At 44.7% G+C, this 53,061-nt stretch carries 82 protein-coding genes (1 of these 82 only partly in view); 72 read left to right on the top strand and 10 right to left on the bottom strand.

What is annotated here, in order from left to right; all coding sequences use genetic code 11:
- The 19 genes from A8708_RS11880 to A8708_RS11805 all read left to right on the top strand — a co-directional run.
- Positions 1 to 141, top strand: the end of a protein-coding gene (locus tag A8708_RS11880; protein ID WP_204787520.1) for a hypothetical protein. Its footprint begins 201 nt before the window's first position; 141 of the gene's 342 nt are visible here — the last part of the coding sequence; its start codon lies off the left edge, out of view; the stop codon is at positions 139 to 141.
- Between the two features lie 23 nt (positions 142 to 164).
- Positions 165 to 296: a hypothetical protein gene (locus A8708_RS36790; protein WP_275667885.1), complete on the top strand. Its 132-nt coding sequence runs from the start codon at positions 165 to 167 to the stop codon at positions 294 to 296.
- Between the two features lie 85 nt (positions 297 to 381).
- On the top strand, positions 382 to 981 hold the full coding sequence (locus A8708_RS36085; protein ID WP_068663681.1) for a pentapeptide repeat-containing protein: 600 nt from the start codon (positions 382 to 384) through the stop codon (positions 979 to 981).
- Positions 978 to 1,163 (top strand): hypothetical protein, encoded by a 186-nt coding sequence (locus A8708_RS11870; protein ID WP_068663680.1) that lies wholly within the window; start codon positions 978 to 980, stop codon positions 1,161 to 1,163. The genes A8708_RS36085 and A8708_RS11870 overlap by 4 nt, the downstream gene beginning before the upstream one ends.
- Before the next feature lie 117 nt (positions 1,164 to 1,280).
- A complete protein-coding gene (locus A8708_RS11865) occupies positions 1,281 to 1,469 on the top strand; it encodes a hypothetical protein (RefSeq protein ID WP_157264718.1) in 189 nt (62 codons plus the stop codon).
- Positions 1,470 to 1,613: 144 nt separating this feature from the next.
- Entirely contained in the window at positions 1,614 to 1,805 is a 192-nt protein-coding gene (locus tag A8708_RS35405; protein ID WP_157264716.1) for a hypothetical protein, read from the top strand.
- Positions 1,806 to 1,844: 39 nt separating this feature from the next.
- Positions 1,845 to 2,735 carry a hypothetical protein gene (locus tag A8708_RS11855; protein WP_068663677.1) on the top strand — a complete coding sequence of 297 codons (891 nt, stop codon included), beginning with the start codon at positions 1,845 to 1,847 and terminating at the stop codon, positions 2,733 to 2,735.
- Complete coding sequence (locus A8708_RS11850) at positions 2,701 to 3,489, top strand: PD-(D/E)XK nuclease-like domain-containing protein (RefSeq protein ID WP_068663676.1); 789 nt, start codon at positions 2,701 to 2,703, stop codon at positions 3,487 to 3,489. Before A8708_RS11855 ends, A8708_RS11850 begins: the two co-directional genes overlap by 35 nt.
- 33 nt (positions 3,490 to 3,522) lie before the next feature.
- Entirely contained in the window at positions 3,523 to 3,768 is a 246-nt protein-coding gene (locus A8708_RS11845; RefSeq protein ID WP_068663675.1) for a hypothetical protein, read from the top strand.
- A gap of 98 nt (positions 3,769 to 3,866) precedes the next feature.
- Positions 3,867 to 4,040 carry a hypothetical protein gene (locus A8708_RS35400; protein WP_157264714.1) on the top strand — a complete coding sequence of 58 codons (174 nt, stop codon included), beginning with the start codon at positions 3,867 to 3,869 and terminating at the stop codon, positions 4,038 to 4,040.
- 274 nt (positions 4,041 to 4,314) lie between these two features.
- A complete protein-coding gene (locus A8708_RS11835) occupies positions 4,315 to 4,539 on the top strand; it encodes a hypothetical protein (protein ID WP_068663673.1) in 225 nt (74 codons plus the stop codon).
- A gap of 18 nt (positions 4,540 to 4,557) precedes the next feature.
- Positions 4,558 to 4,692, top strand: coding sequence for a hypothetical protein (locus tag A8708_RS36785; protein ID WP_275667884.1), 135 nt, complete (start codon positions 4,558 to 4,560; stop codon positions 4,690 to 4,692).
- Positions 4,693 to 4,708: 16 nt separating this feature from the next.
- Positions 4,709 to 4,861 (top strand): hypothetical protein, encoded by a 153-nt coding sequence (locus A8708_RS35395; RefSeq protein WP_157264712.1) that lies wholly within the window; start codon positions 4,709 to 4,711, stop codon positions 4,859 to 4,861.
- Between the two features lie 208 nt (positions 4,862 to 5,069).
- The gene (locus A8708_RS11825) at positions 5,070 to 5,327 is read left to right on the top strand and encodes a hypothetical protein (RefSeq protein WP_068663671.1); all 258 of its coding nucleotides are present in this window, start codon (positions 5,070 to 5,072) and stop codon (positions 5,325 to 5,327) included.
- A 25-nt stretch (positions 5,328 to 5,352) separates the two neighbouring features.
- Entirely contained in the window at positions 5,353 to 5,559 is a 207-nt protein-coding gene (locus A8708_RS11820; RefSeq protein ID WP_068663670.1) for a hypothetical protein, read from the top strand.
- Positions 5,560 to 5,572: 13 nt separating this feature from the next.
- The gene (locus tag A8708_RS35390) at positions 5,573 to 5,764 is read left to right on the top strand and encodes a hypothetical protein (protein WP_204787519.1); all 192 of its coding nucleotides are present in this window, start codon (positions 5,573 to 5,575) and stop codon (positions 5,762 to 5,764) included.
- A gap of 111 nt (positions 5,765 to 5,875) precedes the next feature.
- On the top strand, positions 5,876 to 6,103 hold the full coding sequence (locus A8708_RS11815) for a hypothetical protein (RefSeq protein ID WP_068663669.1): 228 nt from the start codon (positions 5,876 to 5,878) through the stop codon (positions 6,101 to 6,103).
- Positions 6,100 to 6,498, top strand: coding sequence for a BC1872 family protein (locus tag A8708_RS11810; RefSeq protein WP_068663668.1), 399 nt, complete (start codon positions 6,100 to 6,102; stop codon positions 6,496 to 6,498). The genes A8708_RS11815 and A8708_RS11810 overlap by 4 nt, the downstream gene beginning before the upstream one ends.
- Positions 6,495 to 6,674 (top strand): hypothetical protein, encoded by a 180-nt coding sequence (locus A8708_RS11805; protein ID WP_068663667.1) that lies wholly within the window; start codon positions 6,495 to 6,497, stop codon positions 6,672 to 6,674. Before A8708_RS11810 ends, A8708_RS11805 begins: the two co-directional genes overlap by 4 nt.
- On the opposite strand, the gene A8708_RS35385 is transcribed toward A8708_RS11805, so the two are convergent.
- Complete coding sequence (locus A8708_RS35385) at positions 6,675 to 6,833, bottom strand: Arc family DNA-binding protein (RefSeq protein ID WP_157264708.1); 159 nt, start codon at positions 6,831 to 6,833, stop codon at positions 6,675 to 6,677.
- A 118-nt stretch (positions 6,834 to 6,951) separates the two neighbouring features.
- Between A8708_RS35385 and A8708_RS35380 the strand changes: the two genes are divergently transcribed.
- The 33 genes from A8708_RS35380 to A8708_RS11665 all read left to right on the top strand — a co-directional run bounded on the left by A8708_RS35380 (position 6,952) and on the right by A8708_RS11665 (position 26,257).
- Positions 6,952 to 7,104, top strand: coding sequence for a ribbon-helix-helix domain-containing protein (locus A8708_RS35380; protein WP_157264706.1), 153 nt, complete (start codon positions 6,952 to 6,954; stop codon positions 7,102 to 7,104).
- A gap of 11 nt (positions 7,105 to 7,115) precedes the next feature.
- On the top strand, positions 7,116 to 7,934 hold the full coding sequence (locus tag A8708_RS11800; protein WP_068663666.1) for a hypothetical protein: 819 nt from the start codon (positions 7,116 to 7,118) through the stop codon (positions 7,932 to 7,934).
- A complete protein-coding gene (locus tag A8708_RS11795; RefSeq protein WP_068663665.1) occupies positions 7,912 to 8,436 on the top strand; it encodes a replicative helicase loader/inhibitor in 525 nt (174 codons plus the stop codon). Before A8708_RS11800 ends, A8708_RS11795 begins: the two co-directional genes overlap by 23 nt.
- Before the next feature lie 32 nt (positions 8,437 to 8,468).
- Positions 8,469 to 8,654, top strand: coding sequence for a hypothetical protein (locus tag A8708_RS11790; protein ID WP_068663664.1), 186 nt, complete (start codon positions 8,469 to 8,471; stop codon positions 8,652 to 8,654).
- 9 nt (positions 8,655 to 8,663) lie between these two features.
- Positions 8,664 to 8,960, top strand: coding sequence for a hypothetical protein (locus tag A8708_RS11785; RefSeq protein ID WP_068663663.1), 297 nt, complete (start codon positions 8,664 to 8,666; stop codon positions 8,958 to 8,960).
- Positions 8,957 to 9,151 (top strand): hypothetical protein, encoded by a 195-nt coding sequence (locus A8708_RS11780; RefSeq protein ID WP_068663662.1) that lies wholly within the window; start codon positions 8,957 to 8,959, stop codon positions 9,149 to 9,151. The genes A8708_RS11785 and A8708_RS11780 overlap by 4 nt, the downstream gene beginning before the upstream one ends.
- A complete protein-coding gene (locus A8708_RS35375; protein ID WP_157264704.1) occupies positions 9,148 to 9,324 on the top strand; it encodes a hypothetical protein in 177 nt (58 codons plus the stop codon). Before A8708_RS11780 ends, A8708_RS35375 begins: the two co-directional genes overlap by 4 nt.
- 92 nt (positions 9,325 to 9,416) lie before the next feature.
- Positions 9,417 to 9,953 (top strand): hypothetical protein, encoded by a 537-nt coding sequence (locus tag A8708_RS11775; protein ID WP_068663661.1) that lies wholly within the window; start codon positions 9,417 to 9,419, stop codon positions 9,951 to 9,953.
- The gene (locus A8708_RS35370; protein ID WP_157264702.1) at positions 9,950 to 10,120 is read left to right on the top strand and encodes a hypothetical protein; all 171 of its coding nucleotides are present in this window, start codon (positions 9,950 to 9,952) and stop codon (positions 10,118 to 10,120) included. The genes A8708_RS11775 and A8708_RS35370 overlap by 4 nt, the downstream gene beginning before the upstream one ends.
- The gene (locus A8708_RS36780) at positions 10,117 to 10,245 is read left to right on the top strand and encodes a hypothetical protein (protein WP_275667883.1); all 129 of its coding nucleotides are present in this window, start codon (positions 10,117 to 10,119) and stop codon (positions 10,243 to 10,245) included. Before A8708_RS35370 ends, A8708_RS36780 begins: the two co-directional genes overlap by 4 nt.
- A complete protein-coding gene (recU, locus tag A8708_RS11770) occupies positions 10,239 to 10,745 on the top strand; it encodes a Holliday junction resolvase RecU (protein ID WP_082927435.1) in 507 nt (168 codons plus the stop codon). The genes A8708_RS36780 and recU overlap by 7 nt, the downstream gene beginning before the upstream one ends.
- Positions 10,742 to 11,101 (top strand): YopX family protein, encoded by a 360-nt coding sequence (locus tag A8708_RS11765; protein WP_068663660.1) that lies wholly within the window; start codon positions 10,742 to 10,744, stop codon positions 11,099 to 11,101. The genes recU and A8708_RS11765 overlap by 4 nt, the downstream gene beginning before the upstream one ends.
- 85 nt (positions 11,102 to 11,186) lie before the next feature.
- Positions 11,187 to 11,426 carry a hypothetical protein gene (locus A8708_RS11760; RefSeq protein WP_068663659.1) on the top strand — a complete coding sequence of 80 codons (240 nt, stop codon included), beginning with the start codon at positions 11,187 to 11,189 and terminating at the stop codon, positions 11,424 to 11,426.
- A gap of 4 nt (positions 11,427 to 11,430) precedes the next feature.
- A complete protein-coding gene (locus tag A8708_RS35845) occupies positions 11,431 to 11,616 on the top strand; it encodes a hypothetical protein (protein ID WP_167355880.1) in 186 nt (61 codons plus the stop codon).
- Positions 11,573 to 11,788 carry a hypothetical protein gene (locus A8708_RS11755; RefSeq protein ID WP_068663658.1) on the top strand — a complete coding sequence of 72 codons (216 nt, stop codon included), beginning with the start codon at positions 11,573 to 11,575 and terminating at the stop codon, positions 11,786 to 11,788. The genes A8708_RS35845 and A8708_RS11755 overlap by 44 nt, the downstream gene beginning before the upstream one ends.
- A 92-nt stretch (positions 11,789 to 11,880) precedes the next feature.
- Positions 11,881 to 12,978: a GumC domain-containing protein gene (locus tag A8708_RS11750; protein ID WP_068663657.1), complete on the top strand. Its 1,098-nt coding sequence runs from the start codon at positions 11,881 to 11,883 to the stop codon at positions 12,976 to 12,978.
- Complete coding sequence (locus A8708_RS11745) at positions 12,979 to 13,281, top strand: hypothetical protein (RefSeq protein WP_068663656.1); 303 nt, start codon at positions 12,979 to 12,981, stop codon at positions 13,279 to 13,281. It begins immediately after the preceding gene.
- Between the two features lie 49 nt (positions 13,282 to 13,330).
- A complete protein-coding gene (locus tag A8708_RS11740) occupies positions 13,331 to 13,534 on the top strand; it encodes a hypothetical protein (RefSeq protein WP_068663655.1) in 204 nt (67 codons plus the stop codon).
- A 55-nt stretch (positions 13,535 to 13,589) separates the two neighbouring features.
- Complete coding sequence (locus A8708_RS11735; protein WP_068663654.1) at positions 13,590 to 13,805, top strand: hypothetical protein; 216 nt, start codon at positions 13,590 to 13,592, stop codon at positions 13,803 to 13,805.
- Positions 13,806 to 13,816: 11 nt separating this feature from the next.
- Complete coding sequence (locus A8708_RS11730) at positions 13,817 to 14,290, top strand: RNA polymerase sigma factor (protein ID WP_068663653.1); 474 nt, start codon at positions 13,817 to 13,819, stop codon at positions 14,288 to 14,290.
- A gap of 302 nt (positions 14,291 to 14,592) precedes the next feature.
- Positions 14,593 to 14,976, top strand: coding sequence for a terminase small subunit (locus tag A8708_RS11725; RefSeq protein WP_068663737.1), 384 nt, complete (start codon positions 14,593 to 14,595; stop codon positions 14,974 to 14,976).
- Positions 14,973 to 16,310 (top strand): PBSX family phage terminase large subunit, encoded by a 1,338-nt coding sequence (locus A8708_RS11720; RefSeq protein WP_068663652.1) that lies wholly within the window; start codon positions 14,973 to 14,975, stop codon positions 16,308 to 16,310. The genes A8708_RS11725 and A8708_RS11720 overlap by 4 nt, the downstream gene beginning before the upstream one ends.
- 37 nt (positions 16,311 to 16,347) lie before the next feature.
- Complete coding sequence (locus A8708_RS11715; RefSeq protein ID WP_204787517.1) at positions 16,348 to 16,542, top strand: hypothetical protein; 195 nt, start codon at positions 16,348 to 16,350, stop codon at positions 16,540 to 16,542.
- An 11-nt stretch (positions 16,543 to 16,553) separates the two neighbouring features.
- Complete coding sequence (locus A8708_RS11710) at positions 16,554 to 16,772, top strand: hypothetical protein (RefSeq protein ID WP_068663650.1); 219 nt, start codon at positions 16,554 to 16,556, stop codon at positions 16,770 to 16,772.
- A 28-nt stretch (positions 16,773 to 16,800) separates the two neighbouring features.
- Positions 16,801 to 19,005, top strand: a complete 2,205-nt coding sequence (locus A8708_RS11705; protein ID WP_068663649.1) for a portal protein — start codon at positions 16,801 to 16,803, stop codon at positions 19,003 to 19,005.
- 84 nt (positions 19,006 to 19,089) lie between these two features.
- Positions 19,090 to 19,869 (top strand): hypothetical protein, encoded by a 780-nt coding sequence (locus A8708_RS11700; protein WP_068663648.1) that lies wholly within the window; start codon positions 19,090 to 19,092, stop codon positions 19,867 to 19,869.
- A 14-nt stretch (positions 19,870 to 19,883) separates the two neighbouring features.
- A complete protein-coding gene (locus tag A8708_RS11695) occupies positions 19,884 to 21,065 on the top strand; it encodes a phage major capsid protein (protein ID WP_068663647.1) in 1,182 nt (393 codons plus the stop codon).
- A 51-nt stretch (positions 21,066 to 21,116) separates the two neighbouring features.
- A complete protein-coding gene (locus tag A8708_RS11690; RefSeq protein WP_068663646.1) occupies positions 21,117 to 21,458 on the top strand; it encodes a hypothetical protein in 342 nt (113 codons plus the stop codon).
- An 11-nt stretch (positions 21,459 to 21,469) separates the two neighbouring features.
- Positions 21,470 to 22,051, top strand: coding sequence for a phage adaptor protein (locus A8708_RS11685; protein ID WP_068663645.1), 582 nt, complete (start codon positions 21,470 to 21,472; stop codon positions 22,049 to 22,051).
- 4 nt (positions 22,052 to 22,055) lie between these two features.
- Complete coding sequence (locus tag A8708_RS11680) at positions 22,056 to 23,438, top strand: hypothetical protein (protein WP_068663644.1); 1,383 nt, start codon at positions 22,056 to 22,058, stop codon at positions 23,436 to 23,438.
- A 151-nt stretch (positions 23,439 to 23,589) separates the two neighbouring features.
- Positions 23,590 to 25,005 carry a hypothetical protein gene (locus tag A8708_RS11675; protein WP_068663643.1) on the top strand — a complete coding sequence of 472 codons (1,416 nt, stop codon included), beginning with the start codon at positions 23,590 to 23,592 and terminating at the stop codon, positions 25,003 to 25,005.
- A gap of 11 nt (positions 25,006 to 25,016) precedes the next feature.
- Complete coding sequence (locus A8708_RS11670) at positions 25,017 to 25,667, top strand: hypothetical protein (RefSeq protein ID WP_068663642.1); 651 nt, start codon at positions 25,017 to 25,019, stop codon at positions 25,665 to 25,667.
- Between the two features lie 65 nt (positions 25,668 to 25,732).
- Positions 25,733 to 26,257: a stalk domain-containing protein gene (locus tag A8708_RS11665; protein WP_068663641.1), complete on the top strand. Its 525-nt coding sequence runs from the start codon at positions 25,733 to 25,735 to the stop codon at positions 26,255 to 26,257.
- Between the two features lie 150 nt (positions 26,258 to 26,407).
- Here the strand turns inward: A8708_RS11665 and A8708_RS35365 are convergent, their stop codons facing one another.
- Positions 26,408 to 26,494: a putative holin-like toxin gene (locus tag A8708_RS35365; protein ID WP_157264726.1), complete on the bottom strand. Its 87-nt coding sequence runs from the start codon at positions 26,492 to 26,494 to the stop codon at positions 26,408 to 26,410.
- 156 nt (positions 26,495 to 26,650) lie between these two features.
- Between A8708_RS35365 and A8708_RS35360 the strand changes: the two genes are divergently transcribed.
- On the top strand, positions 26,651 to 26,818 hold the full coding sequence (locus A8708_RS35360) for a hypothetical protein (RefSeq protein WP_157264700.1): 168 nt from the start codon (positions 26,651 to 26,653) through the stop codon (positions 26,816 to 26,818).
- On the opposite strand, the gene A8708_RS11660 is transcribed toward A8708_RS35360, so the two are convergent.
- Entirely contained in the window at positions 26,815 to 26,997 is a 183-nt protein-coding gene (locus tag A8708_RS11660; RefSeq protein WP_068663640.1) for a hypothetical protein, read from the bottom strand. The genes A8708_RS35360 and A8708_RS11660 overlap by 4 nt on opposite strands.
- Before the next feature lie 120 nt (positions 26,998 to 27,117).
- Between A8708_RS11660 and A8708_RS11655 the strand changes: the two genes are divergently transcribed.
- Both A8708_RS11655 and A8708_RS11650 read left to right on the top strand, forming a co-directional pair.
- A complete protein-coding gene (locus A8708_RS11655) occupies positions 27,118 to 28,467 on the top strand; it encodes a hypothetical protein (protein ID WP_068663639.1) in 1,350 nt (449 codons plus the stop codon).
- Positions 28,468 to 28,479: 12 nt separating this feature from the next.
- Positions 28,480 to 32,805 (top strand): hypothetical protein, encoded by a 4,326-nt coding sequence (locus A8708_RS11650; RefSeq protein WP_068663638.1) that lies wholly within the window; start codon positions 28,480 to 28,482, stop codon positions 32,803 to 32,805.
- A gap of 194 nt (positions 32,806 to 32,999) precedes the next feature.
- Here the strand turns inward: A8708_RS11650 and A8708_RS35355 are convergent, their stop codons facing one another.
- Positions 33,000 to 33,173 carry a hypothetical protein gene (locus tag A8708_RS35355; protein ID WP_157264698.1) on the bottom strand — a complete coding sequence of 58 codons (174 nt, stop codon included), beginning with the start codon at positions 33,171 to 33,173 and terminating at the stop codon, positions 33,000 to 33,002.
- A 147-nt stretch (positions 33,174 to 33,320) separates the two neighbouring features.
- On the opposite strand from A8708_RS35355, the gene A8708_RS11645 reads away from it, so the two are divergent.
- From A8708_RS11645 to A8708_RS11635, 3 genes are read left to right on the top strand one after another with little or no spacing between them, the layout of a single operon-like run.
- Entirely contained in the window at positions 33,321 to 33,512 is a 192-nt protein-coding gene (locus A8708_RS11645; RefSeq protein WP_068663637.1) for a hypothetical protein, read from the top strand.
- Between the two features lie 3 nt (positions 33,513 to 33,515).
- The gene (locus tag A8708_RS11640; RefSeq protein WP_068663636.1) at positions 33,516 to 33,758 is read left to right on the top strand and encodes a hypothetical protein; all 243 of its coding nucleotides are present in this window, start codon (positions 33,516 to 33,518) and stop codon (positions 33,756 to 33,758) included.
- Entirely contained in the window at positions 33,715 to 34,434 is a 720-nt protein-coding gene (locus A8708_RS11635) for a peptidoglycan recognition protein family protein (RefSeq protein ID WP_082927434.1), read from the top strand. The genes A8708_RS11640 and A8708_RS11635 overlap by 44 nt, the downstream gene beginning before the upstream one ends.
- 102 nt (positions 34,435 to 34,536) lie before the next feature.
- Here A8708_RS11635 and A8708_RS11630 read toward each other — a convergent pair whose 3' ends face one another.
- Both A8708_RS11630 and A8708_RS11625 read right to left on the bottom strand, forming a co-directional pair.
- Complete coding sequence (locus A8708_RS11630; RefSeq protein WP_068663634.1) at positions 34,537 to 34,725, bottom strand: hypothetical protein; 189 nt, start codon at positions 34,723 to 34,725, stop codon at positions 34,537 to 34,539.
- 13 nt (positions 34,726 to 34,738) lie between these two features.
- Positions 34,739 to 34,969, bottom strand: coding sequence for a hypothetical protein (locus tag A8708_RS11625; protein ID WP_068663633.1), 231 nt, complete (start codon positions 34,967 to 34,969; stop codon positions 34,739 to 34,741).
- A gap of 88 nt (positions 34,970 to 35,057) precedes the next feature.
- On the opposite strand from A8708_RS11625, the gene A8708_RS11620 reads away from it, so the two are divergent.
- The 11 genes from A8708_RS11620 to A8708_RS11580 all read left to right on the top strand — a co-directional run bounded on the left by A8708_RS11620 (position 35,058) and on the right by A8708_RS11580 (position 44,078).
- Positions 35,058 to 35,510 carry a CpaF/VirB11 family protein gene (locus tag A8708_RS11620; RefSeq protein ID WP_239696643.1) on the top strand — a complete coding sequence of 151 codons (453 nt, stop codon included), beginning with the start codon at positions 35,058 to 35,060 and terminating at the stop codon, positions 35,508 to 35,510.
- 152 nt (positions 35,511 to 35,662) lie between these two features.
- On the top strand, positions 35,663 to 36,436 hold the full coding sequence (locus tag A8708_RS11615; protein ID WP_157264694.1) for a type II secretion system F family protein: 774 nt from the start codon (positions 35,663 to 35,665) through the stop codon (positions 36,434 to 36,436).
- Between the two features lie 206 nt (positions 36,437 to 36,642).
- Positions 36,643 to 37,350, top strand: a complete 708-nt coding sequence (locus A8708_RS11610; RefSeq protein WP_204787516.1) for a hypothetical protein — start codon at positions 36,643 to 36,645, stop codon at positions 37,348 to 37,350.
- Between the two features lie 22 nt (positions 37,351 to 37,372).
- Positions 37,373 to 37,522: a hypothetical protein gene (locus tag A8708_RS35840; RefSeq protein WP_167355879.1), complete on the top strand. Its 150-nt coding sequence runs from the start codon at positions 37,373 to 37,375 to the stop codon at positions 37,520 to 37,522.
- Between the two features lie 16 nt (positions 37,523 to 37,538).
- The gene (locus A8708_RS35350; RefSeq protein WP_157264690.1) at positions 37,539 to 37,685 is read left to right on the top strand and encodes a hypothetical protein; all 147 of its coding nucleotides are present in this window, start codon (positions 37,539 to 37,541) and stop codon (positions 37,683 to 37,685) included.
- The gene (locus A8708_RS11605) at positions 37,682 to 38,107 is read left to right on the top strand and encodes a hypothetical protein (RefSeq protein WP_068663631.1); all 426 of its coding nucleotides are present in this window, start codon (positions 37,682 to 37,684) and stop codon (positions 38,105 to 38,107) included. Before A8708_RS35350 ends, A8708_RS11605 begins: the two co-directional genes overlap by 4 nt.
- A 52-nt stretch (positions 38,108 to 38,159) precedes the next feature.
- Positions 38,160 to 38,615, top strand: coding sequence for a hypothetical protein (locus tag A8708_RS11600; protein WP_239696642.1), 456 nt, complete (start codon positions 38,160 to 38,162; stop codon positions 38,613 to 38,615).
- 904 nt (positions 38,616 to 39,519) lie between these two features.
- On the top strand, positions 39,520 to 40,707 hold the full coding sequence (locus A8708_RS11595; RefSeq protein WP_239696640.1) for a M24 family metallopeptidase: 1,188 nt from the start codon (positions 39,520 to 39,522) through the stop codon (positions 40,705 to 40,707).
- A gap of 271 nt (positions 40,708 to 40,978) precedes the next feature.
- Positions 40,979 to 41,290, top strand: a complete 312-nt coding sequence (locus A8708_RS11590; RefSeq protein ID WP_068663628.1) for a DUF1806 family protein — start codon at positions 40,979 to 40,981, stop codon at positions 41,288 to 41,290.
- Positions 41,287 to 41,994 carry a PIG-L family deacetylase gene (locus A8708_RS11585; RefSeq protein WP_068663627.1) on the top strand — a complete coding sequence of 236 codons (708 nt, stop codon included), beginning with the start codon at positions 41,287 to 41,289 and terminating at the stop codon, positions 41,992 to 41,994. Before A8708_RS11590 ends, A8708_RS11585 begins: the two co-directional genes overlap by 4 nt.
- Positions 41,995 to 42,023: 29 nt before the next feature.
- Positions 42,024 to 44,078 carry a sensor histidine kinase gene (locus tag A8708_RS11580; protein WP_068663626.1) on the top strand — a complete coding sequence of 685 codons (2,055 nt, stop codon included), beginning with the start codon at positions 42,024 to 42,026 and terminating at the stop codon, positions 44,076 to 44,078.
- Here A8708_RS11580 and A8708_RS11575 read toward each other — a convergent pair.
- Entirely contained in the window at positions 44,075 to 44,743 is a 669-nt protein-coding gene (locus tag A8708_RS11575) for a response regulator transcription factor (RefSeq protein ID WP_068663625.1), read from the bottom strand. The genes A8708_RS11580 and A8708_RS11575 overlap by 4 nt on opposite strands.
- A 224-nt stretch (positions 44,744 to 44,967) precedes the next feature.
- Here A8708_RS11575 and A8708_RS11570 point away from each other — a divergent pair, with 224 nt between their 5' ends.
- Positions 44,968 to 47,313 carry a dockerin type I domain-containing protein gene (locus tag A8708_RS11570; RefSeq protein WP_068663624.1) on the top strand — a complete coding sequence of 782 codons (2,346 nt, stop codon included), beginning with the start codon at positions 44,968 to 44,970 and terminating at the stop codon, positions 47,311 to 47,313.
- Between the two features lie 5 nt (positions 47,314 to 47,318).
- Positions 47,319 to 49,577: an S-layer homology domain-containing protein gene (locus A8708_RS11565; protein ID WP_068663623.1), complete on the top strand. Its 2,259-nt coding sequence runs from the start codon at positions 47,319 to 47,321 to the stop codon at positions 49,575 to 49,577.
- Positions 49,578 to 49,664: 87 nt separating this feature from the next.
- Here the strand turns inward: A8708_RS11565 and clpP are convergent, their stop codons facing one another.
- The 3 genes from clpP to A8708_RS11550 form a co-directional block, all read right to left on the bottom strand.
- Positions 49,665 to 50,246, bottom strand: a complete 582-nt coding sequence (gene clpP, locus A8708_RS11560) for an ATP-dependent Clp endopeptidase proteolytic subunit ClpP (protein ID WP_068663622.1) — start codon at positions 50,244 to 50,246, stop codon at positions 49,665 to 49,667.
- Between the two features lie 262 nt (positions 50,247 to 50,508).
- Positions 50,509 to 50,823, bottom strand: a complete 315-nt coding sequence (locus A8708_RS11555; RefSeq protein WP_068663621.1) for a hypothetical protein — start codon at positions 50,821 to 50,823, stop codon at positions 50,509 to 50,511.
- A 13-nt stretch (positions 50,824 to 50,836) separates the two neighbouring features.
- On the bottom strand, positions 50,837 to 51,430 hold the full coding sequence (locus A8708_RS11550; RefSeq protein ID WP_068663620.1) for an ArsR/SmtB family transcription factor: 594 nt from the start codon (positions 51,428 to 51,430) through the stop codon (positions 50,837 to 50,839).
- A 930-nt stretch (positions 51,431 to 52,360) separates the two neighbouring features.
- Here A8708_RS11550 and A8708_RS11545 point away from each other — a divergent pair.
- Positions 52,361 to 53,061, top strand: a 701-nt coding sequence (locus A8708_RS11545) for a hypothetical protein (RefSeq protein ID WP_204787515.1), incomplete at its 3' end; no start/stop codon positions are given.

Raw genomic sequence — 53,061 nt, 5'->3', positions numbered from 1 at the left:
TCTTTTAGTGAAAGCAAGTCGACGTTCCATAAATACGTGAGCGATTGCCAGTTTGACATATGTATCAGTAGTGATAAATTTTCCGCTTTTTTTAGTAGCGGCGAACTATCTGAACAAGCTGTATTAGAAGCAAGAGATTAACACTTCTATAAGGAGGACATCCCATGAACAACAACCAACTAAAACAACCATCCATCAACAAATTTTCAGAAGCCTACAACAAATATATCGTGCCGGCTTATATCAACCAGATCAGTAAAAAGTCTGCACCAGTAGCTAATAAGCAAGGAGCCTAACACATTCCTAACAATTAAGCACCTAAAGTAATATAGCACACTGGAACATTATAGTAATCAGAAATCAAAACTAAGGAGTACTCATATGAAAACTTATACAGCTGAACAGTTAAAAGAACTACTGGACTTACACCGCAAGTGGTTACGTGATGATGAAGGTGGTCAATGTGCCAACCTGAGCTATGCCAACCTAAGCTATGCCAACCTGAGCGATGCCAACCTGAGCGATGCCAACCTGAGCTATGCCAACCTGAGCGATGCCAACCTGAGCGATGCCAACCTGAGCGATGCCAACCTGAGCTATGCCAACCTGAGCTATGCCAACCTGAGCGGTGCCAACCTGAGCGGTGCCAACCTGAGACGTGCCAAGGAAGATGTACTAAAAATAATCTCAATTACACCAAATGAAATACCTGGACTACTTGATGCTTTGAAAAATGGGAGAGTTGACGGATCGGTATACGAGGGAGAATGCGCTTGTTTGGTCGGCACTATCGCAAATGTACGTAAATGCAACTATACAGAACTTAAAGGCATTGAACCAGATTCAAGGCGACCAGCTGAACGTTTATTCCTAGCTATCAAACGTGGCGATACACCTGAAAATAATCCAATCAGTAAGTTGGTAGTTGAGTGGATTGAAGAGTGGCAAGCGGAGAATGACGAGGAGGTAGTTGCGGTATGACACTTCACAAATTCACCTGCACCGAATGTGATGGAGATGCGAAGCCATTCTATACAAGCTTCGAGCCAGCATTTGACGACTCATTTTGTCCTTGCTGCGGTAAAGATGCAACGGTTAAATATCATGGGCCAGTGGTCTTAAAGGAGCCTAAGTTATATGAGCCAATCAGCAGAACAGCCTAAAGTCACCTTCACTTGCAAGTCCTGCGGTAAAACAATGACCATACAAAAGAACATCCATGATTCGCACTATGAAGGACACACTACATGTTTATCATGCCGAAAGGAAGAGGATATGAAATGACAGACTACATCGCTCAAACGTCTGACAATCGCAATATCTCCTACTTAGACGATGAAGAAGCAAGCGTATGGCGCCGGGCTAAAGCAGCAGGCATGAGAGTTATCCGAGTGATAACACTGAAACAATGGCAATTAGAACTGTTGAATGCGGAGTCACATACTGCGGTAGAGGAGAGGATTGCATGAGTAAATTCCTGAGCCCTCAGTGGCTGAAAGACTTTTACCATTTCGAATCAACTGACGAACTCCAACGAAATTTTGTTTTCTCTAACAGCCCTGCTGAAAAGCACATGTTGGAGACAGAAATTAAGCGGCGGGAGGCTGAGGCGAATGAGCAAAATATACCAAGCATACAAGGAAGTACGTTATCGCCCGGGGCTTGAGCGAATTAAGACAATGTGCCGAAAGGTTATGCTGGATCGCGTTTCGGACGTGGACAAGCAGGCGTTATTGAAGAAACAGAAAGAACGACAAAAAGCCGCTGCGTCAACAGTGGCCCGTGAAATTCAACGACTAAGTTAAGTTTCTGCTGCCATTATAACATAAAACGGAGGTTTTGACATGGAATCAGTGATGGATTTTGGTTCATATATGCCGCAAGTTAAGCAAGAAAAGTCAGTCGTGACTGAAATGATGGTAGGAAGACAGGCGCAAGAAGTACAGATGGCAATGTTCGTTGCAAAACAGTTTCCTCGGGATGAGTTCACGGCATTCAATAAAATCATGAAAGCGTGCGAACGTAAGATTCTGGCGGAACAAGCATGTTATGAATTTCCACGCGGTGGTCAAAAAGTTACTGGTCCATCCATTAGATTGGCTGAAGTAGTCGCTCAAAACTGGGGGAATATTGATTTTGGAGTGATCGAGTTGGAACAGAAAGCAGGAGTTTCCAAGGCTATGTCTTACGCCTGGGACCTCGAAACCAATGTTCGTCAGTCCAAAATATTCGATGTGCGACATGAGCGTAAAGCAAAAGGGTCAATAAGTAAGTTAGATGATCCGCGTGATATTTACGAATTAGTAGCTAACAACGGCGCTCGTAGATTACGTGCCTGCATCCTTGGGGTCATACCTGGTGATGTAATTGATGCGGCTGTAGAAAAGTGCAAACAAACGATGGCTAGTGGTAATAAAGAACCTATTGGTGATCGAATCAGGACAATGATTGTAATGTTTGAGAAAGATCATCAAGTGAACCAGTCAATGCTTGAAAAGTTTATTGGTTGTAAGGCTGACGCATTCAGTGAACAAGACCTTGTAAGACTCAGAAACGTGTATAAGACGCTTCGAGATGGCATGGGTAAACGAGAGGATTACTTCGAGATTAAAGCGTCTCAGAAGGCCTCTACAGATCCCACACATTCAAGTGTGATCGATGGGTTTGATGAATACCTGAAAAAACAGGAGGAGGCAAAAAATGCTGACCCTAACCAATCAGAATTACCACTCTGAGGAAGCCAATAAACAGTACATGAGCAATAGCCAGTATAAGGACTTCTTAGCTTGCGAGGCCATGGCTATGGCTAAGATCAATGGATGGAGTGAGTCAGCACCAGGAGTGTTCGGTGTTGGCTCCTACGTCCACGCAGCATTCGAGGGAACTTTAGAAGAGTACAAGCTTGAGAATGCAGATGTTATCTATAACGCCAAAGGTAAGCCGTACGCAGACTATGAAAAAGCGGATCAGATGATTGGAGTAATTAAGTCAGACCCGTTCTGCATGTTCATTCTGCAAGGGCAAAAGGAAGTAATAATGACCGCCGGATTCGCTGGCGCAGTTTGGAAGATCAAGCAGGACTCATACAATCCAGATAAATCAATTTTCGCAGATATTAAAACAGTTAAAAGCATTCGGGACAAATATTGGGACAACGACCGCGGTTATGTCTCATTCGTCGAAGCTTACAAATACGATACGCAGATGGCTATATATGCTGAGATCGAGAAGAGATGGGCAAAGCGTCAGAACTGGTTGAAACCGCTTATCGTAGCCGTGTCCAAAGAGGACATCCCAGACAAAGAAGTGATCGGATTCGATGACAACGACATTGAACGAGAGCTAGGAGTTATTGCTTCAAACATGCCTCGTATCATGTCAGTCAAAACGGGAATGGAAGAGCCGAACAGATGCGAGAAGTGTCGTTTCTGTCGGGAGTCGAAGCAGCTGAAGGGGATCACGCATTATTTAGATCTATTAGTAGTTTGAACAATTCAGATTGAGACTATTGGAGGATGCGAAATGAAGAAAGTTACTTTAGAAGTTGAAGAGATTTTGAAATATACGAGAGAAATTGAAATTCACGTACCGGATGACATGTCAGAAGATGTGCTGGAAATATTGATGAACCGGATGGAGAGTAAAGAATCTTTGGATGATGCGCTGCGTGTTCTAAAAAAAGCTGATATCAAAATAAGTGAATATGACGACAGTTTAGATTCACCTGACAGTATGGAAGTAGAAGTATTGCAGTTCATTATGGATTAACGGCGCTAGCGCCATCGAAACGACCGAAATACTTAGCGATAGCGGGGGCCGAGGGTGGGCCTCCGTAATGTGAAGAATGAATAGGCGGTGTACATGAGATGGACGGAAATAAATTTACTTCAGAATTGGAAAAAGCAATTGCGACTGTAGTTCAAGCTTTCATCAAAGCTCATGGCGAGAACATAGAGAAAGTGAATATCGAATCTTATTATGATCGGGGAACAATTCGCATTAAGGTGATCGAGAAGAAAAAGTCCAAAGTATCAAAATGAATAAATTGTCCGTGGGGTGAGCGTATGTATATCAAAACATCTGGCAAGGTAGTAACACATATACAGTTCGGAGAATCGTTACAATCCTTATGTGGCGTAAAGTTTGATGATGATTTTAGAACATTAAGGCATAAAGAAGTTATTGGGGGCAGGTTGTGCAAGAAATGTGAATCTTCGCAATGGACATTGGATTCCTATAACCAACTTAATCCTGTTAAGGATTTGAAAAAGTCCGAGGCAACATATTGAATAAATTTATCCATGGGGGTGTCATATGAAATATAGGGTAAGGACACCTAAAAAACTTAAAAATCTAATAGAGGTTCACGCTGATCTAGCAGGTGATATAGCAAATTACATGCACCCACATCCTCAAGGATATTGCATTGCGGCGCTTATGAAAGCCCTCAAAGTCGTAACAGAAAACACCAGATGCGAAGCTGAAGCTTTGGCTTTAATAGAAACGTGCGAACAATATTTAAACGACGGAACAAAATGAATACGAGGTGTCCGTTAAATGGCTATATTCGGAATCGTAATGGCTGTAATTGGATTAGCGATGGTTGCGGGTATGAATGAAGATTACAAACCGAGAAAGCAACCTTTGTTAATCCGCTTGATTGATTGGCTAGAAAAACACGAAACAAAATGAATAGGAAGTGTTCATAGTGAAACATGCTCCGACTATCTTAAAAGAGGTTGAAAAACGTATAGCAGAGTATGAAATGTTTGCTTATGACACTTCTGCAAAAATTGCAATTTTGGAACTAAAGAGCCTAAAAGATTTCATCCTAAATGAAGGGGCGAACTCAAAAATATGAAACCAAAATATCTATATTTCCCTATTCGATTCAAGTGGCGCACAAAGAAACAAACGGGTCTTGTGAATCGTTGGTTTACTACTCATGGGTGGCAGATTTTCGGTGATTTATTCGGATGGACGTTGAGTATTGGCGCTCTAAAGATTTGCTTCGGTTGGACTCGTGACGAAGTATCAAAATGAATACTGAAATACATGAGGTGAAAATAATGGCAGGACGTTTGAAATTTGAAATGTGGCGTTACGAATCAAAGCCAGGAGAATTTAATGGATTTAAGAGTCGGTTCACCGATGGCAATGGTAAATACACAGAGTCATGGTGGAGCAATCCAAGCAGGTCAATTGATCACGCACATCATGCATATATCGCGGACCGGCACCGGAATGTTAAAAGTGGTAGACATTCGGACTTTATCAAGCAGCGATACAAACTGGAAATGTCTCGTCTGCGAGACGGACAGGACTGAATATCGAAGATCATGAGGTGAACAAATGGAAGATCTGATTAAAAAACTTCGTGAATTACATCAGATGATGATGTTCACGGTCGATGAAACTTGGTGCATCCAGCTTTTTGAATTGAATGTAGCTGCCAACGATATGATCGATTGTATTTATGAAAGTGGATCAAAGAATCTTTATAACGAGTTATCGGATGCTTTGGAATGGGCCGAAGATCGGGTACGTCAGAGTAATTAAGCAACGGAAATTCATGAATACTGAGATACCTAAGGGAAGGATGATGAACGTGGATGTAATCGAGTTGATGGAAATTAAAAAATTGGCAATGCAATACGCTGATCCAGTAAGAGGGAAAATGTTGGCATTGGTAACGCAGGTTGAACTATTAACAGCGGAAAACGATTTGTTACAACGGAAAGTGAAGTCTTTGGAAGCGAATTAATGAACACAAGATTTATATGCATAAGGAGGTCCCTATGACCATCTGGATAGACCGAATACGCTACTTGCCGCACGTCATATCATACGGTTGGAGTAAGTTTAGGAGGAGACTATGAGCAACGATAACTACGCATTCATATCCAGCATCGGGTCACAAGAGATTTACATCGGAACTAATGATCAAATTGGCGAAATAGCCGAAGTGTTGGACAAGGATCCGGAAGTTTTATATGACTACACATTCAACATAAGCAAGGAATTTGCGATTGAACTAAAAGAAATTAGTGCAAGGCAGCATCCGAACTATAAAGTCATTGAGCTACTGGAGGCGAAGGCATGAGAGGGTTAACGCGTGAAGAAATATTGGCGATGGAGCCAGGCAGAGAGTTGGATGCGCTTGTGGCTGAGAAAGTAATGAACTTGTGCGTGTTGGACAGTGTTCAGCAGTATGGCGATGGATGTGTTGTTTCTGATGAGGGTTTTGAGTCATGGATGCAACACATGGAGTTTGGACGAGTAGACGATCCTGATTTACTCGAACCGTATTCGACCGACATATCAGCAGCATGGGAAGTAGTCGAGAAGATGCACGAAAAAGGTTATGCAATGCAACTTATGCATAACGGACAATACTTCGTTGCATTTAGTGGTGAAATTTATCGGGAATATATAGCAAAAACTGCGGCTGAAGCAATCTGTCGCTCAGCCCTCGCTGTACTGGAGGCCACGCCATGATAGACGAGCAAACTTTACTACAGTGGATTGAGAAAAAGCGCCACGTGTTCGGCGGACCGTATGATGACAGCGAGAAGGAAGAAGACATACAAAAGTACGAAGGCGCGCTGATGATGCTACGGTTACTGAAACAGGAGATTGCGTGGGGGCATTTTAAGAAGGGAAACGGGGAGTAGTCACTTACTCCCGTCTTTCTTCTCCATATTTTGCTTCAACAGATTATTAATGATCCAACTAAGAGAGCGTTCCTGATCTTCTGCAAGCTTCTCGTAATATTTATACACTTCTGGATCTATGGTCAAGGTAGTGCGAATCTTCTTAAATTGTTGACTCATATAGTATCACCTCATGTCGGATTATATCACACCAAAAATTTTTATCCACAAACATCATATTGTATATACATTAGTATGATAGTATGTGATACAATATAACTATAAGGAGGCGGTTCAAATGAAAGAAACAAAAACAGTGTTAATGCGTGTTGATCGCAAGTTCTTGGATCGTATCGACGAAAAATGGAAAAATGAGAATTTTAAGACTCGCACCGAGTACATCATGTTCCTGATTAGAAATGACGTTTTAGAATCCAGCAAGGCTGTTTAGGTGGTGCTGACATGTCAGAGGCAGTAATACCAGGCGGTTACGTCATGGTAGCTCGTCAAGTAAGAAAATCGTCGTTGTGGTTATCTCTGAAATGTGCGCATCGAATGGTCATGATGGAGATACTTTTGCAAGCTCAGTGGCAGGATGGAGATGTCATTAGAAACGGTGAAATCATTCCCTTAAAGCGCGGGCAAGTGGCAACTTCATATCAACAATTAGTGGATGATATCGCGGATAAAGACGTAACTATAAAAATCGTAAGGACAGCAATAGACAAGATGGAACGTGCTCAATTCTTGGCAAAGGACGAGGCAGTGCAAAAGGCAAAGAAGGGGTTGCTTCTAACCATTGTTAAATATGGGTATTTTCAAGATTCTGATAACTACAAGGGCAGAGTAGAAGGCAATGAAGAGGACAAAGCGAGGGCAGAGCAAGGGCAGAGTGAGGGCAGAGCGAGGGCAATAAATAATAAGGGTAATAAAGAAAAGAAGCCTAATAAGGCTAAAGAAGAAGTAATAAAAGATATTTACGCTCAAAATGTCTCCCTATCAAAAATTGAATATGAAAAGTTGATAGAAAAGTATGGATCGGAAGAAGCGGTAAAATGGGCAATTGAAAAACTCAGCAATTATATATTTTCTAAAGAACCTAAATATAAGTCCCATTACCATGTTCTTACTGGTTGGGTATATGACGAATTCGAGAAAAAAAGATTAACGGTTATAAATGGCGGACAAGCCCAAAGCAAACCGTCATCAGTAAATAAAATTCAAGAATTGTATAGACAAGCTGAGGAGGCTGAAAGACGTGAAGCAAACGGAGGTTATTAAACTTATTGGATTGTGCTCAGTAAATTATCGCAACTGGCCTGAAAAGGATAAAGAGGAACTAACCATTTCGCTATGGTCTAAGATGCTCGCGGATACAGAGTTTTATGTTGCTGAAGCAGCTATCGAAAAATATATCGCCGAATCCGTTTATCCGCCAACGATTGCAGATGTCCGCGCTAGGATCGCCGATATAACTGTGATGCCCGAGAAAACAGCAATTGAGGCATGGGGCGATGTCATGCATGCGATACGGCGATGGGGACACTGGAACATTGAGGAAGCCATGAATTACCTAACAGGAACGACTAAGAAGGTTGTTAAATCCATTGGATTCAGGACACTATGCCTTTCTGAGAATGAAATGGCTGATAGAGCTCACTTCCTGAAGGTATACGATGTACTCGCTAAAAGAGAGCGCGACGATGCCTTAATGTTACAAAGCACCAAGGATGTTATGCAGAGACTTCACGGAGACAGAATGATGTTACAAGACGGAGCTTAAATTGATGCAGGAGAGAAGAGAGGAGATGTACTATGAGCAAATTTGATTTTCTACCAGTAACGGAGCAACAAAAGAAAATGGATGATCCTGCAGTAAAGCAAGCGATTCGGACGTTAAAAGCAAAAGGTGTCACGTTGAAACAGATTGAGGCCGCATTTAAATACTACGAAGGACTGAAGCCAAAACCTGTAGATGATACAGAGTTATTGCCATGGTAGGTGAGATGCATGGAACTTAAAGAAGGCGGTATCTACTCAAACGGTAAAAAGATATGGCGAAAAATACTTAGATTTGATGGTGACCGTGTTGTATTTGCCAAATGTTATCTCACAAATAACCGCGGTATGTACGTTATCGGCGGAGGTACTCACTTAACTACGAAAATTCTTAAATCAAGCTTTAGAAATTGGGTGAGGAACGGTATTGATAATTGGGACAATGTTAATTGCAGCCGATGTTGTGTTGTGCTGACAGGCGATGAGGGAAACTCAACTCAACTTTGTAAGGAGTGTTATGGAATATGACAAGTTACTGGACACCAGAAATCGGACGGAAAAATCAATCACTATTAATAAAAATGATGCGTGATAAACAAAAGAAACCAAAATGCCAGATTTGCAACGATGAAGAATGGGTAGAACAGGGTTCTGGTGCTTTGCTTGGATATGTAGAGTGTATGTGCCAAGAAAACAAAGAAAGTGGTGACGAGAAATGAAAGCTGTTAAATACATTGAATCTGCTATGGAATATGTAAACGGAGATCCAGTGATGGTGAATAAAGAATGGGATGCAATGCTTGAAGGTGTACAGGGTGATGGATCTGCAATTATTTATATTGACACAATTCCATATAGAGTAACTGCAAATAAAATTAAAGGTATATCCTAGGCCGCAGGCCCTTCGAAACGACCGAATCACCTAGCCGAAGGCGGCAGCCGTATAGCGGAATAAACAGACACCATACAAAGGAGTCGATAACCATGAACGCCATTGAACGCAAGGAGAAACGTAAGCTGAGACTAATCGTGATTAGGCAGATAGAAGTGATCGAGGCAAATAACTGCTTAGTCTGCCCTAACCGCAAGAGTACGGATACAGAATGCTGCAAGACGTGCCCAATACCAGATCAACTCAACGCACTGGGTAAACAGTTGATTGCTGTAACGCATCGGGAAGAGCAGCGAGTAGCAGTGGACCCCGAGAAAAAGAAGAAGAGTCTTAGCCGAGTGTACGAACTCAGACGTGAAAGAGAGAAACGAGGCATACCACCTAAGAAAATACCGAAAGTGAAACCGCCATTTGTGAACAAGCGCAAGAAAGGTGATCCGTCCATCGTGTTCACGGCAGATGAGTACATACAGGCCATTGCTGATGGTGAGTACAAGTCGGAGATAGCACGAAGAATCGGCATGCCTGACTCGACGTTGTATCACAGAACGGTGAAGTGGGATCTGACAGGGTTAACGAGGGATAAAGCAAAAGAGATGCTACAGGCGAAAGGGGAGGGCTTAGCATGATGCAGCTACAACGACTAGACGGCGTGGTGCAGAGCGTACTCGAAACGCGGCAAATTCGCTCTGATTTGGGCGATGCGGAGTTTGCGAAGTGGTATGAGGAGAGGTACAAGATTACGGTGAAGCGAGTGCTGGGGATATTGGCGGGGGCGAGGGGGATTGGGGCATGATCATAAACATTTATCATAATGGCTTCTTACTCTACAAAACAAAGGACGCGACCAAAGCGTGGGAGAAAGCCAAGGAATACGGCGACTGGTTCAGCTCGATAGAAGTTCGGAGGGAGAAGTGGTGAAGAGCAGAGCGCATGCAAACAGAGGGATGGGACTAGAAACACTCATCGAATACGCCAATCAGCAGTATGCGGCCAAAGGTATCGCGCAGATACAGAAGGTTGCTACGCCCTGGAAGGTCGTTAGGAACGGTAAGAGGATAGTTAGTGCATTCCCTGAGAAAAAGAGCACAGTGGACTTCCTAGGCGTTTACAAGGGAATGGCAATAGCGTTCGATGCTAAACAAACTGAGAACAAGACGCGGTTCCCACTGGCGAATATAGAACAGCATCAAATCGACTTCATGATTGATTGGGAAAAGAACGGCGGCATAGCGTTTGTAATTATCGATTTCAAATCGCACGGACAGATATTTCTCATGAACTTGCAAGAATTTGTAATAGCATCATCCCTTTACGGCAGCAGCATCCCTTACAAGCATTTCACTCAGTGTATACGTGAAGTTCATCACGAGAATGGCATAGTGTTTGATTATTTGAAACATGTGGAGGCGATAGCATGAAAGAATATAAGTTCAGAGGATGGCATCCAGGCAGATATTCGCATCAATACGAACCAAAGATGTTTTATGACGATAAGCCAGGGGATTGCTTAGTATGGAAAAACCAAGGGCAGCCGTTAACTATTATGCAATTTACGGGACTTAAGGATCGCAACGGCAAGGAAGTTTATGAGGGGGATATTGTTTCTTTCACCGACACTTATCTGAATAATATGCCAGAACGAACGGGAAAAGTTTCTTTTGCGAATGCTTCTTTCTACATCGAATGCAGCACAAGCAATCATTTTCGTTGGACAGACTACGATGTAGAAGTCATTGGCAACATCCACGAAAACCCTGATATGGTTCCAGTATGAAAGATGACCTGAGCACAGCTAAGGGACTATTCTACGGATTTCTGCTATCTATGCCAATTTGGATATTGTTATGGGGAGTGACGAGATGAGCCAAGTAGAGTTATTCGACGATAAACAAGTGGTCGACCGTGACTATGATAACCCAATGGTTGTTCTTTACGGCAAAGGCCCCAATGAAAAATGCAAGACATGTGATAATCTCATCCAAATTCAGCCAGGTCAGAACAAATACTACAAATGCGAGTTAAGGGGCATTACTCATGGACCTGGTACTGATCATAGAGTTAATTATCGAGCGTGTGCGATGTACAAAAAGGAGCGATGACATTATGGCTATGACTATGGCAAGCGTTACAAGCGCCTCAGGGCGTCACTGTGGAGTTCTGATAATGTCGGACGACCCAAATATCATCAAGAATAGTTTGGCGCTCACAGAGGCGTTTAAATCGGTCACGAAAGGTGGTGGTTTGAATGAACGAGTCGTTGATATCAAAGATCACAGACGAAGCAGCTAAAAAAGTAATTTACCACCAGCATCTGCAGATAGAAGCGCTGAAACATCGGCTTGATAAATTGGAGCAGAAAGACGTGCCGAAACAAGCGATCGGATTCCATACGAAAGGAAGTGAGACAACGCCAGAATTAGCATTTAAAAGTTATCGTAAGTATTCAGGCACTCATGATTAAATTTTGATTAAATACACTGATTTAATGGTTGTTTTTGCTGAAATATGGTATAATTAACGTAATAAATTACGTGAAAATTCGGGAGGTAACACATGGAAACTGCACAACAAAAAGTTGATCGTTTGCAAGCTGAATTAGAGGCATTGAACAATCAAAGTCCGCGTAATGAGGCTGCGGTAAATCAAACGGCTAATGCGTTGGATGAGGCTAAGAAAGAACTAGAGCAGGAGCAGGCGACACAGGTGAAGATTACCCAGATCCAGCAAGCCCATGAAGATCGAGTAACACAGTCAACGGATGACTTTTTCAACGAAATTGAGAACTTGGATATTAGCAATGGGATGACGCTACGAGATGTGATGATCGATGAATCGTTTTATCAATCGGCCACAATTTCCATCAAGGGATTGTTTCAAACTGGAGTTGATGGGCTAAGTCAACAAATTGCAACACTCGAAGGTGAAAACAGTGATTTGGTAAGTCGGTTAAAAAAGGAAACTGAGGAACGTCAAAAGGCTGAAAGTGAGCGCGAGCAGGAACGGTTAGATCATACACAAACTCAGCAATACAGAACAAATCTTGCAAACCTCCTAGAAGAAGCACAAAAAGAAATTGCACAGCTTCAAGAACAACTAAAATCTGCTACAGCAGGTGTGAAAACTACAAATACCGAGGAAGAACAGCGCAAGAAAGCAGAGAATGATGCGAAAATTAAGTTGGAGCGTACAATTTATAATGTTATTCCTGACAACCCACTTTTCATCAAGTTATACACGGTTAATTTAGCAGCTACAGGCGAATCATTCACGATTCCGCATTATGCGCTTAAGAGTTACATAGTGATTCAAGAGTCCGAGGTAAGCCAGTTTCGTGCGGACAATGGGATTGCCGAAACAACCGCTACAAGTGAGGATAACGCACCTGTTGAACAGGCTACTGAGACCATTCAAGACAGCGTAACTCCGGAGGTACCGTTTCCAGAATTACCCCGAGCCGAAGCGCCAGAAGTACCGGACGTCCCCGCAATCGGTCCAGTGGCTGAAGGACAGCAAAGTGTGGAAGTACCTGGACAGACAGTCGAAGAAAGAATCTCAGCGTTAGAGCAGTCGAACCTTGATATGCAAACGTGGATTGATTCCATCGAGAAGCGTGTAGGCAAGTTAGATGGCGGATCACAGGCGGTGGCGTAGATGGGATACTTTCGCAAAAAGCCAGTGGTGATTGAGGCTTTTAGAATGGGTATGGACGCTAGACCTGATTGGTTCCAAGACAAAGTGACCACAAATGAAATCATTACATACAGCGAAGATGAGGATTCAGGACCATTTGAGTTTACAAAAACGTATTGCGATATAAAGACACTTGAAGGTACGATGCGTGGAGATCATGGGGATTACATCATCAAAGGTGTAAAAGGCGAGGTATACCCATGTAAGCCTGATATTTTCGAAGCGACATATGAGAGTGCAGAAGGCTCGACGGAATCTGATTGACGCATCATGGCGCTCCTAGTGAGCGCCTTTCTATAAGGGGGATGAGCGAATGAACTTTAAAGATTTTAACAAGGCTTTGAAAGAACATTACGTAGAGCCGCTAACTGAAACTTACCGCGAACTATATAGAAAGAAATTCAATGAAGAGCCACCTGCTAATGTTACCTTGATGATGGATCGACTAATAAAGTCGGGTGAAGCGCAAATTGGTGAGATTTTGAACTTTCCGAAGGCCTCCGAATCGACCGAATAACCACAGTGGAACGTGGGCCGTATAGGGGTATTTTAGGATAAGGGAGTAACAAGACATGATAACTGTTAAGCGAAGAATTAAAAGAGATGGATACAATTACACTGTAGATTTTCACGTTAGGAAAGAAGCGATTGATGCTGTGTATGGAGTATCATCTGGAAATATTTCAACAGGAAGATTGAGTAATAAAGCTGTATTACTTCTCAGGTCTGGAGTTGAGATTGAAACGGAAGAAACCGAGGAAAGTGTTTTGAAAATGCTAACTGAGTGAGGTGAATACAAATGAGCAAGGTAGAAGAGTTGCTGAAGAGATACTTGCCCTACAAGCATGCGGTTAACGTGTATGAGAGACACAAACCGATACCGAGCGCAGGGATAGCGAATTATTCAGGAATGCCAGGCGGATCGGGCGCGCCGGAGAGATTCTTCGCACTGGTTGGCAAGCCTGCTGATATGGGCTACACAAGCGACAAGGATTACTTAGACTACCAGAAGTACAAAACAGCCGTAATCGAGATTGAAGGCGCGCTCGATACGCTCACAGAAGAACAGTTGTCAGTCATACGGTTAAAGTGGATGCAGGATATAACGTTGCAACAGATATCGAAGCGTAAGCATTGCGGAGTCACAACGGTAAAGAAGCATCACAGGCTGGCTATGGGCAGATTGACGGATGCACTAAGATTCACGAAGTTAGTCGAGATTGAAACACACGAAAAGGCGAGAGAATGCGACCTTTATGCGACCGTTATCTGACCATTACCTAGAGTATAGTAATAGTATCAGGAGAAAGTTGCTAACGTATTGATAGCTATGTGCGCAGTCGTGCGTTACAACTCTCTTGTTAATACGGTGATGACCGCAGACACAGCCGAACATGTGCTGATTGAAACACATCAGACCTATAGCGACCCCTTCGGATCCATATACCCAGTTAGTGCATAAGGGAAGTGAACTCAATGCTAGACGCACTCGATGCGCTATGTTGGGGGTCATTTCCTTTTTGCATTTGGTGGCATTGGTTTTGGTATGTATATTACAGAGAGGAAGTGAATGATATGTCAGACTTGAGGCCGCAAATTATGATATTTGTTACGGAGTACCTCAAAAACGGTAACAATGCGACTCAAGCTGCTATTGCTGCTGGTTACTCCGAGAAAACAGCATACAGTCAGGGTTCAAGATTGTTGAAGTCTGTTGAAGTTCAACAATATCTCAACAAAACTGAACAGAAGCTTAACAGGGACTTGCGTCAAATCTTTGCTGAGGATGCTGTTGAGGCTTACGCAGTGCTAAAAGAGATTATGTTGAACCCTTCGTCAATGGACAAGGATAGAATAACGGCAGCAAGAGATATTCTTGATCGAGGCGGTTATAAGCCAGTCGAGAAGTTTAGCGGCGATGTGCAAGTGGGAGTAACGATCGTGGATGATATCAAATGATTGCACTCACGGAATGTGTCGCCCCTTCGTTTTACGAAATACACAAGGACATTAAACGCTATGGCCATACTCATTATTGGCTAAGTGGTGGGCGTGGATCAACTAAATCATCGTTTATCAGTGTTGAGCTCATACTGGGGATCATGTCCGATCCACTAGCCAATGCGGTGGTTCTCCGTAAAGTAAAGGATACGCTTGGTGAATCCGTTAAAGAGCAACTGACATGGGCAATAGAAGCGTTAGGCGTTTCGCAGTTCTGGGACGTACCTGAAACCAAGCTAGTTTTGACTTATAAACCAACTGGACAAGAGATACGCTTCAGGGGCGCGGATAAGCCGAAGAAGATCAAGGGTTTAAAGTATGCACGAGGTTACACAAAGTTCATCTGGTATGAAGAACTTGACGAGTTTACAAGTATGGAAGAGATCCGGATGATCAACCAGTCCCTTATGCGTGGAGGTAAGAAATTCACCGTATTTTACTCGTACAACCCGCCAAAGTCAGCAAACAACTGGGTGAACACGGAGGTTAATTTCACAAGGGATGACCGCATAACTCACCACAGTACGTATCAGACGGTTCCAATTGAATGGCTAGGTGAACAGTTCATCATCGAGGCGGAACACCTTAAGTTGACTAAACCCAAGGCGTATGAACACGAATACTTGGGCGATGTAGTCGGTACAGGTGGAGAAATCTTTGATAATGTTCAAACACGAAAAATCAGCGATGAAGAAATCGAGGAGTTCGAGAATGTTCGACGAGGTATGGACTTTGGTTACTCTGTAGATCCACTATCCTACAACGTCATGCACTACGACCGCAAGCATAAGAGGTTATACATTTACCATGAACTTTACAAAGTCCGCTTATCTACACATGCGGCTTATTTGCATATATCCGAAGAAAACAAAAAGAATGACTATATCAACTGTGATTCAGCTGATCCAAGAACTATCAATGAGCTACTACAATATGGATTACGCGTTGGCGGAGTTAAAAAGGGGCCTGATACTGTGGAGTATGGTGTGAAATTCCTTCAGGATCTTGAGGCAATCATCATTGATGATCAGCGATGCCCTGAGACTGCCAGGGAGTTTTTGTCGTACGAGTTAGATAAAGATGCTCATGGTAATTTTAAAGCCGGTTACCCTGATAAGAACAATCACTCGATCGATGCTGTAAGGTATGCGATGAACGATGAAGCATTGGACTTCCGTGAACGGATGAAAAAGAACAAACCTGACACTTCCACATCAGAAGGCAGAGCGGCGGCCAATCTCGCTAGATACGATAAGCCAATCAAAAAGAAAAGAGGTGAGTTTGTTGGTTGAAGGTGGATTACTTCTGATATACGGATTCCTAGCAATAGTGTTTGCAGTATCGTTGCATAACAAGGATAAAGAGATGAACATTGAGCGTGAAGCGTGGAAGTCAGAACGCAAAGATCTACTCGATCGCATTCAAGCGCCTACGTTCATGGAATATACGAATAAGGTTGTGCGTGAGAAGAAAGCTGAGCAACCAGATGAACCAAAGACAGACTACGACCAATTTGTTTCATAAGGAGTTTTGATATGAATGTATACCAGTTAAAGAGTGGGATGTTGCAGTATTACGTTGCTGCTGAAGACGAAGAACACGCGAATGAACAAGGCATGGATGCACAACGCTTCCCAGACCTTCACTTTCTGCCGTTTATAGCCACAAAAGTAGAGGTTGAAGGAGTAACTATCGTCGCTACATCAAACGATCAGGTAGAGGATCCCAAGACCCGCAAACAACGAACGCAATAACTTTAGTCAGTGAAAGGTGGTGACATGAGTGAAAGGTAAAGTAAAGGAAAAAGATTCAGCGACATTCGTCAAAGAAAAGTCGGATGAGGGTACGAGTTGGGCTGTCATTAGGCAAATCCAGATTAACCGTGCATTCTTCCGAGGTTTCCAGTGGATTAGTTGGGACAAGAATAATCGGCGAGTGTTTGTGCCTGATCTGAGACCAGGAGAGAAGCGTTACACATATAACAAGATCAAGCCTGCTGTGCTCACGCTTCAGGCTAAGTTGTGCAAGAACCGCGTGCAACTGGAAGTGTCACCTGATACAGATGATGATGAACGCATTGAGACAGCTCGAGGTGCACAAAAGTTCCTGAAGTATCAATGGAACGACGATAGCATGGATCACAAGAGCCGCAGACTCCGTTTTCATATGCTAGTCGATGGTTTCCCCGCATTAAAGGTGTACGTCGATAAGACGAAGGGTGACGACCTCTCAATCGATCCCGAGATGATACAGGAACTCGATGAGGAAATGGATCAGAAGTCGATCCCGATGAAGACAGGTAAAATCGTTACACAGGTTGTTGACCAGTTGGCATTGAAGGTTGATCCAACAGCAGAGGACATCGAGGAAATAAAGTGGGCCATGGAAGAACGTCCGATGGATGTTGAGGAGATCGCTGAAATCTGGGGTAAAGAAGTTGAGCCAGATGGGGAGATTGCGCTGCGTCAAACGTTCGACCAGCTATCGGGATCCGAGTCAGCTGTAAAGAAGTACAAGAACATGGCTATTGTCTATGATTACTGGGAGCTTCCGTGTGCAAGGTATCCGAAAGGACTTAGGATTGTTGTTTCTGGTGGTACTGAGCTCGAGAAGAGTACGGACCCGGGCGAGTTTCCGTTTGTATTCTTTCCTGCTGTTCCTGTGCCTGGTAGGGCTATCTCAGATGGCATAGTGAATGACCTCACAACGCCGCAGAAGTCCTATAACATCAAGCGTACAGCTGAGGCTCGTATACTTGAGGAAATGGGCAATCCAATGTGGACGATCCCACTAGGGACGCTGGAGGATGAGGATGAGATATCCAACGAGATTGGCGGTATCATCCATTACACTCCGAATACCGGATCGAAGCCAGAGCGTGTTCAAGGCGCTTCGGTGGACGCAGGATGGCAAAATGCAATGGAGCGTGATGAGGCTGACATGGAAGATATCAGCGGAGCGCACGAAATTAGCCAAGGATCCACGCCGAAGGGTAACAACACTTTAGGTGGGCTGCAGCTTCAAGTTGAACAAGATGAAACGAAACTCGCTTTGTTAGTCCAATCCTATGAGGATGGAATTAAGAAGTGGGGCGAAAAGGTGCTTCGACTCGTACAAAAACATTTTCCCGAAGAACAACAGCTTAGTATTGTTGGGGAGAATGGCGAAGTCGAGGCATTTTCGTTCAGTGGAGCTGACTTGGAGAACGGCTGGGTAGTGGATGTTGTGCCAGGCAGTTCGATGCCAACGCTCAAAGCCGTAGAAGACCAGAAGGTAATGTCCATGTGGGGCGCAGGTATGTTTATCAATCCCAACACTGGACAGCCTGACACGCGGCGTGTAGTGCGTATGCTTGGCGAATCCATAGCCAACAGTTACTTTGACGATACGCTGCAGGATGAGAACAAAGCGAGGTTCGAAAACAGGACGTGGCAGAAGACGTTTGCTGATCCTAATTTAGCTAATGCACTCATGAAGTACTCAAGGGATATGGAAGTTTACAAGGTTGGTGTAGAAATGTCCCAACAAAAAGGCGTTACCCCTGAAGAACTTGGATTTCCTAGGCCGCAGTTGCCTGCTAAATTGCCAATTGTACGTGACTTTTACGATCATCAAACGCATATCGAGCAGCACAACCGGTTCAGGAAGACAGATGATTATGATAATCTGCCCCCTGAGTTCCAACAGTTGATCGATCAGCACGTTCAAGAACATATTCAGTTCATGCAGGCGCCGCAAGAGGCTGCTCAACAACAAGCTTTGGAAGCACAACAGCAACAAGCTGAGGCGGATAAAGCCTTGAAAGTTCAGTCGAATCAGATGCAGGAGAAGAAACTCCAACTGGATGCGGTGAAAACAGCGGCAGAGATGCAGCGAACGCAGGCACAGTTACAACATGAAAAGGAACTCAAAGGAATGGATCAACAGCACGATATGAGCAAAACTCTGATTCAATATCAAGCAAATAAAAATGCAACGAGCCAGTGATGAGACTTCATTGGCTCTTATTATATTTATAATCCGATATCGGGCGTTAATGATATGTGGTCGCCGCACATAGGAGGAATTCATATGTTCAAAGTGAGACAACCCCTTTTCGAAATGGAAGGGGCTATTGGTAGTGAATCGGGCGTTGAAAGTGTACCGGCCGCCGAGGTACAAACAACGGGCGTAGATTCACAGGCTGCCGCCGAGCCGAAAGATAGCAACTTTGAGAAGGCGTTCGCCAAGCGTTTATCAGCGAAAGAAGCTGAATGGCAAGCCAAGTATCAGGAGTTGGAAGGAAAGTACAAGGGTCATGAGGATTACAAGTACGTGGCTGATTACCTGCAACAAGCACACGGCGCTGATCTTATGACAATCAAGGAAAAGATTGAAATGGAACGACTTCAAGAACGTTCAGAGCGCGAGAACGTGCCGCCTGAGGTGCTCAAGCGCTTGGATGAGTTGGAGTCTAAGGCTGCTAAAGCTGATCAACTGGAGAAAGAGCAGTTACAGCGGCAGCAAGAGCAACAAGAGGCTGAGGAGAAGTCGAAAACATTCGCGGAATTCAAGGGTAAACTCGATGAGTTCGCCAAAGAAAGAGGCGTTGATTCAGATTCTCTCTACAAATTCATGGTGGATAATCAAACGGCCAACATGGAGATCGCCCTAAAGGCCATGAAGCACGATGAAATCGAGCAGAAATTAGCTGCAGCAGAGAAAGCTGGAATGAAGAAGCTTATCTCAGCTAAAGCTGGCATCCCAACAGTAACATCTGCAAATAAAACAGGAACATTGGCGACACCACCTGCTAAAAACCTAGCAGAGGCGCGTCAGAGAGCAATGAACCGACTAAATTCGACTGAATAGAGGAGCGATATAATATGGCATTTGATTTGACAGCCGCATCAGCAGTACTAAAAGAAGACTACTTGGGTCCAGTTCGTGAACAGCTTAACAATGATAACTATGTGATTCAGAAGTTGGTAGAGAAGAAGCAAGAGGCAACAGGTAAGGAATTCTATGTGCCTTTGCATATTGGCCGCAATAACGGCGTTGGTTACCGTTCCGAAGGAGCTGCTCTACCATCTGCGGGGAATCAAAAGTACAAGCAATCCACAGCCAACGTGAAGTACCTATATGGTCAAATTGAAATTACTGGACCGACGATCAAGGCTATGCGTAACGATAAAGGTGCATTTATCCGCGCTCTAGATTCTGAAATGAAAGGATTGTTACGCGACCTTAAGGATCAACGCGCTCGCGCATTGTTCGGTGATGGTACTGGTAGACTTGCTACTTTTGCGGTGAATACGACGGTCAACACACTGACTGTAAACCAAATTAAGTACTTCCAAGTCGGTATGCTGATTGATATCGTGAATAACAGTAACGTCGTAACAGTAACAGGTCGTCAAATCACAGCAATCGACACCACAAATAAAACAATTACAATCAACGGAGCAGCGCTTACTACTGCTGCGACGGACTATGCCGTAGTTACTGGTGATTTAAACGTAGAGGCAATGGGATTAGGTGGCATCATGAACCCAGCATTGACTTTGCAAGCTATTAACCCAGCAACAGACACTTACTGGAAGCCAAGCGTTATGGCTAACGGCGGTACCAACCGTGCATTGTCTCAACAATTAATGCGTCAAGCACTCGATCTGTCTGAGCTAGCTGGCGGCAAGATTGACCTTATGACAGGATCATATGGCGTTAGAGCGTCTTACGAGGCATTACTGCAACAATTAGTGCGTTATACGAATCCGATGGAGCTAGAGGGCGGTTACAAGGCTCTTGAGTACGATGGACGTCCGCTGATTGTTGACCGTTACCACTACTCTAACACGATGTACTTCTTAGATATGGATGAGATTGATCTGTATCAACTGTCTGACTTCGAGTGGATGGAAGATGATAAAGGATCGGCGATTCACAAGGTGCCTGGATTCGATAAATACGAAGGTACAATGTTCGCTTATGAGACTGTCGTTACTTACCGTCGTAACGCTCATACGGCGCTTACTGACCTTACAGAGCCTGCTGGGTACTCTGTATAACAAAAATCATGGAGGGGCCTTGTGCCTCTCCTTTTCATTTTAGGAGGACATATGGCTATAAATGACTTGTATTACATCGAGGATAGATTGAAGGAAATCGACCCTAACATTTTGCGGATCGACTTTGATTACGACAACCTTAAGCACCAAGTTATTGCCGTGGACAAACTGGGCACGCAATATGTGGCGATGACCGTTAAACATGGAGAGTTAGACGCGCGAGTGGTGAGGAGAATTCAGCAGATTGATCCGCGTAAGTTTAATCCATTTGATGATATTGGCAAGTGGTTGCATAAGAAAGAACTGGATGAAGATAAAAAAGTAAATGAAATCGCACGAGGTATGGCGGAAACGTTACGGAAACCATTGATGCACGATGCTATGTATGGATAAGGAGGGAGGATATGAACCTTCAACAGATACTTACCGAAGCTAAAACCTTGGTTCCACCAGGTGCAGATATAACTGACGATATGTTGGTGCTCAAAGCTAACCAGATTCAGCGCAGGGTTTATCGACAGTTAGTTCTACCCGATAAGGTTGTTGCGTTTTTATCTACACCAGGAATACCTTTTTATGATTTGCCAACGGACTGCGCGGAAGATCGTGTGAAAAACGTGATGATAGACAACATCAATTACCCTAAACTATCAGTCGAAGAGAATTCTCCACCGGACCGTTTTTGTTCAGTGATGTTGAATAAACTTTATATTTTCCCGAATCCATCAAATCCAGTGAATATTTTCATCTACTATCGACCTCGCTACCACGATTTAAGCGCATCGAATTTGAGTGATGTACCTGATCTATCAGAAGATTATCATGAACTTTTAGTATTTGGTCTTGCTCAGTGGATGGCAAAAACTCAAGGTGACATTGATGTAGCGAATAATAACCAGGCTGATTTTGATGAACTTCTAATGGATGCTAAGAAGGAGTTCAGACAGATGACAGCAAACAGAGTGCGAGTAAAGGATAGGTGGTGACTGTATGCCTGATGTAATGGAACTAATGGCAAAAGATTTAGAAAAACTAATCGGTGCAGCGAATTCACCACAATCAGAAATAGATAAGCTCAGACTAGACACATCCAATCAATTATCGAGTATGGGTATTAACGTTAAATATCCGCCAGCTCCTATAAATAAGCCAGTATACAACGGGGTTACTATAGACGATGCAGTAGTTACTGCTTGTGTAAATTTATCAAAAAGTACAGGACTCCCGCTGTATTTCCCAACTGGAAGATGCAGAATTTCAAGCGCTGGAGCTATAGTACTTAATTCAAATATAGCTGTTTTCGGAGATGGTCCAGGTAAATCGCTGCTTGTTACCACTGACAATAACTTGGCGTTTATTACGTACGACTGCACTTCAAACGATATCTATTACCCAGCTGTTCATGACATTGGATTCGAGAATCTAGGGACTTTACCTACATCTCAAAGTGCAGCTGTGAAAATTATTGATGGTGGTAGTAATCACTATTTTAATTATGCAAAATTCTACAATATTTACTCTGCGGGATCATATGACATGATCCGGTCAGAGAAGAGTGCTAACAGTTCTGGTGAGAACTTGATTAATTTCGGTACTTATTCTGGTTTAATTTGCACGAATTCTGGAGCTAACCAAACGACAAATGGCATTAATTTCGTAAATGGTTCAGGTACGGGTAATATGTTTACGAACAACGCATTCATCTGTACGGGTGTCGGTATCAGCATAGGATCTGGATCTGGTACCATTAACGTCGGTGATATCATCATATCCAACTCACAGTTTGCTTTAGCTAGTCGAGGAATCAAACTAAATGGGTCACTGTCTGCATATACATCGAACATTAACATATCCAATTGTCAGTTTGATGCTAATATCGTCAAAGGCTATGAACTCATCAATATGAACGGGTTTACGATCATTGGATGTATTGGTACAGAAAATAATACTCTCACAAACTGTTCTGCATACTCCGTTCGAAATCACGGTTCCAGACGATCAGAATACTACGTGAACAGTCTCAATGTTGCCGTTTCGGAACAGAGAGAGATATTTAAAGTAATTTTACCAGCAGGATTTTTCAGTGGTGTATCAGTAAAAATTGTATCAAATGCTTATGTTTCGGGAGTTGGTTCAGCAACCACAGAAACAAGCTTCCTCGCAACAAATAATAACTCTAGTCCATCAGCTGCTACTAAGTTTACAGAGAACAAGATCGGTGCAGGTGTGATTACACATTCATTTGGCATTTCAGGGTTAGAGGTACATTTTAAAGTGGGGACTAATGCCACGGCTACAGGTAGTTTGATTCATAGTTATTTGGAGATAACTGGTGAGAATTACGAGCTTGTTTTGTTAGATAACTTTAACTAGGAGGTCGTGCATTGGAAATCCCAGCTTTCGATCCGAACACAGGTGAAACAACCAAGGAAAACCTTGATATGGAGCGATCGATCAAGGAACAAAATAACATTGAAGAGGAAGAGGGCGAATAGCTCTCTTCTTTTTGTTTGGGGTGAGTTAAATGGCATACATGCAGCCAATTCGCGGCATTATGGAACCGATTCCGATTAATACTTTCGGCGGAGTTTATGCCGCAGATGACAAGGGATTCTCGCTAAACGATGGAATGGCAACAGATGGTTACAATATGAGTTATCTCAACTACCCGGCTATGGGAATAAGGCCGGGTTATTCTTTGCTCGGGACAGCGTTCGGCAGTAAGGTGCAGGGCGTTGGATCATGGAAAGCCACAGAGGTTCATGCCATAGTGAACGGAGCGTGGCAAAGATTTAACGGAACGTCATGGGTTTCAGTAACTGGAACCTCAACTGGACTATCCACATCAGCAGACCCGAGTTGGACGAATACACAGGGTAATCTAAGCGCTATGAGCTTATTTATGGCTAATGGTGTAGATCAACTGAGGTATTATGACGGGACAACTGTTACAACGAATACAGCAGCTCCTGCAGGAGCTAATTTCATCACACAACATGATAATCGAATGTATGCCGCTGTTGGAAATACTGTACATTACTGCGGTCTGCGGACGCCCAATAACTGGACCGCGGTAAATGATGCAGGTCAGATTGTCGCTGAAACCGAAACGGGCGAGAACATCAGCGGAATGGTCGCGGGGCCAAAGCGCCTAACGATATTCAAACCTAATGCCATTTTTGATTTGTTTGGTACCGGGCCGAAAGAATTCACTTTCGTTCGTTCAGCAAATGACCTGGGTGCGATCAATAATAAAAGCATCCTAACAGTAGCCGGTATCATCTATTTCATCCACGACACTGGTGTATATTCATACATTGGTTCAGGAAGGCCACGCAAAGATTTTTCGCAGGCCATCTACAATTACATTAAGCGTATTAATCCTTCCGCTAAAAATAAATGTTCATTAGGTACGGATGGTACTAATTTGTATGTGTCCATTCCGCTGGATAATGCAACAGAAGCAAATACCATTCTCGAATATAATCCAGATCGCGGTGTATGGAACGTGTGGAAAGGTTACTCGCCTACCATGTTCGTCAACATCAACACAGACCTCTACATTGCCAATGTAGACGGTTCTGTCCGAAAGGTTGGAGGGAGCACAGACAACGGCGCCGCAATTACTTGGAAGTGGGTTTCCAAGCCATTTGCAGAGGCATCGATTACGCAACGAAAGATATGGTACAACCTTTGGACGTATAGCGACTTTACGCCCGGAAGCAGTATGACAGCCTCATTGAGCAAAGACTTAACTGGGGATAGCAACTGGTACCAGATCAAGAACATTTCAGCAACGACAGGATTACAGAATTCTCGTACAGTCGTACCAACGGGTAATGTCGCCAATAGCAACTTTTTACGACTTAAGCTTGAAGGTGTAGGACCAGTCACCACATACGAGATATCGCGACAATTACGAAAGATGCCATACAAATAGGGAGGCACACAATGGCTACAGTTAGTTTTGGAGGCGCAGACACGATAGATGTAGGACAAAGCCTGCAAGAGATCAGACAAGCCTTACTGAGGGTTGTAGACGCTCTTGCAGAGGATGAGAAGCAGCTGGAGTGGGCGGTTAACGGAAATTTGGACGTAAAGAACATTAGGGCACAATCTATCTCAGCTGATCGCATGGATGTTCAGCAATTATCAGCGATAGCGGCGGACTTGGGGAAGATTACAGCAGGGGAGATTTACGGGACGTATATTGCTACCGCTGAAGGTATTTTTCCAAGAGCAGAGATGTCGAACACAAATAACTTATTTACAGCTTACTTAGATTCAGATAGTTATATTCAAATGGATTCAGATAGATTGGGTACGCCGACTTTGGTATTTCAAGAGGGAGCGATCAATACACTAGTCGCACAAATAGCTGGTGTTGGATTTTCCATCATACCTACTTCGGGAAATATGTTTATTAATGCGCAATCCGGATCTTTAGTACTTAGTGGTAATGCTGTAAGAATTAACAGCCTTTTTTCAGCTCCGTTAGATTCGATATCGCAATCGAATAGCAGCGCGACCACTGTTGCTGGTTTGGTTGCTGATTTTAATACGCTGTTAGGAAACCTAAGGGCAATGAACATATTGGCATAACGATTAACAAATCTTGTAAAAAGAAGTATACTCAGCGTATATAATTCTACCTGAGGAGTGTTGTTATGAAAAAATTTATTATAGGATTACTAGTTGGTGTAGCGATTACAGTTGCGGGATCAGTATACGCTGATGAGGGATTAGAGAAGATAGAGGCATATCTAAGGCCATCGTTGCCAGTGACGTTGAATGGCGAAGTTTTAAAACTCGATAGCTCGCCGGTCATGGTCGACGGAAGTACGTACCTGAAACTTAGGGATGTAGCAACTGTAACTGGTCTAACAGTGAATTGGAATGACGCGACACAGACAGTTGAACTGAGTAATAAAGGAGTGTCAAAAGTGAGTGAATTGAGTACAACCACTGAAAATCTAGAGTCCTTAAAAAACCAGAGAATCGATCTAGACAAGAGAATTAATGAATTATCTAAAATCATAGAGCCTTATGGAGTAGTCGGGACTTATGACGGTAAGCTAGGTTTTAAGGAGAAAGATGAAACTTTCTTCACTGCAAAGGCTAGTTACGATGAATTATCTACGCAGCGAAACCAAATTGATGCCCAAATCACTGCACTAGAAGCACAAAAGTGAGTTGCACGTATAAAACCGTCATGATAAGATTATAAATAACAAAGAGAGCCGTGCGACCAACACGACTCCCTGCACAGAACTTGGGTGTGAATACCCTCCGAATATCACTGAAGAGAAGTAACCCACTAGGTCGTCAACCTTATGAGTGGGTTACTTTCGTTTATCGATGTATGTCAGAAGCGCCAGTATGAAGCTACCGAACGCAAGCATAACGACTATCGTTTGGAAAGTTTCCATGGCATCAGCCTCCTTTCTGGAGGTAATGCCGCACCCAAGGTTGTTCTGTACCAAATTAATATATCATACCAAGTCTACCAATCGGTAGGAGGTATGAAAAATAACCAACGAGAGTCGCTGATGCGGCTATTTTTGGTATAATGAGGAGGAAGAATGATGGAAAATGTTCAAGCTAGATTGGTTAGTGAAGAAATCAACACTACAGTAATTAGTTTATGTAAGTTGATTCGGGAGAAAGTAGAAAGTAATTTAACCGAGGGATTAGCAGAAGTTGTTAAAGCTACTGCGGATTTAGTGTCCGCAGCAGACAGGATGTTATATTAAGATTCATTAATTGCGTTCGCGATCGTCGCGTATACTTCTTGATAAACTTGCTTAGTCAATTGGAGATTTCTTTCGTTTGGATAATCTTCTTTGGCAGCTACCACTAAATTCTTGGTTAAAGCTAATGTTATTTCTTTAGCAGCTTCTATACATGCGATCTGTACTTGATCAGTCAACATATTCCCACCTCCTTCCCCATAAAATGACATGTGACTATATCATTCTATCAGGTTGGAGATAATTTACAATTGAGTCTATCATTGATAGGCTCTTTTTCATTTTAGAAAGGAGCTGATCAAATGGCAGCAGCTATAGGAAAGAACCAATACGATTATCTCAATGGACTGGTGAAGACAGGCGGCGGCAATGGTGAGTGGGCGAAGAATCAGCTTGCTAACAGCACTTACACACCAGAGACCACACCTGCACCAGCAGTGCCTACAAATACTAATGTGCCAACAGCACCATCAAGTCAAAGCCCCTCAGCAGGTGTTATCCCGAACGGTAGCGTACCAAAGCCTCCTACTTCACCTGTAGCAACAGCCGCAGCGCCTACCGCTAATCCAGGAGTACAGCAATACACTGACTTTCAGAAGCAACAGTCTGATTTAATGGAACAGTTAAAATCCTACATGCAGCCTATGAACTACGACCCGAATACGGATCCGCGTTACCTTGCATCAAAACAGTTGGCGGCTGCCGCGGCGAAAGAGGCAAGTGGATCGGCGATGGAGACATTGAACAGTCGTGGTATCTTGAACAGTTCTGTTACTCGGGATGATGTGGCGGATATCGAACAGAAATACGCAGCTCAGGCAGCGGCGCAGATACCAGAGTTTTATAATCAGGCGTATCAGCAAAGTAGGGACCGCGTGGGTGATGTGTTTAAACTGCTTGGTAATTCGCAGGATCAACAACAGCGCGGGATTGATAATTTCGATAGAGACCGCAACTTTGGCATACAAGAAGGACAGTTAAAAGGATACTACACCCCACCAGCGTCCACTATTGACGCTGTAAGAAAGCAGATGGCTGCAAATAGCGAAGCTTATCCATCGGCATCACCAGAGGAGAAACAGAGATTGCACGAGGAGAATGTAAGGCTGGCTGCATCAATTGGCGGAAGTGATACAACGGGTAATGGTGATTACGCGTTTGGCCCAATGAGGACGCTACAAGGACAGCAAATTGATTACGGCCAACAAAAAGATCAACGCGACTTCCAGTATCAAACAGTACAGGACGCTATTAAAAATGGCATGTCGCAACAACAGATCGATAACCAAGCCCAACAGTTCGCAGAGCGACTTGGATTTGATTATAAAAATATGGATGAGAGTAATAAACAAGCATGGGCACAGATTGCGATTAGTCAGCAGAACGCGAACACTTCGGCAGCTAATGCCGCAAATGATAATACGTTGGGTCGTGAGAAGTTCGAGTTTGATAAAGAACAGGCTTTAAAAAAGAGTAGTAGTGTGAAGGTTGATCCTAAAGAATCAGCCGATAACTATAATACTATTCTAGGTGACTTATCTACTGAAGGCATCACAAAAGAGCAAGCTTTGCAACTGGCACAAGCCAATAGAGATTATTTATCTGATTCAGATTACAGTAAATTACTTTCTCAAATACAAAAAGATTTCTAAGGGGTGGTATCCGTGGTCGTTCGTCTCAAGGATTTAAACAATGATAGCGCACCATCCACCAAAAAGGGAGTGGTCAGGTTATCGGATCTGACCACTTCGAACACGTATCAAACATCAAGAAAACCTATCAATGGTCCAGTAGAGATGGACGATATTACAGGTAGTTTGGATAGAACTGCAAGGTTAGAAAACGAGTATGCCTCTAAAAAGAAAGCAGCAAGAGAGATTCCCGTTATCGGGAAAGCTCTAAAAGGATTGGATGCTGCAGGCGAATTCATTGAGTCAAACCCTGTTACACACTTCATCACACAAACGGGACGCGATATTATGTCTTCTGGACCTGCTGGGGCTATTGGTGGCCTAGAAGGTGCTGCTACTAATGTAATTGGTAAGTATGCACCAAGTCTATTAGTAGGTTCTACGATAGGAAAGAAAGCCGCTGGCGTAGCTGCTAGAGAAGGATTAGTAGGTGCACCATTAGGCGCGGCACAGACGCAGGCTGCTAACCCAGAAGCAAGTATCGGCGATGTGCTAATAGGTGCTGGAATAGGAGCTGGTGGTGGCGCTGCTCTTGGTGGTTTAGGAACAGCAGCAGTTAAGGGGCTAACAAGATTAGCAGATATACAGGCCAACAAACTAGCGGGCAACGCAATTTCCAAAGCAACTGAACTGCCATCGCGCACGGTGGAATCACCATTTATGAATGGATCGCCTACTAATCCTGTGGCGCAAGGTTATACAGAGAATGTAGGTAGAACATTTGGAAATAGATCGGTTGTAAGATTATCTGATCTTAGTCGATCTTCACCTGCATCATTAGAAATTCCAACAGCAGCTGTGCCAGATCAACCAATTACACCAACATCTCAAGAATTAAACCAACCAGTACGAACAACAGGTGTTAGCACACCTACACAACAAGGGATCCGAGCTAATTATCGAACTCAGCTTAATAATGGTGAATTTTCCCCTGAATTACAGTCTGCAATCAGAAACACTGACCAAAGATACGATGTCCAATCTAACCATGCTAGCGTTGATTCTGCAAATGAAGCAGTTAAAGATATAACAATAGCCGAAGCTAAATTTATTGGGAACAAAGAATTTAGTGCTGAGCATGTCGCAACTGGTTACAGATTGATGCAGGAATTAGACAATATGGCAAAATTTGAAGCTAATCCAGAATTAAAAGAATCACTGTTTGAAAGAGCACTTAACATAGGAAATAAGTTAGCTAAGGATTTGACTAAAGCTGGTCAGACTTCACAAGCTGCATCTGTACTATCTCGATTGAGTCCAGAAGGTCAGTTACTTAAGCTCGTCAGAACTGCTAGGAATAACGGTAAAGAGGTCAGTGTCGCTGATTCCGTTAAGTTCAAGGAACTAGCGGCCAAGGTGCAGGAGAAATCCAGTGCTGGTGTTCACTCAAACCAGTTTAACGAGATACTGGACCGGGTTGAACGCGGAGAAAAAGTTAGTTCAAACGATATGATTAACCTGGCTAACTTTTTGACTCGTGCAGAAAATGTTGTAAAGCCTAAGACACCTATTGTAAGACCGCCAGTAGTAAGACAACCAAGAGTGCCAAAAGAACCATCTGCAGACGATCTCCCGCGTGAATTGAAACAACCTAAGAAGCGTGAGAAGGTGATTTCTTTCTTTGATGATGCAGAACAGGCAGCTTTAGCCCGTATTGCAGCGCGTAAAAATAATTTAAACAGTTTGCCTCTACCTGAGTGGCGTGATCATACTATTGTTGTGGCATCTCAATTAGCTAAGGGTACTATCAAGGCCGCTACGCACGTAGAAGACCTCGTGAAGCTGTTTGGCGAGGAAATCAGACCAGTAGCCACACAAGTATATCAAAGCGCACAAAGTATGCTTAAAGGCGTTTCACGTAGTGCTGCCGAGGACAAGTTGGAACGCGCACAACAAGCTCTCCATAAACTTAGCGGTAAAGCGGACGAGGAAAAAGAAGCTGTAAAAGTTATGGGAGATCACGTAAAAAAAATAATCGCAGACGCTAAGGCTGGTAAATTGAATCAGTCTGATGTGCAGAAGCTTCGTGACTACTCTGATGAAATAACAGAAATGTTAGCGGATAAGAAACCAAGTAGAATACCTACACAAGAGGAAAAATTCCTGCAATCGGTTAAATCGTTAGCCAAGAAGATCAAGGAAGTCGAAACAGAGCGAATCGAACCTGAGCAAGCGAACAGGGAGATATCCAATCTTATTCGACAAGTAACAAAGATCACTGAAGGTGATGTGCCGAGAATCAAGCCTGATCCAGCATTGAACAAAGCAATTAGTGATATTGCACATGATGTCATGAATGAGACACGGCCAACGCCTAAGCCTACGACATTGCAGGAGAAGATTGTAGAAAAGTTCTTGAAGCAGAAGGAGAAGCAAGGTCAATCTGTAAGCGAATCTGACATTGCGAATCTACGTCAACTCGCTAAAGATGCAACACGATTATCTAGCGATCAGAAGATCGAGGCTGACATTGCTATGCAAAAGATTTTGAATAGTTACGAGAAGTCATCTGCTTGGGATAAGTTGCTTGCAATTCGGTACATGGCAATGCTACTGAACAGCGGAACTCAGGCTATCAATGCTATTTCCGGACCCATTATGGCTAGTACTGGATATGTTGCTGATATCCTTGGGACTATGGTAGACATCTCAATGAACAAGGTTCTAAAAACTCCTAGAACTACAACTTTGTATGGAACAAATCCATTGAAATTTATGGCCAGATATTTTAAACACGGAAAAACTGGCGGGTCAGCAGGTTTTCATGGTGTCAATCCATCGGGAATCCAAAGTACAAATGAGATCAGAGGGTTGGCGTTCAAGAATCCTCTAAATCCGTTTGGTCTTGCCGAGCGCACGTTAGGCGCCGTGGCAAAGGGTGCCGACTACGCCACTTACAAATCAGTGTTTGATTCGGAGATAGTGAAGCAAGGATTTCTGGATGCAAAGAATAGTGGAATCAAGGGAAGACAGGATATCCAACGGCATATTGAGAATTTCGTTAACAATCCGCCAGAAGAAGCAATTCTTCAAGCCGATCGTATCGGAAAGAACACGACTTTTCAACGTGCGGATACATCAGGCGGGAAAGTTGCAAATTGGCTAAATAGCGCACCTAGTATTGTAAAACCTGTAGCAAATACAATATTTCCGTTTGTAAGGACACCAGTTAACATCGCATCAACTGCAGTTACGTTGACACCTGCAGGTATCATAAAGGGTTTATATCAGTTGACTAGCAAATCTCAGGCGACTCAGCGTGAAGCTATTAGGACATTATCACTCGGGCTGACAGGTTCCGCTGGCATCGGGTCTTTGGGCTATTACCTTCAAAGCATTGGCGTCATTACTGGGGCTAACGATAGCGGCGATAAAGACGTTGATAGTATCCGTGAACAGGCGGGAAAAGGGAAATATCGGTTTAACACATCGGCGTTAGAGAGGTATCTTAACGCTATGTTTAAGGGGGAAGGATCCGAAGAAGCAGAAAAAGCGGCCAAGTATAGAAAAGGTGATTCAGCCTTTGATTATAATAAGCTGCAGCCGCTGGCATTTCCCGCTGCAATTGGAGCGAGTCTTGCCGAGAATAAAGATAAGCCAACACTAAGTCGACTAGGTAACGCTGGGTTAGATGCTGCTGGATCATTATTAGGAATGTCCACTCTTAAGGGGTTACAAGACGCTTTTCAACCGCAGTATGGAGGTACACAAGGGGAGAAGACAACAGGAATAGGATATCGTCTTGCGGAATCTTTCTTCAAGAGTTTCAGTTGGAGTGCGCTTGCACAAGAAGCGCGTAGACAAGATCCTATTGCACGCAAAGTTTCTAATAATGGGAATCCTGTACAGGATGTGAAGGAGTACTTCATGTCTCGTACGCCGGGACTATCCCAATCTTTACCACCACTTAAAACATCACTAGGTATCAGCAAACAAAACGCGCCAGGCGTAATGGGCCAATATGCAAATCCTTACAAATCAGAGGTAGCACCGTACACCGAGGCAGCCGCAATCATATCGGACTTGATCGACCGTACAGGGGATAAATCACTAGCTCCTAGCGCGCCTGAAAAGAAAGTAACAGGTAAGGATAGAAAAGGAGTATCACAGACGATGGCGATTCCTCCTGATCGCTACGCACGCCTCCAAGAAGAAGTAGGAAACGAAATCATCAAGAAGGTGACCGCGTTATCTCCAACACTTTCGGACGCTAAGAAAGCTGATAAGATTAAAGATATCTACGCTGCAGCAAGAGAGAATGGCCGCAACAAAATTAAAAAAGAATTTGGCTTAAGATGACCACCCGTTACTGGGTGGTTTTTCTATGTACGTAATATCCTGCTTATGTTAAAATATTATAAGAGGTGGTGTTTATATGCTTAATGAGCATAATGAAGAAAAAGCCACTGAAGAATCAGCGGCTAATGTTGAAAAAGTTGAAGGTATTTGGAATGAGTCCAAATGGGATGATGGCAGTGTTTATGCAGAGTAAATCACTTTGCAAGTAGCGCGTAAATATCTTGCAATAGTCTTTTGTTGTTTTCGTCGATTACGCGGGCAACAGAATCAGTAAGTTTGCTAATAGAAATTGATTCACCTGGCGCACCGATCTGTAATAAGTGAGCTTGAATTTCCTCTTTTGAAAGGCCAATTTTGATTTCAGACATATTCCTTCCTCCTTCCTAATTATGACATGGTGCCAACTACCATAATAGGACAAAAGTAGGAAATATACAATTTAGAGTCTGCCAAGTAGGTAGGCTCTTTTCTACGTATCAAAAACAGCGAAAATTTACACAAAGGAGCTGATGAAATTGTTCGAAATGGACGAAGGCGAAGGAAATTCAGACAATCCAGTGAAGTGGTGGGAATGCCTCGACAACACCGCCGCATGGGTGCGATTCAACTACGCCGAAATCATGGCAAATGGATCGGATGAACTCAAGAACGCGGCGAGCATTGTGTTAGGTGGGTACGCACCGGGTGCGATAAAAAAGGAGGCTTGAGAGGTGGATAAGAAATTTAATAAGCAGCTGATCATCCCAATACTCACACTTATTGCATTAATAGCAAAGCAAATGTTCCACATCGACATACCTGATGCTGCCATAGACCTGGGAGCAGATTTAATCATGGGTGCTGTATCGTTGGCGGGATTTTTCATCCACCCCCAAGTAGCAGAGACACCAACTACGGGAGGGCAGACAGATGCCAATACGCAATCTTTCACTATTGACAACGACAGGGTATAGTTTACAACCGATTAAAGATATCACAGATGAACTACCTAAAAATAAAAATTACTCGTGGAAACAATTGTGCGGCGAACGTGTTCCTGAACAAATCACAACGATTGTAGTCCATCATACGGGCTCTTTAAAGGCACTTGGAGCAGATGCAGCTAGACATGCGAAGAATCATATCGAAGGTACGTCAATACACGTCAAAGGCGAGCCGGGGCTGCCGTATCACGTCTACTGTAAAGAAGGGCAGATATACCAGACTAACGATCTGTTAGACTTCGTGTATGGCGTGTCGGATAATAACGGGTATACCGTTCATATATGTACGGAAGGTAATTTCTTATACGATACGTTTACTGAGTTGGATCGAATCGCCTTATATGCTGCTATATTGGCTGTAAAGGCAGTATTGCCAATCGTTGATATAAAGGGACATAATGAACTGCAGGCGAAAGCATGCCCGGCAATCGACATGAGCCGTGTGCGGTCTGACATTAAAACAATAGAAATGGACATCGAGAGAAAACAATCGACGTTAGAGGCTCAGATTGAACGTTGTTTCGCTGTGAAAAACCAAGCGGAATTTATGTACAACAAAGCAAAGTTAAACGATGGTGATGGTGTGTGGGCGCGTACTTGGTTAGACCGTGTACATGCAATTATGGTAGAACAGAAACTACTGTAGACAAGTCAACCAATAAATTGTAATATATGTATAGGGATCGAGGTATCTCGGTCGCAAAAAAAGCCTAGTAAGGGAAAGTATCCCTGCTAGGTTTTTTTGTGTTTATTCTTTCAATGCTTTTTCGGCATAATTCCTCATTGTCTCTCTTGCAGGTGCATTGTATACACTTTCGAGAGCTATTTTATACCGTTCTGCTTTCTCAGCTTGTTGAATAAGCCATTCTAATTCTTTTTCGCTCACTATGTAATATTCTTGCACTTCATCAAAACGATCTTTCAGGTCTTTTAACATTATCTAACCCTCCTCAAAAATCCTGTACATTATTCTTCAACCTCACCGCAACTTCGCCATCCTCATAAATATCCACAAAGTACTCCACGCCATTCTTCCTCAGGAACGTGTACACAGCCATCTGCCTGTTACGTCCTACCCATCCGAAGAATGTGAGTTTACCGAACCGGTCAAAGTATTCTACAGCTTCGGTGTAGTGGTTAAACTTGGGCAGCCTAGATGTGTCTATGTTTTGTTCGGGCATGCGACTTACTCCCTTTGTAATCGTTATGTATATTATATCACAAAGCGAGTGAAAATGAGTTATTTTGCAATCTATAAGCATCTTATCATTGTACACAGAAATAAGGGATGAAGATGCCAACTTATATGTTCGCGCTTGTACGCGTGGTCATGAAGGCAGTTTGACGACGGTCCATGTGAGTGAGCTGGAAGATGTACCCGATGCGATTACTGATATGTGTATGCTGGACGGTAGAGGGATGGATTCGAAGCGTTTGACGAAAAGAATCACGGAATTTGTGACACATATCGGCATTGAAATGCGGGTTGCTCACGGGAAAAGAAAGATTGTGCGAATCGTCGAATACCGTTACGAGAATGAATGCGTTTTCGTCACGGATCTAGCATGTTATGACAACTCGACAGACAAATGGTCATTTCCCGGGAAATTGTCGCATCATGCATCGCGGAAAATAAAGAAGGGGAATCCCATACAGCATTCGCTGTTGAAGAAGCACGGATTTATTGAACTTGAAGGGGAAGAAGGCGGATATGAGCCGTGATTTTCGCTAAATATGTCTTTCTCTTGTTGTTATTTGTGCTCATTTATGTCGGTTTTCGAGCGCTACTGGAACTAGTTATTAGACAACACAAGGCTAGGATTAGGCTGCACTATGTAAAGCGGTCTGCCGTTAGCGCGAGGATCACTACTTATATGGAGACATGGGGCTGGGTTAAGCATATGAAGGAGTTGCTGGAATCCGTCGAATCTAGATTAAGTTTGCAAGCTGTGCTCACCATAAGTTTGATAGGGTTGTTAGTTGGCTTGTTGGCTGGTGGTGTGTTTTTTCAAACCTTCAAAGGCGCGCTTATTATGACGATGATTGGCACCTCGCTGCCGTATTTGCTGCTTCGTCTGAAACTGGTAAGCGTCCGTTTGCGAACGAGACTTGAGTTCCTACCTGCTGTTGAAGTGTTTTTTCAATCGTATATGATGGATCCTAATCAGAATATGAAAATCGCACTGAAGTATTGCATTGAGGAAAATCGTATCCTGTACCCGATTAAGCCTGTTTTCGAGCAATTATACCGTCATCTTATGACGCAAAGAGATACGGAAGAAAGCTTGCGCATTTTCAACCTGACCCTGGGTCACGTCTGGGCGGACTATTTTACAGGGATTATGCGAGTGGCCTTGAAGGAGGGAAGTTATGTCGGGGAAAGCTTGAAGGAGCTGATCACTGACATGCGCAAAGCACAGCGTTTTGATCAAATGGAACGCAATCGACTGTTGGAAATTCGAATCGCTAACTTTACACCAATTGGATTCTTGGTCTTATTCATGTGGATTAACTTTAAGGTAAACGCAGATAACGCTTATTTATATTATGTGATCGATCCTGAGGGTCGGAATATGATTTTGGATGCCTTATTGCTAATTTTTGTGTCGTTTCTGATGGGGATCTACTTGTCGATGCGAAGAATGTGAGGTGGTGAATCCCTTTGATTATGGTCAATACCCAGCTGATAATGCTGCAGTACGCGTCGCGTTTGCTATTATTTATACTATTTATGATGATGATTTACCAAGGTTTAAGGTACATACCAGCGCGCAAGAGAAGATGGCGGTCCCTACAGGTAAAGAGTACGCTCAAAGAGGCTGAATTCCCCCCGTTTTTGTATAAAATGCTGGGCATGAATACGAAAGCGGTGGAGGCGAAGCGCCAGTTGTTATTGGGATGTGGGATTTGGCTGAATGCAATCCTGTATGAGGGAGCAAGAAGATTACTTTTGGCAGGAATAATGCTAGTAGGCGGTATGGGATATGCGGCCATCGAGCGTCCTTGGATCGCATTGAACATACAGCCTGCATACGTATTAGTTGGAGCGGCTATCGTGTCGATTTTTCTTATATGGGATGGCAAAGTACTAGCCCAGCTCAAAGAAAAGCGATCACAGCGCATCGTACGGGATATTTATGCAATCAGTCGACAGCTCTTATACTATAACGATTCGAAATTAAATCTGCATGATAAATTATCCTTATGTGTCGGTCAGACGACATCCACTCGAGCTCATGTGCAGCTGCTGCTTAATGAATGGTACCAAGGGGCCGAAGAGGCGATTACTCTTTTTAAAAAGAGGCTGGGAACCGAAGAAGCTCATAGTTTTGGCGAAACGTTGAATGCGCTCAGGCTGAATGAACATGGGGGCTACTACGACCTGCTGAAGCAACGTATTCAGGATTACAAAGAGAAGATGGAATTGATTCGCGACAGTAAGAAGGAAACGGTATCGTATGTGCTTTTTGTACTTGCGGGACTGCCGATTCTAAATACATTTCGGGTGTTTATGTACCCGTGGATCGCCGAAGGGCAACGATTATTTGATGCACTTAACTAACATGCGATGGGAGAATAAGAAAATGAGAAATATTTTGGTAACGGTGATGATGTTGATCGTAGTGGCTTTATTGTTTACATCGATTATTAATGATGGCTCAACAGGAATGCGAAGAAATATCGGGACTCACGGGACGACTGCGAATACGAATATTACAGCACTTACCCCATAGAGATGGCAGGATATGTATGAGGTCTATTCTAGTAGCAGTGCTGTTGATGATTGTAGTAATCGGCATCTATATGGATGTCGTTGGGGGAAATACAGGAACTCGCAAACAGGTAAGCAATAGCGGGGCTAGGATTAGTGGATCTATTGAGCGGATTAATCCATGAAGCAGATTCTGGTATTTATTCTATTTGCGACAATGCTCTGTTGGTTCATGTTCGCGCCAGTGTATAAGCATATTATTATTGTTCGGCAGGCGGTGCTGCAAAAGGAAGTCGATTATCTGCTCGAGGTCGGTGCGAATGGCAGGCATGGGTATATCAATGCAGCAATGATTGCCGCATCCAGGGAGCGTATGGCGGAAAGAGGGTTTATGGTTGATGAACTTGCCTATGCAGTGGCTACCGATTCAGGCATTAGTGGCATGGACGCAAGTGCACCGGTCTGGCGAGGAACAGGCTTGAGGTTAACGATTACGTATCCGTATCAGCGACTTTTTGTCATTGATGGGCTTGTCGGCATTTCGGTGCCGCTGGCATCCGATCGAATGGGTGCGACGGGCATGAAGATGAGTGAATATGTGCCGTGAGAGCCGTGAAAGTTGAGGGAATGGCGTGTATAAGCTGCTGTTAATGGTATTAATGAGCGTTGTATTCATGTCGTTGTACGGCCTTCAGACGGATGAAGAGTTGGCTATGCATACCGTATTTCAAGGAAAACACGGGCTGAACAATGCCGTGCATGCGGCTGCTCAACAAAGTGATGAAGGGAAGCTAGCACAAGGGATTCATGCCATAGATGAGACGAAAGCAAGGGAGGCTGCGATGGCCTATTTGCAGGCCAACTTACGCTTGAATGCGCAGAATGAGCCCTTGTCGGATACATTTTTGCAGAGCGCGGTGGTGGTAGACTTATTTAAGATTGTTAATGAAGGCGAAATATTTCCCTATACGTATCGTGATGACAGTCAGGATTACTCCGTTACCTTGGAACGACCTGGTGTTATTATGTTCATTCGGTTGGTGTTTCCGCGGACGTATACGGTGTTGCAGCCGATAACGTGGACGATTAAGTCTGCGGCCGAGATGGTTTATTGAGGTGGGGGTGGCGAAGGGGGAGTGAGGGGGGGGTAAGGCGAAGAGGAGATAGGCAAGACAAGGCCGGGCAAGACAAGATGATAGCAGAGTAGAGCGGCCCAGGGTACAGAAGAGTAGATAAGAGTAGATAAGACCGCACAAGAGTAGATAAGACCGCACAAGAGTAGATAAGACCACACAAGAGTAAATAAGTTCAGATAAGAGTAGATCAGGGCAGAGGAAAGGAAAGGAAAGGAAAGGAAAGGAAAGGAAAGGAGAGCCAACCCAACCCAACCCAACCCAACCCAACCGCCTCCAATCCAACCGGCTCGGCCCTGACCTGACCAGACCAGAAAGGACAAGCGAGGGGATGGGCTTAACTAGCGGCTTTTAACTGGAAAACATACAGCTATTTCGAGCGAAATAGGTGTTTATTTGAATATAAATGGAACAAGTACAGGTAATTCCGTCCAAACTATTCAAATCCACAAAAATCGACGTAAATAGCTGGAGAAAATTTTATTCTGCAAATGGGCCCAAAAGGGGATGAATTAGATACAGAAAATCCATCTATTTTATCGGGGGTGGTGTAGCGAAGGCCTTCAGGTTCTTGTTGGCTTAATTTATCGTACAAAACTTGCAGCTTCAGCAACTAACACAACTCGTTTAACGAAATTCTGTAGTATCTACAACTGTGGCAACTTGTTTAACAAACTTCTGTAGTATCTACAACCCCAGTGATTTGGATGACTTAAAAGCGAAATTCTGCAGTGTTATCTCTCTGAGAGTAATGTTAGATCTCGTTTATTAGTGATGTATATAGAAGTAGCTAGTGGAGGTAGAGTGAGGTTAGAGCGACAATGGTTATTTCCATGTATAATGTGAAGGTGAGGTGTTAATCTACGGCGTATAGGAGTCGATGGTGATGACAATTTTTGAACAAAGGCAGCGGTGGCTGCAAGATGAGATGCGTAAACGCGGGTGGTCAGGTTTCTTGGTCACGCACAATGTTGATATATATTACTACTGTGGCTCGATGCAGACGGGATATTTGTTTATTCCGACGGAGGGCGAAGCGATCTATCTCGTTCGCCGAAGTTTGGTTCGAGCGGAGGAGGAAGCGGCAGCGGCCGTAGAAGCGCTCGGATCTTGGAAGACGCTCGGCGAGCGGCTGCGCGCTCGCATGGGCAGCGCTGATGCAGCGGCGGCTGAGCGGCTGCGCGTAGCGACAGAGCTGGACGTGTTACCCGTCCAGCTGTACATGAAGCTCCAGACCGCGCTGCCCGGCGCGGTCTGGGAGGACGGCTCGCTGCTCGTGCGAGAGCAGCGCATGATCAAATCGCCGGACGAAGTCACGGCGATTCGGGCGGCAGCGCGCGTCGTCGACGACGCGCTGGAGGCGGTCATCCCCCACATTCGTGAGGGGATGGCGGAGTTTGAGCTGATGGCGCTCATCGAGCATCAGCTCAGATTGCGCGGGCACCAAGGGCTGATGCGCATGCGCGCTTACAATTCCGAGTTAATCACCGGAATGGTCGCATCAGGCGCATCGGCAGCGGTGCCCACCTATTTTGACGGGCCGGCCGGGGGCACGGGGCTTCACCCGTCCAGCCCGCAGAGCTCAGGCCGCGCGCTGATTCAGCGCGGCGAACCGCTTCTCGTCGATATTGGCTGCACCATCGACGGGTATTTGATCGATCAGACGCGTACGCTCGTGATCGGCGATCTAGACCCCGAGCTGCAGCGTGCCTATGACGTGGCGGAGGAGGTCCTCCGTGCCACGGAAGCTAGGCTGCAGCCGGGCACAATTGCCGAGCATCTGTATCTGCTCGCGCTGGATCAAGTGCAGGAAGCTGGGCTGAGCGCCCACTTCATGGGGTACGGCGCTGACCAAGTGAAATTCCTTGGTCATGGCATCGGGCTCGAAATTGACGAGTTACCCGTCCTCGCCAAAGGCTTCAAATACCCGCTGGCACCAGGCATGGTCATCGCAATTGAACCCAAGTTCACCTTCCCTGGGCGGGGCGTTGTTGGTGTTGAGGATACGTATCTGATTACAGAAGATGGATACGAGAAATTGACCGTTTCCCGGGATGGGATACGTCGTCTATAAGAATGATATAGGAAGAGTTATCGCTATTTCTCGATTTACGTTCTGCTTATTACGTTTGATGCATTCAGATAAACAAGATAACTGTCCGGAAGTAGATGTATCTACTTTTAGGGCAGTTTTTTCAACATAAAAGCGTGCACGAATCGGGTTTGAAGCGAAGTATGTCTGAGCTATTGTTGATCAATTAGAAGCGTTTTTCTACGTTAAATGTACAAACTTATGTTACAGTATAGGGGCAACAAAATCCTGTTTGAAAAGAGAGTTGATGGAGATGAACATCATAGATAAAAATCAGGTAGCAAAAGAACTGCAGACCTTTGTGGGGTCTGATGTTTATGTACATAGTGAAGCAACGTCTTATATGTTTGTTCGTAATTTCAAGGTGAGTGTGACACACGCTTTCATCGCAGGGAAAGGGCCTTATCGGGCGGCGGTCCGTTACGATGGGCATGGCTGGCTTCGCATGGAGGCACTTACGCATTATGAAGTTGACGAGCAGGGGCGCTTGCTGCTAGCCGGATATGATGACCGAGGCAGAATGAATGTGGCGCTGCATCTGGGAAAGGAGCCATTTCCGGAATGAATACAACAGCTAACAAAGGCAAAAGATTACTCGCAGTCTTCGCGCATCCGGATGATGAATCGTTCATTTGCGGCGGCACGCTGGCGAAATATGCAAGAGAGGGCGTTGAGATTACGCTCGTGAGCGCGACGCGGGGCGATATGGGACGGCGCATGGGGAACCCGCCATATCTTAATCGGGAAACCATGGCGGCAGCCCGTGAAATTGAACTTAACGAGGCATGCGGGCATTTAGGTGTGAAGCGGCTGATCTTTTTGGATATTCGCGATAAAACGGTGGAATTCGTCGAGGAAGAGAGCCTTATCACGCGCATAGCGGCGCTGATTGAGGAGTTGCAGCCGGATGTTGTCCTGACGTTTCACGAAGTGCTGGGTGGACATCCCGATCACTGCGCTATTGGTAAAGCGACGACGGCGGCTTTCCAGCGCACCGGACAGCGGGGCTCGCTGTATTTCATTTCATTCGGCGACGCGATGGCGCGGCCGGAGCGGTTTGGCTACACACTGAGGGAAATTGCACGAATCGACGTACATGCACATCTCGAAGCGAAGCTCGCGGCATTCCGTGCACACCGCTGTCAGACGGAAATTGACGAATGGGTTTGGCTGCCAGATCAGGAAGCACTGACGCGGTTTGGGCGGTATGAGTATTTTATGAAGTGGGATCGGGCGGTCGCAACAGGAGTTAGAGAAGATTTGTTTTAGGTGACAGTGAGAAGGCGGTTGATGAATAGTTGAAGAAGCGGATTGTGTTAACCGCTATCGTGTTTGTAATTATGCTGTTTATGATGAGCCTGACGACAGTCTGTTCAGCAGCTGCAGTGGAAGCAGTCGCGCATCAGCCTCAGAAAGGCGTTCTGGAAATAGAGGACAAGGGGACAGGGGATCAGGCTGTAATTCCTTTGTATGGGGACTGGGAGTTTTACTGGAAACAGTGGCTTCAGCCTGCAGATTTTGTACAGACCGACTTACAGCCTTCCTATATGAAGGTACCTTCCTCGTGGCCAGACGGTATAGTGAACGGCGTGAGCATGTCCAGCCACGGTTTCGGCACGTATCGGATGGTTCTGCATGTGCCGGCTTCCGACGTGGGCAAGAATAAATCCTTATTTCTCAGGGCGATTGGGAGCGCATACCGTTTGTGGATTGATGGCATCGAAAAGCCGGGACTTGGCCAAGTGGGCGCCAGTATGGAGGAAGAACAGCCGAGATCTCATATTAATCTTGTCTTTTTTGAACCCAAACAGCAAACTGTGGAGATCGTCCTCCAAGTATCTAACTACGCTTTCCGTGAGGGCGGCATGACACGGGAAATTACGTATGGCGATACGGATGCGTTAATTCCAGGGATTTTAAAAGAGTTGCTCTATGATATCTTTGTTATCGGCGGTTTTCTAATGATTGGCATCTATCACTTCATCGTGTGGGGCATGCGCAAACGAGACCTCGCCACCTTACTTGTGGGCTTAATTGCTCTTTTTATCTCAATGAGAACGATGTTTATCAACGGATATTTGTCTGCCGAACTGCTGCATCTAGAGGATTGGGAAGGGCTGACGAAGCTAGAATATATCAGTGAGGTCCTCGGTTTGATCACACTTGTCTTCCTGATGAGGAGCTTGTATCCCAAGGAAGTCCATCAAGGTATGGTAAGGATTGCTATACTCGTCTCGGCGGGTCTGTTCTTGTTCATCTGTGTGACGCCTGCCCGTATTTATACAGAGTCAATGGTACTGCAAAGCGTGCTTAAGGGAGGGATCCTGCTCTATTTTACCCTGTACGTTGGCCTCAAGGCTTGTGTGCGCAAACGGGAAGGGGCCATGATCCATCTGGTAGCTTTGCTTCTCATCTTATGTGCAGTTATTAATGATACGTTATACTATTTGCGAATTGTTCAGACAATTGAACTTCTAAGTTACAGCATCGTACCGTTTGTGATGGCGCAGGCGATCATCGTCTCGCATCGATACGTCCGGCTTTCTCGGCGCAACGATGTGTTGGTGGAAGAGCTAGGCGAGACGAATAGATTGCTCGAAGTGAAAGTGACGGATCGAACCCGAAGTCTGCATGAAGCGAATCAGCGACGAACCAAAATGCTGGCCAATATCGCACATGATCTAGGATCGCCAATAGTTGGCATACAGACTTGGCTGCAGTTGATGGCTCAAGGGAAGCTGCCGATGGGCAAGGATAATACGCATATTACGGAGCAGTTATTGGAGAAGACGTCTTATGTGAAACGTTTGGTGGATGATCTGTTCGAATTGTCTAAGCTGGAGTCGCGAGAGACTGCATTTAAATATGAGGTTGTAAATATTTCGTCTTGGTTCGAGGAAATACACCGCAAGTTTGAAGGCGATCTAGCTGATGAAGGGGTAATCTTGCATGCTGCTTTAACCGGTATTGCTAGTGGGGACCCCCCAGTGCAACTGCGGATAGATACGTTTCGGATGCTCCGGGTGCTGCAAAATTTAATAAGCAATGCGGTGCAATTCAGTAAAGATGTCAGTCATGTTATTGAACTCAGAGGCAGGGTCGAGGCGGAGTCAAGCGGCGTGGGAGATGTGTTCATACTCGAAATTGCAGATTACGGCAAGGGTTTATCAGAAGCTGAACAGGCGCTTGTATTTAACCGGTTCTACACCAATCGCGATAAAAATGAAACCGGCAGCGGGCTTGGCTTAGCTATTGTACAAGAGATTGTTGAACAGCATCACGGTAAGGTTGGAGTCAGCAGCGAGAAAGGGGCCGGGAGCGTATTTTACTGTATCCTGCCTGTGCTGTCTTAATTCAAGAGGTTGGTCTCTAAATTGCGAATGGCATCTTGCCGATTCTGTACACCTAGCTTAATGTAAATAGTCGATAGTTTGTTTTTGACCGTTCCTTCGGTGAGAAACAAGCTGTCGGCAATCTCTTTATTGGACAATCGTTGTAGCAGTAGTTCGATAATCGGACGTTCTGATTTGGTAAAAGATTGGTCGGTTTCGAAAAAAAGCTGCAACCGCTTTTCTTTCATAAATTGACTGTTTGTTGCGGCATACTGGGCAATTTTGGCGGCCACTTGTGATGGCAGGATAAACTGCTTGTTGACGGTGTCACGAATAGCTTGAACCAGCTTTTCAAAGTCCAATGTTTTCAAAATATAACCATTCGCTCCGTCCGCAAGGCCCTGAAAAATATATTCTTCTTCATTAAAAGTCGTCAAAATTAGAATCGGCAGTTCGGCATTGCGTTTCCTAATTTCCCGGATGCAGGCCAAACCGTCCATTTCAGGCATTTGAACGTCCATGAGTACTAGATCAGGGTGGGCTGTTTCGAGGAGTTGCAGTGCCTCTTTTCCATTCCGTGCAATTCCGCAAACCTCCATATCCGCTTCGGACGCAATAATAAGCTCCAGTCCGCTTCGTAACAAGGCGTCATCTTCCACGATTAAAATTTGTAAAGCGTTAGACATGTTCTGGTTCAACTCCCTCCACACTAGAATTTCATTATACTTCAATTTATCGCTCCCTCACATTGTAATTAAGAGAAAAGAGTGACTTTTCGTCACTATGCCTGCCAGGACAACAGCCTTAGAATGATAAACATGACATGACTTTTTGTTGAAACATGTCGATTGGCTGTTTGAACAAGGTCAGGAGAGTGCATCTCACTTAGTTCTAGAGGGGGACTTTTAGGTTGAAAACGTGGAAAAAAAGTTGCAGTATGATTTTTGCTGTGGTGCTGTCGCTTTCATTTATTATGATGTACAGCACGATTGCGTTCGCGGAATCTTGGAATTTCGTAGATGGTAATTCGGAAACGACGGGTATTAACTACAATACGGCGAAAAATGCAAGCAGTCCAAGGATGGTAGATTGGAACGGTACGGCTTATGTTATTTGGGCGGAGGTATATGACACCAAGAATCAAATTCGTGTCAAGAAGATGACGAATGGCGAATGGGTGACGGCCGATAATAACACACCGCTGAATAAAGACGCTTCACGCGAAGCGACAACGCCTAATCTGGTTGTATTTAACAACGAGCTTTATGCCGCTTGGCAGGAGCAGGCTTCGACTAACTGGTGGCAGCTACGCGTGGCCAAGTTCAACGGAACATCATGGAACCGTATTGACGGTGATGGCGATTTTGGCATGAATGTAAATAGTCCTACAAATGCGAGAAATCCGAAGCTCGTTGTGTATAACAGCGCGTTGTATGTTATCTGGGACGAAACGGGTGGCGACGGTACAAACAAAATTCGAGCTAAGGTCTACGCGGGGGGATCCACCTGGAATCTAGCGGATGGGGGCACCTCGCTGAACAAGGACAACACGAAAGCGGCCCAAAATCAGGAAGTGGCTGTCTACAATGGAAAGCTCTATGTGGTTTGGAGTGAGAATGGCAGCACGGTATCGCAGGTGCGAGTGAAGGCGTATAACGGTTCTTCATGGAGCTTTGTTGATGGGAATGCAGGCACAGGGCTTAATGTGGATGTTGCTGTTGGCGCATATATTCCTTATATAGCAGTTTACGACAACGAGTTATACGTTGCTTTTGGTGAAAAAAATCAGATTCGTGTGAAAAAATACGACGGTATGAGCTGGACGTTGGTAGACGGCGGCACGCAAACAACCGGACTTAATTACAATACAAGTCAAAATGCTTATACACCGAGACTGGTTGCTTTTGATAGCAATTTATATGTAGCTTGGCAAGAAGGAAGTACCAATCAGGTTCGTGTTAAACAATATGACGGAACAACTTGGACATCTGTTGATGGTAATTCGACAAAAGGATTGAACAGGGTTACGACGAACAGTGCTACTTCAGTTTTTCCGAGTGTTGTTAATAGCTCGCTCTATGTAACGTTTCTGGAAACTAGTACGACTAACCAAGTGCGTGTTGTAAACTGGGGGCCTTCAAACGCTGCACCAACTGCGACGAACGTTAGCTTTACTGGTGATCTGAAGCAAGGCAGTACGCTGACAGGTACTTATACATACGGCGATGCAGATGGCGATCCGGTAGGTGTAACGACGTATAAATGGTATACGGCGACGGATGCGGCAGGTACCGGGAAAACGGTGATAGCTGGAGCGGTAAACAATACGCTGACGCTGACGAGTGCGGAAGCTAATAAGTTTATTATCTTTGAAGTGACGCCAGTGGCGAGCACGGGTACGCCGACAGGTACACCGTCGACATATACGGGCGGGACTGCGGTAGTGCCGAACGCTGCTCCGACAGCGTCAGCCGTGAGTTTCACGGGCACGCTAAAAGAAGGAAGTACATTGAACGGTACGTACACCTATGGAGATACAGATAGCGATCTCGAAGGTGTAACTACATTTAAATGGTACACAGCAACCGATGCGGCAGGCACTGGAAAAACCGCGATTACTGGAGCGGTAAACAATACGCTGACACTGACAAGTGCACAGGCGAATAAATTCATTATTTTTGAAGTGACGCCAGTGGCGAGCACGGGTACATTGACAGGTACACCAGTTACTTTTACAGGTGCGACTGCGGTAGTTCCAAACGCTGCGCCGACGGCTTCGGAAGCAAAAATTAACGGCACGTTCATGCTTACGCAGACACTGACCGGGGGCTACAATTATACGGACGCTGACAACGACGTTGAGAGTGGTACAACTTTCAAATGGTATGCAGCCGATAATGCCGATGGCTTGAACAAAACCTCTATTGCTGGGGAGACTGCTAAGACGCTGAAGTTGAAAGCGGCGCAGTTCGGTAAATACATTATTTTCGAAGTGACGCCGATAGCAGCCTCCGGAACTGCGGCAGGTACGCCAGTCAGCAGCCTAGTCGGCGGGCCAGTAACTGTTCTGAAAGGTGATGCTAACGGCGATGGTGTCGTCACGCCGGCGGATAGCCTGCTTGCAACGAAATATGCGCAAGGCAAAATTACGCTGACCGACGAACAGAAAAAAGCGCTCGATATGGATGAAGACGGCGATGTCGACGCCATAGACAGTCAGCTTATTCTCAACGTTTACCTAGGGAAAGGAGTGTGACCATTGTGAAGATATCCCCTCTGCAAGTTGCGAACCGTGTCTCTCAAATGGTTGTTGCCTTGTTGATCATGGCGTTCTTGATGATTAGCTTGCTGCCGGTTGTACACGCGACTCGTGCGTTGCCTCTCCAAGCTGACGTTTACAGCGCTTCTGGTCATGCGGGCGAAACGGTTTCTGTGGCTGTGTATATGCAGCCTGGCGAGACAGCATCGGACGATAGTTTCTGGCAATATACAATGAAAGTGAATTATGATCCTGATGTGTTGACGCTCGTCGGGCCGATCTTGAATGATGTGGAGGCCGGGACGTTCGACACTACTGAAACAGTAACAGGAAGTGTGTACGTCAAAGCCGAGAGCTTCCCGACCACTTTTATTTTTGAACGGCAAAAAGTTTTTACAATGAATTTCACGATTAAACCAACTGCAACACCAGGCGATACGCCTATTACACTTGTAGGTGGTTCATTCACTCAAGAACAAGATCCAGTGGAAATTAGCGAGAGAGTGTCAGGTAAGGTGACGATACTAGGTACCGCTCAGGTGGGTACGGCGACTGTTTCAATCGGCAAGGTTCAGGGGCAGCATGGTAACATCGTGGATGTTCCCGTCATGTTAAGCTCGGCATCAGCAGGCGTAGGTTCGTTTGGCTTACGAATGGCGTATGATGTCTCAGCGCTTGAAGTGGTGAAAATTGCCGGATCTCAAGCAACGGTATTTGATAGCACTTATAACAATACAGACGGTTATTTGATAGCGGCCTGGGTGGATGGAACGGGTGGAGATCAGCTACTCGTGAACGGTCAGACGCTGTTTACGGTTAGTTTTAAAATTAAGAACACAACGACTTATGATGTGAAGCCGTTGACCATCACGGATGTGACGGACATTCAGCAGTTTACAATGACCGATGGAGACGCTGTAGAATTAACGAAGACACTTCAAGCAGGCAGCGTTACTGTTGTAGCACCAGAGTCAGATTCACCTTCAGTGCCGAATAAAGATATTATTCAAGTCGATGTGAAAGCGCCGGGTTCCAAAGATGCCGATTCGGTGTCCAAAGCTGAAATTGAAAGAACGCTGAAATCTGATGGTACGAAAAGCGATAGGATTCAATTGACGACGTCACAGGCTAAACAGACAGTGGAAGCTATTCAAAAAGCCAAACTGAATACGGCGAACATCATCATTCCAGATGCAAAAGATGAAGTATCCGAAGTGAACGTTACATTGCCGAAGGATGCGGCTGGGCTGTTCGTGGATGCAAATATCAATGTGGGCATCGTGACGGACAACGTAAAAGTTACGATCCCAGCGTCGTCACTGCAAGGTTTCCAGGACGATATTTACTTCCATTTTGTGCCCATTAAAGATGCAACTGCGAAGCAAGCCATTAATGGCCGAGCTGACAAGGAGACCATTGTGTTGGCTGTTGCGGGCGAGAAAGGCGTGACTGTTGTCGGCCGTCCGATGACAATTGAAACAAATTTGCAGAATCGTAAAGTTGAGCTTGTTATGCCGCTGAATGGCTTACAATTGAGCCAGGAGCAACTTGCTAACCTTGCCATTTACGTTGAGCATAGCGATGGAACGAAGGAGTTACTGCGTGGCCAGTTGGTGCCTTATGGTTCTTCCGAAGGTGATCTTGGCTTGCAATTCTCTGTGAATAAGTTCAGTACGTTTTCACTAGTTCAGCTCAATGCTGTGCCAGAAGTACATCGTGCTTACATCCAAGGGTATGAGGATCGCACATTCCGTCCGGAACAAGCGATAACGCGTGCAGAGATGGCAACGATTCTAACTCGTGTGATTAAAAAAGATGAGAAAGCAGATAAAGCTGATTATTCCGATGTTACCGCTACGCATTGGGCAGTGGAATCCATTGCCAAAGTTTCCGCAATGAAGCTGATGAGCGGTTATCCTGATGGAACTTTTGCTCCGGATCAACGAATTACACGTGCAGAGATGGCAAGCCTTGCGGCTATCCTGCTTCCAGACGATTCGTCTGGCAAGGGCTTCACCGATCTGACAGGCCACTGGGCAGAGAAGGCGATTCTCAAGGTGCAAGGCGCCGGTATTCTGCAAGGTTATGCAGATGGGTCATTTAAGCCAGAACAATCCATCACTCGTGCGGAAGCTGTTACGATGATTAATCGCTGGCTCGGCCGCCAACCGAGTAGCAACATTGCAACATCGCCATGGGATGATGTCGCGAAGAGTTATTGGGCTTTTGCCGATATTGCGGAAGCTTCAACAGACTATTAAAGATCAACTGTTTTAGAGTAAAAACACGAAAGGGACGTGCGCTGGCACGTCCCTTTTTGTGTTTATTTATAGAGAGGATAGTATCGATTAGATGCGCTCAATTACTTTATCGATCAAGCCATATGCGCGTGCATCCTCAGCTTCTAGGAAGTAATCGCGGTCTGTATCCCGTTCGATTTTCTCGATCGGTTGTTTGGTTGTTTCTGAGAGAATACGATTGAGGATGCTGCGTGTTTTGAGAATATGTTGGGCACGGATGTGAATATCACTCGCCTGCCCCTGCGTGCCGCCCCAAGGCTGGTGAATCATAACTTCCGCATTCGGAAGGGCGAATCTTTTGCCTGGAGCTCCAGCAGTGAGGAGAATTGCCCCCATTGAGGCGGCCATGCCTACGCAGATCGTGGATACATCGGGTTTAATGAAGTTCATCGTGTCATAAATCGCGAGTCCAGCAGAAGTTGAACCACCCGGTGAATTAATGTAGAGAGAAATATCTTTCTCAGGATCCTCCGCGGAAAGGAACAAAAGCTGAGCAACAATCGCATTCGCGACTTGATCATTCACCTCTGTACCAAGGAACACGATGCGGTCTTTCAGCAATCTGGAGTAAATATCATACGAGCGCTCCCCGCGCGCAGTTTGTTCGACAACCATAGGAATGAAGCTCATTGAAATCATCCTTTCTGTAATGGGTTTATAAATGACGGCGCGACTGTAAAATAACTGGATTTTATACAGCTAATCTAAGCGAAATGGCGTGCTTTTGCATAATAACTGGATTTCCTCCCGTTAATTAAGGAAGATTTCACCAAACAGGAGATTTTAAGCAAAAATAAATGTAGAAAATCCAGTTAATCTCCTAAAGCCAACTAGCTGGGGACACAAATATTTTGCAAGGTTAAGGATTCATATAATTAAATGGTTCAGCCCATTAAGCGGCTTTGCATTGGGGCATATTGGCATGCACCGTAATCTTCTGGCCAAAACCAGATGAAACCATAATGAGTCGAACAGGTTCTTCATTGTGAAAAGAAGGGAACTCGCGCACGGTAACAGTGGCTTCGGAATCTATCGTAGTGGAGTCTTGCCGGCGATACGTGTCGATATCAATGACATTGCTGTTGGAACAATTCGTGGAGCTGCGCTCTCGTGACTGTTCCCAAGCGATTACAGGTGAAACTGATGAAGGAGCTGTCTCTTGTTGCGGCAGACTTGAATGTTGCTTGAGGTCTTGATCTTCACTCATCGAATAAGCCTCCTCATTCTTTCGGTTTGGGATAAATAGCTAGTAAAACATGGTAGGCATCTTCAGTCTGATCCTGAACACCGGAGTACCGTTCTACTAACTGTTGGACCATTGCCGCATATTCCTCAATAAACGCTTGCCGCTGCTGTTCTGTGCACAGCTTAACTTGAAGCTGCAGTGTAGCGCTTGGAATCACTTCTCCGACGTCCGATTGCTCCATGAGCAACACGGCATCTCGGCGAATTCGCTCAGACGTGGTTACGAGATGAGCGAGTGAGCTCTGATCTTTCAGCTTTTGCAAGGTTTCTGGCTTCATGCTCAGTGATTCGGCGAGCACAAAGGTTTTGGCAATAGAGCGGTAAAGTACCTCGACCAGATTACGCACTTGGCGTGTGCCAACGCGCTGTACTAAGCCGGCTTTCTCCAACGCCTTAAGATGATAGTTGATGCGCTGAGCAGTTTCACCCAAGGTTCGCGCCACTTCTGCTGCGGATCCAGGTTCTAAGAGCTGAGCGATAATTTCACCGCGAAGCGGATTAAGCAGCACAGTCGCCTGCTCAGGGGACTCGATGTAGTAGCTGTCTTGGATCTCATTTTCTTGTGGCATGGAGTGGATAGCCTCCGTGTACAAAGTATATGTTACGTAAAAATATTTTATTACGTGGGGAGAGGAATGTCAATGGGCGGGGTGGTCAATAATTATGGTGGCAGTAACTTGTTATTTTGACCTAATTTACTCCTCATTCAAATCGTCAAGAAAACCACAAAATTGAATCTCTCACTGGTCATACCCCTGTCAAGTAGACAGATGAAAAAAGTTATGCTGCTAGTGCACACCCTACACTTTGTACAGGTTTTTTATATGAATTTTTTTTTATTAAGTGAAGCTAATCATATCTTTTTGGCAAATTATTTGGATTAATAATTTAAAATCAATCTGAACTGTTACAACATTAGAATGGATTTTTTTAATTTACGAATCTATAGGCACAAGAGGCTATACGTTAAATATTAACCAAAAGAGGTACTACCGCGAACAGATCGGGAGTCCTCTTCTAATAATGTTAAGTTACGGTGACCCCAGAACCCAACCACCAGATCAAGAACGTTGTAGTGCTTGCAGTACATGATACATTTCAAATGACAATGAAGTATGTTAAACCGTCAGAGCAGGATTTAAGAAAAGCGAAACAATAAATATAGATAATCTGGCGCTACCTTGCGGTAGTGCTTTTTGTTTAGTGGGGGTACGGGATTGGATACTACCTTGCGAATTTACAGTGAGAAAATTAGTGAAATTTGAAGAGGGGGATTGATAACGGCATTTTTCGATCGTGGAAACAGGCGCTGTGTTCTGCAGCGTCTCTTTCTGAGTGGGGCGGTTAATAGTGACTGTCCGCACCTTTCTATATAAGAATAGTCAATGGATTTTATTGGGTGTTGCTATTCTATTACCATTAAGTCCAAACAAAAATGATAGGAATACATACTATGAATTAATGGGGGTGTTGCGATTTTGAGTAAACTTGCTCAGTTAATGGATGTAATAATAGCCGTGGGTATTACTAATATAAAAAAAATTGAAATCGAGTATTTTAATGATGTCAAATACAAATTAAAATTCAATGAAAACGATAACTCAACTGAAAGAGAATCCGAACTTGAGGATTATTTAGAAGTCATTGATTGGATTCAGGTCGAGGAAATTGAAATTGAACTATACAGTGGAGGAGAAATAGAAATCGAATTTCCTGATGGTACGATAGGTTCGACAGGAGCAACGGGAGCAACGGGAGCCACCGGAGCCACAGGTGATACGGGAGTAACGGGAGCCACTGGCGCAAGAGGTGATACGGGAGCAACAGGAGCCACCGGCGCAACAGGTGATACAGGAACAACGGGAGCCACCGGTGCAACAGGTGGTACAGGAGCAATAGGAGCAACAGGTGATACTGGAGCAACGGGAACCACCGGTGCCACAGGTGGTACGGGAGTAACGGGAGCCACTGGCGCAAGAGGTGATACGGGAACCACCGGCGCAACAGGTGATACAGGAACAACGGGAGCCACCGGTGCAACAGGTGGTACAGGAGCAACCGGAGCCACAGGTGATACAGGAGCAACCGGAGCCACCGGAGCCACAGGTGATACGGGAGTAACGGGAGCCACCGGAGCAACAGGTGGTACAGGAGCAACAGGAGCCACCGGAGCCACAGGTGGTACAGGAGCAACAGGAGC

Source organism: Paenibacillus oryzisoli (genome assembly GCF_001653565.1).
Taxonomy (GTDB): Bacteria; Bacillota; Bacilli; order Paenibacillales; family NBRC-103111; genus Paenibacillus_E; species Paenibacillus_E oryzisoli.
This window is presented reverse-complemented; position numbering and strand designations above follow the sequence as displayed.

Excerpts from the sequence above, each read along its gene's own strand:
- A8708_RS36790 (WP_275667885.1), top strand. The coding sequence starts at position 165 with ATGAACAACAACCAACTAAAACAACCATCCATCAACAAATTTTCAGAA.
- A8708_RS11745 (WP_068663656.1), top strand. The coding sequence starts at position 12,979 with ATGGGATACTTTCGCAAAAAGCCAGTGGTGATTGAGGCTTTTAGAATG.
- A8708_RS11775 (WP_068663661.1), top strand. The coding sequence starts at position 9,417 with ATGAACGCCATTGAACGCAAGGAGAAACGTAAGCTGAGACTAATCGTG.
- A8708_RS35840 (WP_167355879.1), top strand. The coding sequence starts at position 37,373 with ATGAGAAATATTTTGGTAACGGTGATGATGTTGATCGTAGTGGCTTTA.
- A8708_RS11740 (WP_068663655.1), top strand. The coding sequence starts at position 13,331 with ATGAACTTTAAAGATTTTAACAAGGCTTTGAAAGAACATTACGTAGAG.
- A8708_RS11555 (WP_068663621.1), bottom strand. The coding sequence starts at position 50,823 with ATGAGTGAAGATCAAGACCTCAAGCAACATTCAAGTCTGCCGCAACAA.
- A8708_RS11870 (WP_068663680.1), top strand. The coding sequence starts at position 978 with ATGACACTTCACAAATTCACCTGCACCGAATGTGATGGAGATGCGAAG.
- A8708_RS11835 (WP_068663673.1), top strand. The coding sequence starts at position 4,315 with ATGAAATATAGGGTAAGGACACCTAAAAAACTTAAAAATCTAATAGAG.
- A8708_RS11550 (WP_068663620.1), bottom strand. The coding sequence starts at position 51,430 with ATGCCACAAGAAAATGAGATCCAAGACAGCTACTACATCGAGTCCCCT.
- A8708_RS11720 (WP_068663652.1), top strand. The coding sequence starts at position 14,973 with ATGATTGCACTCACGGAATGTGTCGCCCCTTCGTTTTACGAAATACAC.
- A8708_RS35375 (WP_157264704.1), top strand. The coding sequence starts at position 9,148 with ATGAAAGCTGTTAAATACATTGAATCTGCTATGGAATATGTAAACGGA.
- A8708_RS11780 (WP_068663662.1), top strand. The coding sequence starts at position 8,957 with ATGACAAGTTACTGGACACCAGAAATCGGACGGAAAAATCAATCACTA.
- A8708_RS11790 (WP_068663664.1), top strand. The coding sequence starts at position 8,469 with ATGAGCAAATTTGATTTTCTACCAGTAACGGAGCAACAAAAGAAAATG.
- A8708_RS35360 (WP_157264700.1), top strand. The coding sequence starts at position 26,651 with ATGGAAAATGTTCAAGCTAGATTGGTTAGTGAAGAAATCAACACTACA.
- A8708_RS11595 (WP_239696640.1), top strand. The coding sequence starts at position 39,520 with ATGACAATTTTTGAACAAAGGCAGCGGTGGCTGCAAGATGAGATGCGT.
- A8708_RS11615 (WP_157264694.1), top strand. The coding sequence starts at position 35,663 with ATGGAGACATGGGGCTGGGTTAAGCATATGAAGGAGTTGCTGGAATCC.
- A8708_RS11800 (WP_068663666.1), top strand. The coding sequence starts at position 7,116 with ATGTCAGAGGCAGTAATACCAGGCGGTTACGTCATGGTAGCTCGTCAA.
- A8708_RS11815 (WP_068663669.1), top strand. The coding sequence starts at position 5,876 with ATGAGCAACGATAACTACGCATTCATATCCAGCATCGGGTCACAAGAG.
- A8708_RS35380 (WP_157264706.1), top strand. The coding sequence starts at position 6,952 with ATGAAAGAAACAAAAACAGTGTTAATGCGTGTTGATCGCAAGTTCTTG.
- A8708_RS35385 (WP_157264708.1), bottom strand. The coding sequence starts at position 6,833 with ATGAGTCAACAATTTAAGAAGATTCGCACTACCTTGACCATAGATCCA.
- A8708_RS35405 (WP_157264716.1), top strand. The coding sequence starts at position 1,614 with ATGAGCAAAATATACCAAGCATACAAGGAAGTACGTTATCGCCCGGGG.
- A8708_RS11610 (WP_204787516.1), top strand. The coding sequence starts at position 36,643 with ATGAATACGAAAGCGGTGGAGGCGAAGCGCCAGTTGTTATTGGGATGT.
- A8708_RS11855 (WP_068663677.1), top strand. The coding sequence starts at position 1,845 with ATGGAATCAGTGATGGATTTTGGTTCATATATGCCGCAAGTTAAGCAA.
- A8708_RS11805 (WP_068663667.1), top strand. The coding sequence starts at position 6,495 with ATGATAGACGAGCAAACTTTACTACAGTGGATTGAGAAAAAGCGCCAC.
- A8708_RS11820 (WP_068663670.1), top strand. The coding sequence starts at position 5,353 with ATGGAAGATCTGATTAAAAAACTTCGTGAATTACATCAGATGATGATG.
- A8708_RS11710 (WP_068663650.1), top strand. The coding sequence starts at position 16,554 with ATGAATGTATACCAGTTAAAGAGTGGGATGTTGCAGTATTACGTTGCT.
- A8708_RS11605 (WP_068663631.1), top strand. The coding sequence starts at position 37,682 with ATGAAGCAGATTCTGGTATTTATTCTATTTGCGACAATGCTCTGTTGG.
- A8708_RS11670 (WP_068663642.1), top strand. The coding sequence starts at position 25,017 with ATGGCTACAGTTAGTTTTGGAGGCGCAGACACGATAGATGTAGGACAA.
- A8708_RS11690 (WP_068663646.1), top strand. The coding sequence starts at position 21,117 with ATGGCTATAAATGACTTGTATTACATCGAGGATAGATTGAAGGAAATC.
- A8708_RS11845 (WP_068663675.1), top strand. The coding sequence starts at position 3,523 with ATGAAGAAAGTTACTTTAGAAGTTGAAGAGATTTTGAAATATACGAGA.
- A8708_RS11585 (WP_068663627.1), top strand. The coding sequence starts at position 41,287 with ATGAATACAACAGCTAACAAAGGCAAAAGATTACTCGCAGTCTTCGCG.
- A8708_RS11730 (WP_068663653.1), top strand. The coding sequence starts at position 13,817 with ATGAGCAAGGTAGAAGAGTTGCTGAAGAGATACTTGCCCTACAAGCAT.
- A8708_RS11825 (WP_068663671.1), top strand. The coding sequence starts at position 5,070 with ATGGCAGGACGTTTGAAATTTGAAATGTGGCGTTACGAATCAAAGCCA.
- A8708_RS35370 (WP_157264702.1), top strand. The coding sequence starts at position 9,950 with ATGATGCAGCTACAACGACTAGACGGCGTGGTGCAGAGCGTACTCGAA.
- A8708_RS11590 (WP_068663628.1), top strand. The coding sequence starts at position 40,979 with ATGAACATCATAGATAAAAATCAGGTAGCAAAAGAACTGCAGACCTTT.
- A8708_RS11810 (WP_068663668.1), top strand. The coding sequence starts at position 6,100 with ATGAGAGGGTTAACGCGTGAAGAAATATTGGCGATGGAGCCAGGCAGA.
- A8708_RS11685 (WP_068663645.1), top strand. The coding sequence starts at position 21,470 with ATGAACCTTCAACAGATACTTACCGAAGCTAAAACCTTGGTTCCACCA.
- A8708_RS11655 (WP_068663639.1), top strand. The coding sequence starts at position 27,118 with ATGGCAGCAGCTATAGGAAAGAACCAATACGATTATCTCAATGGACTG.
- A8708_RS35355 (WP_157264698.1), bottom strand. The coding sequence starts at position 33,173 with ATGTCTGAAATCAAAATTGGCCTTTCAAAAGAGGAAATTCAAGCTCAC.
- A8708_RS11865 (WP_157264718.1), top strand. The coding sequence starts at position 1,281 with ATGACAGACTACATCGCTCAAACGTCTGACAATCGCAATATCTCCTAC.
- clpP (WP_068663622.1), bottom strand. The coding sequence starts at position 50,246 with ATGAGCTTCATTCCTATGGTTGTCGAACAAACTGCGCGCGGGGAGCGC.
- A8708_RS36780 (WP_275667883.1), top strand. The coding sequence starts at position 10,117 with ATGATCATAAACATTTATCATAATGGCTTCTTACTCTACAAAACAAAG.
- A8708_RS11680 (WP_068663644.1), top strand. The coding sequence starts at position 22,056 with ATGCCTGATGTAATGGAACTAATGGCAAAAGATTTAGAAAAACTAATC.
- A8708_RS11600 (WP_239696642.1), top strand. The coding sequence starts at position 38,160 with ATGAGCGTTGTATTCATGTCGTTGTACGGCCTTCAGACGGATGAAGAG.
- A8708_RS11635 (WP_082927434.1), top strand. The coding sequence starts at position 33,715 with ATGCCAATACGCAATCTTTCACTATTGACAACGACAGGGTATAGTTTA.
- A8708_RS35400 (WP_157264714.1), top strand. The coding sequence starts at position 3,867 with ATGGACGGAAATAAATTTACTTCAGAATTGGAAAAAGCAATTGCGACT.
- A8708_RS11765 (WP_068663660.1), top strand. The coding sequence starts at position 10,742 with ATGAAAGAATATAAGTTCAGAGGATGGCATCCAGGCAGATATTCGCAT.
- A8708_RS11665 (WP_068663641.1), top strand. The coding sequence starts at position 25,733 with ATGAAAAAATTTATTATAGGATTACTAGTTGGTGTAGCGATTACAGTT.
- A8708_RS11660 (WP_068663640.1), bottom strand. The coding sequence starts at position 26,997 with ATGTTGACTGATCAAGTACAGATCGCATGTATAGAAGCTGCTAAAGAA.
- A8708_RS11575 (WP_068663625.1), bottom strand. The coding sequence starts at position 44,743 with ATGTCTAACGCTTTACAAATTTTAATCGTGGAAGATGACGCCTTGTTA.
- A8708_RS11725 (WP_068663737.1), top strand. The coding sequence starts at position 14,593 with ATGTCAGACTTGAGGCCGCAAATTATGATATTTGTTACGGAGTACCTC.
- A8708_RS11675 (WP_068663643.1), top strand. The coding sequence starts at position 23,590 with ATGGCATACATGCAGCCAATTCGCGGCATTATGGAACCGATTCCGATT.
- A8708_RS11760 (WP_068663659.1), top strand. The coding sequence starts at position 11,187 with ATGAGCCAAGTAGAGTTATTCGACGATAAACAAGTGGTCGACCGTGAC.
- A8708_RS36085 (WP_068663681.1), top strand. The coding sequence starts at position 382 with ATGAAAACTTATACAGCTGAACAGTTAAAAGAACTACTGGACTTACAC.
- A8708_RS11700 (WP_068663648.1), top strand. The coding sequence starts at position 19,090 with ATGTTCAAAGTGAGACAACCCCTTTTCGAAATGGAAGGGGCTATTGGT.
- A8708_RS11630 (WP_068663634.1), bottom strand. The coding sequence starts at position 34,725 with ATGTTAAAAGACCTGAAAGATCGTTTTGATGAAGTGCAAGAATATTAC.
- A8708_RS11785 (WP_068663663.1), top strand. The coding sequence starts at position 8,664 with ATGGAACTTAAAGAAGGCGGTATCTACTCAAACGGTAAAAAGATATGG.
- A8708_RS11625 (WP_068663633.1), bottom strand. The coding sequence starts at position 34,969 with ATGCCCGAACAAAACATAGACACATCTAGGCTGCCCAAGTTTAACCAC.
- A8708_RS11735 (WP_068663654.1), top strand. The coding sequence starts at position 13,590 with ATGATAACTGTTAAGCGAAGAATTAAAAGAGATGGATACAATTACACT.
- A8708_RS35365 (WP_157264726.1), bottom strand. The coding sequence starts at position 26,494 with ATGGAAACTTTCCAAACGATAGTCGTTATGCTTGCGTTCGGTAGCTTC.
- A8708_RS11695 (WP_068663647.1), top strand. The coding sequence starts at position 19,884 with ATGGCATTTGATTTGACAGCCGCATCAGCAGTACTAAAAGAAGACTAC.
- A8708_RS11755 (WP_068663658.1), top strand. The coding sequence starts at position 11,573 with ATGAACGAGTCGTTGATATCAAAGATCACAGACGAAGCAGCTAAAAAA.
- A8708_RS11850 (WP_068663676.1), top strand. The coding sequence starts at position 2,701 with ATGCTGACCCTAACCAATCAGAATTACCACTCTGAGGAAGCCAATAAA.
- A8708_RS36785 (WP_275667884.1), top strand. The coding sequence starts at position 4,558 with ATGGCTATATTCGGAATCGTAATGGCTGTAATTGGATTAGCGATGGTT.
- A8708_RS35845 (WP_167355880.1), top strand. The coding sequence starts at position 11,431 with ATGGCTATGACTATGGCAAGCGTTACAAGCGCCTCAGGGCGTCACTGT.
- A8708_RS35390 (WP_204787519.1), top strand. The coding sequence starts at position 5,573 with ATGAATACTGAGATACCTAAGGGAAGGATGATGAACGTGGATGTAATC.
- A8708_RS35350 (WP_157264690.1), top strand. The coding sequence starts at position 37,539 with ATGAGGTCTATTCTAGTAGCAGTGCTGTTGATGATTGTAGTAATCGGC.
- A8708_RS11750 (WP_068663657.1), top strand. The coding sequence starts at position 11,881 with ATGGAAACTGCACAACAAAAAGTTGATCGTTTGCAAGCTGAATTAGAG.